The 53439-nt window shown below is 60.4% G+C and carries 71 protein-coding genes and 2 tRNA genes (1 of these 73 only partly in view); 23 read left to right on the top strand and 50 right to left on the bottom strand.

Annotation, left to right across the window (positions count from 1 at the left end; all coding sequences use genetic code 11):
* Nucleotides 1–387, top strand: the 3' portion of a protein-coding gene (orn, locus tag ACP5MM_RS04190; protein ID WP_427933247.1) for an oligoribonuclease. The gene continues 201 nt to the left of window position 1, outside the view; the window shows 387 of its 588 coding nt (coding positions 202–588); its start codon lies beyond the left edge, outside the window; its stop codon occupies nt 385–387.
* On the opposite strand, the gene ACP5MM_RS04185 is transcribed toward orn, so the two are convergent.
* Complete coding sequence (locus tag ACP5MM_RS04185) at nt 384–644, bottom strand: hypothetical protein (protein WP_427933249.1); 261 nt, start codon at nt 642–644, stop codon at nt 384–386. The two genes, orn and ACP5MM_RS04185, sit on opposite strands and share 4 nt — an antisense overlap.
* Here ACP5MM_RS04185 and ACP5MM_RS04180 point away from each other — a divergent pair.
* The 8 genes from ACP5MM_RS04180 (at nt 643) to ACP5MM_RS04145 (ending at nt 6284) form a co-directional block, all read left to right on the top strand.
* On the top strand, nt 643–1749 hold the full coding sequence (locus ACP5MM_RS04180; RefSeq protein WP_427933250.1) for an LLM class flavin-dependent oxidoreductase: 1107 nt from the start codon (nt 643–645) through the stop codon (nt 1747–1749). The genes ACP5MM_RS04185 and ACP5MM_RS04180 overlap by 2 nt on opposite strands.
* A 4-nt stretch (nt 1750–1753) precedes the next feature.
* Nucleotides 1754–2686 carry an NAD-dependent epimerase/dehydratase family protein gene (locus ACP5MM_RS04175; protein WP_427934152.1) on the top strand — a complete coding sequence of 311 codons (933 nt, stop codon included), beginning with the start codon at nt 1754–1756 and terminating at the stop codon, nt 2684–2686.
* 72 nt (nt 2687–2758) lie between these two features.
* A complete protein-coding gene (locus ACP5MM_RS04170; RefSeq protein ID WP_427934151.1) occupies nt 2759–3625 on the top strand; it encodes a diiron oxygenase in 867 nt (288 codons plus the stop codon).
* Between the two features lie 28 nt (nt 3626–3653).
* Complete coding sequence (locus ACP5MM_RS04165) at nt 3654–3941, top strand: hypothetical protein (RefSeq protein WP_427933446.1); 288 nt, start codon at nt 3654–3656, stop codon at nt 3939–3941.
* Between the two features lie 10 nt (nt 3942–3951).
* Nucleotides 3952–5583, top strand: a complete 1632-nt coding sequence (locus ACP5MM_RS04160; RefSeq protein WP_427933448.1) for an alpha-D-glucose phosphate-specific phosphoglucomutase — start codon at nt 3952–3954, stop codon at nt 5581–5583.
* A 20-nt stretch (nt 5584–5603) separates the two neighbouring features.
* Nucleotides 5604–5960 (top strand): YtxH domain-containing protein, encoded by a 357-nt coding sequence (locus ACP5MM_RS04155; protein WP_427933450.1) that lies wholly within the window; start codon nt 5604–5606, stop codon nt 5958–5960.
* 36 nt (nt 5961–5996) lie between these two features.
* Nucleotides 5997–6073: transfer RNA gene (locus tag ACP5MM_RS04150), tRNA-Pro, on the top strand.
* A gap of 134 nt (nt 6074–6207) precedes the next feature.
* Nucleotides 6208–6284 (top strand) — tRNA-Arg (locus ACP5MM_RS04145).
* A 194-nt stretch (nt 6285–6478) separates the two neighbouring features.
* Here the strand turns inward: ACP5MM_RS04145 and ACP5MM_RS04140 are convergent.
* Together ACP5MM_RS04140 and ACP5MM_RS04135 are read right to left on the bottom strand one after the other, a co-directional pair.
* A complete protein-coding gene (locus tag ACP5MM_RS04140; RefSeq protein WP_427930818.1) occupies nt 6479–7396 on the bottom strand; it encodes a lysophospholipid acyltransferase family protein in 918 nt (305 codons plus the stop codon).
* 68 nt (nt 7397–7464) lie between these two features.
* Entirely contained in the window at nt 7465–8010 is a 546-nt protein-coding gene (locus tag ACP5MM_RS04135) for a hypothetical protein (protein WP_427930819.1), read from the bottom strand.
* Nucleotides 8011–8866: 856 nt separating this feature from the next.
* Here ACP5MM_RS04135 and ACP5MM_RS04130 point away from each other — a divergent pair.
* The 7 genes from ACP5MM_RS04130 (at nt 8867) to ACP5MM_RS04100 (ending at nt 15844) form a co-directional block, all read left to right on the top strand.
* A complete protein-coding gene (locus ACP5MM_RS04130) occupies nt 8867–9184 on the top strand; it encodes a hypothetical protein (RefSeq protein WP_427934150.1) in 318 nt (105 codons plus the stop codon).
* A 185-nt stretch (nt 9185–9369) separates the two neighbouring features.
* Nucleotides 9370–10110, top strand: a complete 741-nt coding sequence (locus ACP5MM_RS04125) for a hypothetical protein (protein ID WP_427930821.1) — start codon at nt 9370–9372, stop codon at nt 10108–10110.
* A 27-nt stretch (nt 10111–10137) separates the two neighbouring features.
* A complete protein-coding gene (locus ACP5MM_RS04120; protein ID WP_427930822.1) occupies nt 10138–11499 on the top strand; it encodes an AMP-binding protein in 1362 nt (453 codons plus the stop codon).
* The gene (locus tag ACP5MM_RS04115) at nt 11462–11803 is read left to right on the top strand and encodes a 3-hydroxyacyl-ACP dehydratase FabZ family protein (RefSeq protein ID WP_427930823.1); all 342 of its coding nucleotides are present in this window, start codon (nt 11462–11464) and stop codon (nt 11801–11803) included. Before ACP5MM_RS04120 ends, ACP5MM_RS04115 begins: the two co-directional genes overlap by 38 nt.
* A gap of 71 nt (nt 11804–11874) precedes the next feature.
* Nucleotides 11875–12723: an acyl-CoA synthetase gene (locus ACP5MM_RS04110; protein ID WP_427934149.1), complete on the top strand. Its 849-nt coding sequence runs from the start codon at nt 11875–11877 to the stop codon at nt 12721–12723.
* A 17-nt stretch (nt 12724–12740) separates the two neighbouring features.
* Nucleotides 12741–13493: a LolA family protein gene (locus ACP5MM_RS04105; RefSeq protein WP_427930825.1), complete on the top strand. Its 753-nt coding sequence runs from the start codon at nt 12741–12743 to the stop codon at nt 13491–13493.
* Complete coding sequence (locus ACP5MM_RS04100) at nt 13490–15844, top strand: MMPL family transporter (protein WP_427934148.1); 2355 nt, start codon at nt 13490–13492, stop codon at nt 15842–15844. Before ACP5MM_RS04105 ends, ACP5MM_RS04100 begins: the two co-directional genes overlap by 4 nt.
* Nucleotides 15845–15916: 72 nt before the next feature.
* On the opposite strand, the gene ACP5MM_RS04095 is transcribed toward ACP5MM_RS04100, so the two are convergent.
* Nucleotides 15917–16183 (bottom strand): phosphopantetheine-binding protein, encoded by a 267-nt coding sequence (locus ACP5MM_RS04095; RefSeq protein ID WP_427930827.1) that lies wholly within the window; start codon nt 16181–16183, stop codon nt 15917–15919.
* A gap of 417 nt (nt 16184–16600) precedes the next feature.
* On the opposite strand from ACP5MM_RS04095, the gene ACP5MM_RS04090 reads away from it, so the two are divergent.
* Genes ACP5MM_RS04090 through ACP5MM_RS04070 form a run of 5 tightly spaced genes read left to right on the top strand, consistent with a single transcriptional unit; the run spans nt 16601 to nt 21160 of the window.
* A complete protein-coding gene (locus ACP5MM_RS04090) occupies nt 16601–17794 on the top strand; it encodes a beta-ketoacyl-[acyl-carrier-protein] synthase family protein (RefSeq protein WP_427930828.1) in 1194 nt (397 codons plus the stop codon).
* Nucleotides 17795–17806: 12 nt separating this feature from the next.
* Nucleotides 17807–18622, top strand: a complete 816-nt coding sequence (locus tag ACP5MM_RS04085) for a beta-ketoacyl synthase chain length factor (RefSeq protein ID WP_427930829.1) — start codon at nt 17807–17809, stop codon at nt 18620–18622.
* Nucleotides 18613–19110 (top strand): 3-hydroxylacyl-ACP dehydratase, encoded by a 498-nt coding sequence (locus ACP5MM_RS04080; RefSeq protein WP_427930830.1) that lies wholly within the window; start codon nt 18613–18615, stop codon nt 19108–19110. The genes ACP5MM_RS04085 and ACP5MM_RS04080 overlap by 10 nt, the downstream gene beginning before the upstream one ends.
* Entirely contained in the window at nt 19103–19825 is a 723-nt protein-coding gene (fabG, locus tag ACP5MM_RS04075) for a 3-oxoacyl-ACP reductase FabG (protein ID WP_427930831.1), read from the top strand. Before ACP5MM_RS04080 ends, fabG begins: the two co-directional genes overlap by 8 nt.
* Nucleotides 19826–19840: 15 nt before the next feature.
* Entirely contained in the window at nt 19841–21160 is a 1320-nt protein-coding gene (locus tag ACP5MM_RS04070; RefSeq protein ID WP_427930832.1) for a cation:proton antiporter, read from the top strand.
* Nucleotides 21161–21167: 7 nt separating this feature from the next.
* On the opposite strand, the gene ACP5MM_RS04065 is transcribed toward ACP5MM_RS04070, so the two are convergent.
* The 6 genes from ACP5MM_RS04065 to ACP5MM_RS04040 all read right to left on the bottom strand — a co-directional run bounded on the left by ACP5MM_RS04065 (nt 21168) and on the right by ACP5MM_RS04040 (nt 27991).
* A complete protein-coding gene (locus ACP5MM_RS04065; RefSeq protein WP_427930833.1) occupies nt 21168–21929 on the bottom strand; it encodes a glycosyltransferase family 2 protein in 762 nt (253 codons plus the stop codon).
* Nucleotides 21926–22726, bottom strand: coding sequence for a lysophospholipid acyltransferase family protein (locus ACP5MM_RS04060; RefSeq protein WP_427930834.1), 801 nt, complete (start codon nt 22724–22726; stop codon nt 21926–21928). The genes ACP5MM_RS04065 and ACP5MM_RS04060 overlap by 4 nt, the downstream gene beginning before the upstream one ends.
* Complete coding sequence (locus ACP5MM_RS04055) at nt 22723–23799, bottom strand: hypothetical protein (protein ID WP_427930835.1); 1077 nt, start codon at nt 23797–23799, stop codon at nt 22723–22725. The genes ACP5MM_RS04060 and ACP5MM_RS04055 overlap by 4 nt, the downstream gene beginning before the upstream one ends.
* Nucleotides 23799–25121 (bottom strand): NAD(P)/FAD-dependent oxidoreductase, encoded by a 1323-nt coding sequence (locus ACP5MM_RS04050; protein WP_427930836.1) that lies wholly within the window; start codon nt 25119–25121, stop codon nt 23799–23801. The genes ACP5MM_RS04055 and ACP5MM_RS04050 overlap by 1 nt, the downstream gene beginning before the upstream one ends.
* 291 nt (nt 25122–25412) lie before the next feature.
* Nucleotides 25413–26156: a polysaccharide deacetylase family protein gene (locus ACP5MM_RS04045; RefSeq protein WP_427930837.1), complete on the bottom strand. Its 744-nt coding sequence runs from the start codon at nt 26154–26156 to the stop codon at nt 25413–25415.
* A 302-nt stretch (nt 26157–26458) separates the two neighbouring features.
* On the bottom strand, nt 26459–27991 hold the full coding sequence (locus tag ACP5MM_RS04040; RefSeq protein ID WP_427930838.1) for a DHA2 family efflux MFS transporter permease subunit: 1533 nt from the start codon (nt 27989–27991) through the stop codon (nt 26459–26461).
* Between the two features lie 132 nt (nt 27992–28123).
* On the opposite strand from ACP5MM_RS04040, the gene ACP5MM_RS04035 reads away from it, so the two are divergent.
* On the top strand, nt 28124–29521 hold the full coding sequence (locus ACP5MM_RS04035) for a nicotinate phosphoribosyltransferase (RefSeq protein WP_427934147.1): 1398 nt from the start codon (nt 28124–28126) through the stop codon (nt 29519–29521).
* A 41-nt stretch (nt 29522–29562) separates the two neighbouring features.
* Here ACP5MM_RS04035 and ACP5MM_RS04030 read toward each other — a convergent pair whose 3' ends face one another.
* The 9 genes from ACP5MM_RS04030 to ssb form a co-directional block, all read right to left on the bottom strand.
* Entirely contained in the window at nt 29563–30915 is a 1353-nt protein-coding gene (locus tag ACP5MM_RS04030; protein ID WP_427930840.1) for a DUF445 domain-containing protein, read from the bottom strand.
* A 94-nt stretch (nt 30916–31009) separates the two neighbouring features.
* Nucleotides 31010–31717: an MgtC/SapB family protein gene (locus ACP5MM_RS04025; RefSeq protein ID WP_427930841.1), complete on the bottom strand. Its 708-nt coding sequence runs from the start codon at nt 31715–31717 to the stop codon at nt 31010–31012.
* A gap of 1 nt (nt 31718) precedes the next feature.
* Nucleotides 31719–31928 (bottom strand): hypothetical protein, encoded by a 210-nt coding sequence (locus ACP5MM_RS04020; RefSeq protein ID WP_427930842.1) that lies wholly within the window; start codon nt 31926–31928, stop codon nt 31719–31721.
* A 61-nt stretch (nt 31929–31989) separates the two neighbouring features.
* A complete protein-coding gene (locus ACP5MM_RS04015) occupies nt 31990–33369 on the bottom strand; it encodes an NRAMP family divalent metal transporter (protein ID WP_427930843.1) in 1380 nt (459 codons plus the stop codon).
* A gap of 326 nt (nt 33370–33695) precedes the next feature.
* Nucleotides 33696–33947: a hypothetical protein gene (locus ACP5MM_RS04010; protein WP_427930844.1), complete on the bottom strand. Its 252-nt coding sequence runs from the start codon at nt 33945–33947 to the stop codon at nt 33696–33698.
* A gap of 13 nt (nt 33948–33960) precedes the next feature.
* Nucleotides 33961–34332: a type II toxin-antitoxin system VapC family toxin gene (locus tag ACP5MM_RS04005; RefSeq protein WP_427930845.1), complete on the bottom strand. Its 372-nt coding sequence runs from the start codon at nt 34330–34332 to the stop codon at nt 33961–33963.
* Nucleotides 34329–34526: a type II toxin-antitoxin system VapB family antitoxin gene (locus ACP5MM_RS04000; RefSeq protein WP_123103176.1), complete on the bottom strand. Its 198-nt coding sequence runs from the start codon at nt 34524–34526 to the stop codon at nt 34329–34331. The genes ACP5MM_RS04005 and ACP5MM_RS04000 overlap by 4 nt, the downstream gene beginning before the upstream one ends.
* 62 nt (nt 34527–34588) lie before the next feature.
* The gene (locus tag ACP5MM_RS03995) at nt 34589–35104 is read right to left on the bottom strand and encodes a hypothetical protein (protein ID WP_427930846.1); all 516 of its coding nucleotides are present in this window, start codon (nt 35102–35104) and stop codon (nt 34589–34591) included.
* Between the two features lie 175 nt (nt 35105–35279).
* A complete protein-coding gene (ssb, locus tag ACP5MM_RS03990) occupies nt 35280–35741 on the bottom strand; it encodes a single-stranded DNA-binding protein (RefSeq protein WP_427930847.1) in 462 nt (153 codons plus the stop codon).
* A gap of 96 nt (nt 35742–35837) precedes the next feature.
* Here ssb and uvrA point away from each other — a divergent pair, with 96 nt between their 5' ends.
* Nucleotides 35838–38642: an excinuclease ABC subunit UvrA gene (uvrA, locus tag ACP5MM_RS03985; protein ID WP_427930848.1), complete on the top strand. Its 2805-nt coding sequence runs from the start codon at nt 35838–35840 to the stop codon at nt 38640–38642.
* A gap of 257 nt (nt 38643–38899) precedes the next feature.
* On the opposite strand, the gene rplQ is transcribed toward uvrA, so the two are convergent.
* The 31 genes from rplQ to ACP5MM_RS03830 form a co-directional block, all read right to left on the bottom strand.
* Complete coding sequence (gene rplQ / locus ACP5MM_RS03980; RefSeq protein WP_427930849.1) at nt 38900–39277, bottom strand: 50S ribosomal protein L17; 378 nt, start codon at nt 39275–39277, stop codon at nt 38900–38902.
* Nucleotides 39278–39307: 30 nt separating this feature from the next.
* Nucleotides 39308–40327 carry a DNA-directed RNA polymerase subunit alpha gene (locus tag ACP5MM_RS03975; RefSeq protein WP_427930850.1) on the bottom strand — a complete coding sequence of 340 codons (1020 nt, stop codon included), beginning with the start codon at nt 40325–40327 and terminating at the stop codon, nt 39308–39310.
* Between the two features lie 22 nt (nt 40328–40349).
* Complete coding sequence (gene rpsD / locus ACP5MM_RS03970; RefSeq protein ID WP_123103188.1) at nt 40350–40976, bottom strand: 30S ribosomal protein S4; 627 nt, start codon at nt 40974–40976, stop codon at nt 40350–40352.
* A gap of 20 nt (nt 40977–40996) precedes the next feature.
* The gene (rpsK, locus tag ACP5MM_RS03965) at nt 40997–41392 is read right to left on the bottom strand and encodes a 30S ribosomal protein S11 (protein ID WP_123103190.1); all 396 of its coding nucleotides are present in this window, start codon (nt 41390–41392) and stop codon (nt 40997–40999) included.
* Between the two features lie 15 nt (nt 41393–41407).
* Nucleotides 41408–41764, bottom strand: coding sequence for a 30S ribosomal protein S13 (gene rpsM, locus ACP5MM_RS03960; RefSeq protein ID WP_123103192.1), 357 nt, complete (start codon nt 41762–41764; stop codon nt 41408–41410).
* Between the two features lie 69 nt (nt 41765–41833).
* Nucleotides 41834–41947, bottom strand: a complete 114-nt coding sequence (gene rpmJ / locus ACP5MM_RS03955) for a 50S ribosomal protein L36 (RefSeq protein ID WP_123103194.1) — start codon at nt 41945–41947, stop codon at nt 41834–41836.
* A 9-nt stretch (nt 41948–41956) separates the two neighbouring features.
* Entirely contained in the window at nt 41957–42175 is a 219-nt protein-coding gene (gene infA / locus ACP5MM_RS03950; protein ID WP_123103196.1) for a translation initiation factor IF-1, read from the bottom strand.
* Entirely contained in the window at nt 42168–42833 is a 666-nt protein-coding gene (locus tag ACP5MM_RS03945; protein ID WP_427930851.1) for an adenylate kinase, read from the bottom strand. The genes infA and ACP5MM_RS03945 overlap by 8 nt, the downstream gene beginning before the upstream one ends.
* 1 nt (nt 42834) lies before the next feature.
* Nucleotides 42835–44169 (bottom strand): preprotein translocase subunit SecY, encoded by a 1335-nt coding sequence (gene secY / locus ACP5MM_RS03940; protein WP_427930852.1) that lies wholly within the window; start codon nt 44167–44169, stop codon nt 42835–42837.
* The gene (rplO, locus tag ACP5MM_RS03935; RefSeq protein ID WP_427930853.1) at nt 44169–44606 is read right to left on the bottom strand and encodes a 50S ribosomal protein L15; all 438 of its coding nucleotides are present in this window, start codon (nt 44604–44606) and stop codon (nt 44169–44171) included. Before rplO ends, secY begins: the two co-directional genes overlap by 1 nt.
* The gene (gene rpmD / locus ACP5MM_RS03930; protein ID WP_123103204.1) at nt 44606–44788 is read right to left on the bottom strand and encodes a 50S ribosomal protein L30; all 183 of its coding nucleotides are present in this window, start codon (nt 44786–44788) and stop codon (nt 44606–44608) included. The genes rplO and rpmD overlap by 1 nt, the downstream gene beginning before the upstream one ends.
* A complete protein-coding gene (rpsE, locus tag ACP5MM_RS03925) occupies nt 44781–45311 on the bottom strand; it encodes a 30S ribosomal protein S5 (protein WP_427930854.1) in 531 nt (176 codons plus the stop codon). Before rpsE ends, rpmD begins: the two co-directional genes overlap by 8 nt.
* A gap of 11 nt (nt 45312–45322) precedes the next feature.
* The gene (gene rplR / locus ACP5MM_RS03920) at nt 45323–45676 is read right to left on the bottom strand and encodes a 50S ribosomal protein L18 (protein ID WP_427930855.1); all 354 of its coding nucleotides are present in this window, start codon (nt 45674–45676) and stop codon (nt 45323–45325) included.
* 14 nt (nt 45677–45690) lie between these two features.
* Complete coding sequence (gene rplF, locus ACP5MM_RS03915) at nt 45691–46215, bottom strand: 50S ribosomal protein L6 (protein ID WP_427930856.1); 525 nt, start codon at nt 46213–46215, stop codon at nt 45691–45693.
* 12 nt (nt 46216–46227) lie between these two features.
* Complete coding sequence (gene rpsH, locus ACP5MM_RS03910; RefSeq protein ID WP_123103212.1) at nt 46228–46623, bottom strand: 30S ribosomal protein S8; 396 nt, start codon at nt 46621–46623, stop codon at nt 46228–46230.
* Between the two features lie 9 nt (nt 46624–46632).
* On the bottom strand, nt 46633–46818 hold the full coding sequence (locus ACP5MM_RS03905; RefSeq protein WP_427930857.1) for a type Z 30S ribosomal protein S14: 186 nt from the start codon (nt 46816–46818) through the stop codon (nt 46633–46635).
* 13 nt (nt 46819–46831) lie between these two features.
* Nucleotides 46832–47374 (bottom strand): 50S ribosomal protein L5, encoded by a 543-nt coding sequence (rplE, locus tag ACP5MM_RS03900; RefSeq protein ID WP_123103216.1) that lies wholly within the window; start codon nt 47372–47374, stop codon nt 46832–46834.
* A gap of 17 nt (nt 47375–47391) precedes the next feature.
* Nucleotides 47392–47709 (bottom strand): 50S ribosomal protein L24, encoded by a 318-nt coding sequence (rplX, locus tag ACP5MM_RS03895; RefSeq protein WP_123103218.1) that lies wholly within the window; start codon nt 47707–47709, stop codon nt 47392–47394.
* A gap of 9 nt (nt 47710–47718) precedes the next feature.
* Entirely contained in the window at nt 47719–48087 is a 369-nt protein-coding gene (rplN, locus tag ACP5MM_RS03890) for a 50S ribosomal protein L14 (protein ID WP_123103220.1), read from the bottom strand.
* Complete coding sequence (gene rpsQ / locus ACP5MM_RS03885; protein ID WP_427930858.1) at nt 48084–48359, bottom strand: 30S ribosomal protein S17; 276 nt, start codon at nt 48357–48359, stop codon at nt 48084–48086. The genes rplN and rpsQ overlap by 4 nt, the downstream gene beginning before the upstream one ends.
* On the bottom strand, nt 48352–48552 hold the full coding sequence (gene rpmC / locus ACP5MM_RS03880; RefSeq protein ID WP_427930859.1) for a 50S ribosomal protein L29: 201 nt from the start codon (nt 48550–48552) through the stop codon (nt 48352–48354). Before rpmC ends, rpsQ begins: the two co-directional genes overlap by 8 nt.
* Nucleotides 48549–48965 (bottom strand): 50S ribosomal protein L16, encoded by a 417-nt coding sequence (rplP, locus tag ACP5MM_RS03875; RefSeq protein ID WP_123103226.1) that lies wholly within the window; start codon nt 48963–48965, stop codon nt 48549–48551. Before rplP ends, rpmC begins: the two co-directional genes overlap by 4 nt.
* 12 nt (nt 48966–48977) lie before the next feature.
* Complete coding sequence (gene rpsC, locus ACP5MM_RS03870; RefSeq protein WP_427930860.1) at nt 48978–49640, bottom strand: 30S ribosomal protein S3; 663 nt, start codon at nt 49638–49640, stop codon at nt 48978–48980.
* A gap of 11 nt (nt 49641–49651) precedes the next feature.
* Nucleotides 49652–49984, bottom strand: a complete 333-nt coding sequence (gene rplV, locus ACP5MM_RS03865) for a 50S ribosomal protein L22 (protein WP_123103230.1) — start codon at nt 49982–49984, stop codon at nt 49652–49654.
* Between the two features lie 10 nt (nt 49985–49994).
* Nucleotides 49995–50270: a 30S ribosomal protein S19 gene (gene rpsS / locus ACP5MM_RS03860; RefSeq protein WP_427930861.1), complete on the bottom strand. Its 276-nt coding sequence runs from the start codon at nt 50268–50270 to the stop codon at nt 49995–49997.
* Nucleotides 50271–50285: 15 nt separating this feature from the next.
* Nucleotides 50286–51113, bottom strand: coding sequence for a 50S ribosomal protein L2 (gene rplB, locus ACP5MM_RS03855; protein ID WP_427930862.1), 828 nt, complete (start codon nt 51111–51113; stop codon nt 50286–50288).
* 12 nt (nt 51114–51125) lie between these two features.
* On the bottom strand, nt 51126–51416 hold the full coding sequence (rplW, locus tag ACP5MM_RS03850) for a 50S ribosomal protein L23 (protein WP_427930863.1): 291 nt from the start codon (nt 51414–51416) through the stop codon (nt 51126–51128).
* Entirely contained in the window at nt 51413–52030 is a 618-nt protein-coding gene (rplD, locus tag ACP5MM_RS03845) for a 50S ribosomal protein L4 (protein ID WP_427930864.1), read from the bottom strand. Before rplD ends, rplW begins: the two co-directional genes overlap by 4 nt.
* Before the next feature lie 11 nt (nt 52031–52041).
* On the bottom strand, nt 52042–52680 hold the full coding sequence (gene rplC / locus ACP5MM_RS03840; RefSeq protein WP_427930865.1) for a 50S ribosomal protein L3: 639 nt from the start codon (nt 52678–52680) through the stop codon (nt 52042–52044).
* Between the two features lie 19 nt (nt 52681–52699).
* Nucleotides 52700–53008 (bottom strand): 30S ribosomal protein S10, encoded by a 309-nt coding sequence (gene rpsJ, locus ACP5MM_RS03835; protein WP_427930866.1) that lies wholly within the window; start codon nt 53006–53008, stop codon nt 52700–52702.
* Nucleotides 53008–53439: EF-Tu/IF-2/RF-3 family GTPase (locus tag ACP5MM_RS03830; RefSeq protein ID WP_427934146.1), on the bottom strand; the 432-nt coding region annotated here is incomplete at its 5' end. The genes ACP5MM_RS03830 and rpsJ, both read right to left, overlap by 1 nt.

Raw genomic sequence — 53439 nt, 5'->3', positions numbered from 1 at the left:
GCCTCCGGCCTCATCGGCCGCGTCCGGGAGAGCCGCCTGGACACCGCCGCCGTCGAGGCCCAGACCATCGACTTTCTCAGTGCCCACGTTACCCCCGGCACCTCTCCCATCTGCGGCAACAGCGTCTGCCAGGACCGCCGCTTCCTCGCCCGCCACATGCCGCATCTGGAGCGTTTCTTCCACTACCGCATGATCGACGTCAGCACCCTGAAGGAACTGGCCCACCGCTGGTATCCCGAACTGCCCAAATTCCCCAAGAGCGAACGCCACGAGGCCCTCTCGGACATTCGCGAATCCCTCGCCGAACTGGCCTACTATCGGACCCGGATATTCCGCATCAGCGGGGTGGAAACGGCTGGCAACAGCGCTGAGGTGGACGTCCCCTAATCCTTCACCGGCATGGGCAGGTTGTGGATGAGGTCCACCCGCACCCGGACTTCGATACCCTCCGCCAAGACCCGGCAACGCAAATAGTCGCCGGCCGGCGTGGCTTCCAGCTCTAAGGGCAGGACCAGCTCCAGGTAATGCATGGCGGTCCCCTCCTCCTCCCAGTGCAGGCGCATCTGCTCCGATGTTAAGATGGCGATCTCCAGGCGCTCCGCAACTTGCGGCGGCGTCGGCGGTGGCGACACGATGGGCTTCATGGGGGCTCCCGAAATGGATGTGGATCTCTTCTACGAACTGGCCGTACCCGAACATTTGGGGCGCAGCGAGGCGCAAGTTTATCACGAAACCCTCGACGAACTGAGCCTTGCCGACGACTTGGGCTTCCACGGGGCGTGGTTGGTGGAGCATCATTTCATGCGCCAATACTCCCATTCCAGCAGCCCCGAAACCTTCCTCGCCGCCGCCAGCCAGCGCACCCGACACTTGCGCCTCGGTCACGCCGTCGTCGTCATGCCCTACAACCATCCCGTGCGCGTTGCCGAACGCAGCGCCGCCCTCGACATCCTCAGCAACGGCCGCCTCGATCTGGGCCTGGGCCGGGGCTTCTCGCCCAAGGAATACGCCCTCTTCGGCGCGGAGATGGCGGACAGCCGCGCCCATGTGCAGGAGGGCCTGGCCATCCTCCGCGCCGCGCCGGGAGGGGCCTTCAGCCACCACGGCAGGATTTATCAGTTTGACGACATCGAGATCCTGCCCAAGCCCCTCCAACGCCCCCACCCGCCCCTGTGGACCGCCGCCGTGAGCCCGCCCACCTTCACCTGGGCCGCGCAGGAAGGCATCGGCGTGCTGGCGGGCCCTTTCAAGCCGTGGTTTCTCATCAAACAGGACCTCAAGGCCTATCGCCGCGCCTGGCGCCAAGCCCACGGCGGGGGCGCGCCGGCAGCGGGGCTGAATAACGCCTTCGCCATGACCATCGGCTGCCTGTGCCTGGAGGACGGGGACGAGGCCCGGCGCCTGGCCCAAGGCTTTCACTGGTATTACCAGCGCCTCCTCGACCAGACCCGCCCCGTCCTCGCCCAGTTGCGCGACAGCTATGAATACTACCATCGCCTGGGCTTCCTCGAACCCCTCCTGCGCCGCACCCTCACCCTGCCGCTGCTGGAGCGCATGGGCATGGTGGTGGTGGGCGATCCGGAGGAATGCCGCAAAAAGCTTTCCCGCTACGCCCGCGCCGGGGTGGACCGCCTCATCCTCGCCGTGGGCGCCGGCATGGTGCCCACGGCCGTCGCCCAGCGCTCCCTGCACCTCCTCGCCCGGGAAGTCCTGCCCGCCCTGCGCGCGAGCGCGGCCGACGCCGCCTGAACCGGTGCGCGTACTCGTCACCGGCGCCGCCGGACATACCGCCCGCGCCCTCCTGCCGGCATTGCTGGCGGACCCCCGTATCGACCGGGTCGTCGCCCTCGACCGCCACCCCCCCCTCCTCACCCATCCCCGCCTCTCGCCGGTCCAGGCCGACATCCGCGACCCGGGCCTGGCCCGCCACCTGGAGGGCGCAGACGCGGTCATCCATCTCGCCTTCATCGTCCTCGCCCAGTCCTTGGGCCGCCAGCGCCGCGACCGCGCCCTCATGCGCGCCATCAATGTCGGCGGCAGCCGGAATCTCTTTCGCTCCGCCCGGCAGGCGGGCGTGCGCCAAGTCGTCTATACCAGCAGCGTCGCCGCCTATGGGGCCTGGCCCGACAACCCCGCCCTCATCCCCGAAACCCAGCCCTGCCGTCCCCAGCCGGGCTTTGCCTACAGCGAAGACAAGGCCGCCGTGGAGCAATGGCTGGATATCTTCACCCGCCAGTACCCGGATCTCGCCGTTACCCGCCTGCGCCTCCACGCCGTGATCGGCCCCCATGGCCAAGCCCTGGTCAATGCCATTGCCGCCAGTCCCATCGGTCTGCGCCTGGCCGACCCCGACCTGCGCATCCAGTGCATTCATGAGGAGGACGCCGTCAGCGCCATCCTCGCCGCCCTTCATTATGGTCAAATGGGCATCTTCAACATCGCCGCTCCCCAGCCCATCCCCTGGCACGAAATTCGCCGCCGCATCACCCTGCCGATCCCCATCGCCCTGGCCCACGGCCTGCACCGCGTGGTCTGGCCCTTCACCGACGCCCTGGGCGATCCCGGCTGGCTCCGGGGCTTGCGCTATCCCCTGGTCGTCGCTACCCAGCGGGCGGAGACGGAACTCGCCTGGCAAGCCCGCTACGACGTGGCCGCCGCCATTGCCCGGGTCCGGGCCGGAAAATAACCCGCCTAACGCCCTTGGACCCACGCCCGCAGCGTGGCAGAATGCCTCATGAACTTTGCTCGGCACATTTCCATGAAGGCTCAGGTCCAGACCCACCACGACGCCCTGGTCACCCGGCTGGGCGCGCACAGCAGCCATTATCGCGATCCGGTGCAAAGCATTCCCTGGGAGAGCCTGGATCCTGACGCCCCCTGGCTCCCCGACGAACTCCTCTCCCTCTATGGGACCTCCGAGTTTGCCGATCTCTCCAAGGAGGATCGCCTGCGTTTGTCCCAGTGCGAATTCGTCTCCTTTTGCGAACTGGGCCTGTGGCTGGAAGCCCTGTTCATCCAGCGCTTGGGCAGCAACTCCCTCAACGAGCTGTATCACGATCCCATCAGCTATCATTACCAATTGCATGAACTGCGCGAGGAGGTCGGCCACAGCCTCATGTTTCTGGAACTGCAAAGGCGCTCCCAGATCCCCTTCATGACCCCCCTTGGCGAGCGCCCGCCTCTGGCCCGGCTCTTCGCCCGCTTCGCCCCCCAGCGCTCGGCCGCCTTCTGGGCCACCATCCTCATCGGCGAAAACGTGCCCGACCGCATGAATCGCCTCATCTTCGCCCACAAGACGCTGCCGGCCGCCGTGCTCGCCATTACCCAGTTGCACATGCGCGAAGAGGCCCGCCACATGGCCTTCGCCCGCACCACCATCAAGACCCGCAGCCAGCACTTGCGTCCCTGGCAGAAACGCGCCGTGGCCCCCCTGCTGCGGGAAGTCATGCGCCAATTCCTGCGCACCTGTTTTTTCCCCTCGGTTCAGGTCTATGCTGCGGCGGGACTAAGCCATCCGCAGCTCTGGGCCCGCCGGGCGCGCCGTAATCCCCATCGCATCGCCCTCATGAACACCTGCGCCGCCCCCAGCCGGGATTTTTTACGCAATCAGGGTTTTCTCCTATGACCCCCTTTCCGGATGCTATACTGCCCTTATGAATACTCCCCAAAAGATGCGTTTTCACCCTGGCACCATCCTCGCCTCCCCGGATGCGCAAGAAGTGCTGGGCGCCGGCGGCACCGACCCGCAAGAGCTGATCTATCGCCATGTCACCGGTGACTGGGATCCGTCCATGGAAGCCGATCTCATCGCCGCCAGCGAACGCGCCATTGCCGAAGGCGGCGTAGTGGTCAGCACTTGGCAGTTGGGCGGCTATACCTTGTGGATCCGCACCGATGCCGCCCGGGAAACCACCATCCTCGACATCCCCCTCGACAACTGAAGGCCTCGGCATGAAAGTCCTGCACATTCCCACGCAGCCCTTCCCCGACCAGCGCCCCGGGACCTCGGGCCTGCGTAAGAAGGTGCGGGTATTTCAACAGGCGCCCTACCTGCACAACTTCATCCAGGCCATCTGCAACGCCCTCCCCGGCCACGAGGGCCAAACCCTCGTCCTGGGTGGGGACGGCCGTTATTTCAATCGCGAAGCCGTGCAGATCATCCTCAAGATGGCCGCCGCCAATGGCTGGGGGCGCGTCATCGTCGGCCGGGGCGGGCTCTTTTCCACGCCCGCCGTCTCCACCGTCATCCGCGCCCGCCACGCCTTTGGCGGCATCATCCTCAGCGCCTCCCATAATCCCGGCGGCCCGGAGCATGACTTCGGCGTCAAATACAACATCGGCAACGGCGGCCCCGCCCCCGAATCCGTCACCGAGGCCATCTGGGCCGCCAGCAAGGTCCTCAGCGCCTACCAGATCCTCGATGCCGCCGATATCGACATCGACCACGAAGGCGAAACCCGGCTGGGCGCCATGACCGTCGAGGTCAGCAACCCCGTCAGCGAATACGCCGCCCTCATGGAGCGCCTCTTCGACTTCAACGCCCTCGCCCGGCTTCTGCAAGGGCCCTTTCGCATGCGCTTTGACGCCCTGCACGCCATCACCGGCCCCTACGCCCACGAGATCTTTGAAAAGCGCCTGGGCGCCCCCATGGGCACAGTAGTCAACGGGACCCCCCTGCCCGACTTTGGCGGCGGCCACCCCGATCCCAATCTCGTTTATGCCAAAGCCCTGGCCGACGAACTCTTCGGCGCCGATGCCCCCGACTTTGGGGCCGCCTCCGATGGCGACGGCGATCGCAACATGATCCTCGGCAAACAGTTTTTCGTCACTCCCAGCGACTCCCTCGCCGTCCTCGCCGCCCAGGCCACCTGCATCCCCGCCTATGGCGACGGTCTGCGGGGGATCGCCCGCTCCATGCCCACCAGCCAGGCCGCCGATGTGGTGGCCAAGGCCCTCGGCATCCCCTGCTTCGAAACCCCCACCGGCTGGAAATTCTTTGGCAATCTCCTGGACGCGGGGCGCATCACCTTTTGCGGGGAGGAAAGCTTCGGCACCGGCTCCAACCATATCCGGGAAAAGGACGGGCTCTGGGCGGTGCTCGCCTGGCTGTCCATCATCGCACACCATGGCCAGAGCGTAGCCGAAATCGTTCGCGCCCACTGGGCCCGCCATGGCCGCCACTACTACACCCGCCATGATTACGAAGATCTTTCGGCGGAAGTGGGCGCGCAAATGATGCACGCGCTGGCGGCGCAATTCCCCATCCTGGCCGGGCAAACCCTCGCCGGCCACACGGTGGACAGCGCCGACGACTTTGCCTATACCGACCCCGTCGATGGCAGCCAAAGCCTCCATCAGGGCCTGCGCCTGCGCTTCACCGACGGTAGCCGCCTCATCTTCCGCCTTTCCGGAACCGGCACCGAAGGCGCCACCCTGCGCATCTATCACGAACAGTACGAAATCGATCCGGCGCGCCAGCAGCAGGACCCGCAGCGCGCCCTGCGCGATCTCATCTCCCTCGGCCGCGGGCTCACCCGCATGGAAGCCCTCACCGGCCGCAAGGCGCCCACCGTCGTCACCTGAGTTGAAAAAGGAGCCCTCCCATGATGGATCATGACAGTGACACCTCCCTCGGCTATAGCGCCATCGGCATTGCCCTCATCGCCGGCGCCGCAGCCGGCGCCGTCGTCGCCCTGCTTTTCGCCCCCCAACCCGGCCAGCGCACCCGCGAGCAGATCCGCCGTCAGGCCAATCGCGCCTGGGATCGGGTGATCGCCTCCCAGGAAAACATCAACGAGCGCGTCGAAGAACTCCTCGATACCATCGCCATCTATAGCGAAGAACTGGTGAAAAAGGGCAAGGAACTCAGCGAAAAGGAACGCCAGCGCCTCAATGACGGCATCTCCCTGGCCCGCGCCGAACTCGAACGCCTGCGCCACCGCCTCGCCCGGATGGATTGACCCGACTCTCCTCTGCCTATATCCTGCGAGGCACGTCGGGGCGTAGCGCAGCTTGGTAGCGCGCCTGCTTTGGGAGCAGGATGTCGGAGGTTCGAATCCTCTCGCCCCGACCAACTATCAAAGGCTTAGCCGCGTTTTTGGGCTGACTGTGTTGCAGCGCCTTGAGGCGCGCCCTCCCGACCCCGAGCCAACCCCCACCAGGCACCTTTTCCTTCCCGGCCCCTTTCCCCTAAAATCATCCCAGCACGCGCCCGTAGCTCAACCGGATAGAGCAACGGCCTTCTAAGCCGTAGGTTACAGGTTCGATTCCTGTCGGGCGCACCATATGAAACAGATGGTTGACTGATTATGGTTAGGGTGACTTCCTGTCCATTTCGTTTTTAGCAGGCCTTTGACGGAAGCAATGCACCATGGCGTGGGCAACGCGGAATCCCCGGGAATGGTTTGTTGATCGTGAGCGAGAACAGGATCAAGCCCACGGCACGTCCAGCATGTTGCGAATCATCGCCTCTTGCCGCTCAATAGGGTACCGGACTCAGGGCTGGCTGGTCCTTGAAGCGACGATGCACCCACCAATACTGCTCTGGCGCTTTGCGGATGGCGGCTTCTAGCTGAGCGTTCATGCCGGCAGCGTCGGCCACGTCGTCCCCGCAGGGGAAAGATATCGGCATGGGTACGAATTCGATACGGAAACCTGCACCGTTCGCCAGGCGATAAGCGAACATGCCGAAAACGGGAACCGTGTCGCGCGCCGCCAGACGCGCCAGGATAGGCGTGGTGCAGGCAGGACGGCCGAAAAGGGGCGCAAAAACACCTTCCCTGGGGTCGACATTCTGATCCGTCAGGATACCGATCACCTCCCCCCGTTTGAGGGCTCGGAACAACGGGCGAATGCCCTGTTCCTTGTTCAACTGCCGGGCGCCGCTGCGCTCCCGGCCCCGGCGCATCACGGCATCCAGTCCGGGATTCCGCAGGGCCCGATACATGCCGGTAATGGGCCAGCGTTGCCCGGTATAGAGTACCGCCGCCTCCCAGGGGCCAAGGTGAGCCGTAAAGAGGATCACCCCTCGCCCCAGGGCCAGGGCAGAATCCACGGCCTCCGCGCCCGCCACCTCACGCACCATGGCCAAGGATTGGGGCAATGGCCGCGACCAAAGAGGTCCAAGCTCCAGGGCCGTGCGACCCAGCTCCTGAAAATTTCGCCGCCGCAGTCGTCGGCGTTGGCTCTCCGGACAGTCGGGAAAGGCAATGGCCAGGTTGATATCCACCACGCGCCGGGTTTTGCCGAGCAGGGTCATCACCAGAATCCCCAGCAATCCGCCCATCTGCGACCGCCAGCCGTTGGGCAGCGCCGCCGTCAGCCGCAACAGAAGGATAACCCCCAGGGTACCCAGCCGCTGTTTCCATGTGCCCGACCAGCCTTTTATGGCGCCCATCCATCCCCCAGGTGGCCAGGTAGCGGGGCATGCGATACCCGGCAGTTCACACGATGACCTCTGACCGATTATTGGGCGCCCGCTGGCTTGTCAGGCGTCCTGTGATGCTGTGCCCAGGTCTTGGCCGCCAATTGGGTGTAGGTGGCTTTTTGCGCCGGATTGAGCAACGCATAGCCCTGGAGATGATAGGGAACCATTTCCCCTGCCAAGCGCGTTTCTGCCTTTCCAACGCGGATGATGTCGTTTTGTATCGTCGCTAATGCGGGATGCGCGGCAGAGGCATCCTTTGCGTACTTGCCATAGGCGTGCTGCAAAGCGCGGTCATCCGCGATGGTGTGCATAGCCATCTCGTCCTTGAGCTGCTCTTCCCTCCGGATTTGCCCGGGTGTCAAATGAAGCGCAGCTTTGTTTTCCAGGATCCAGTAGGGTCCCGGATGATATCTTTTGAAGATGGACGAAAATCCCAGAGAATGGGTGCGAAAATACTGCTGGGCCTGTTTCTTTTGACTCGGGCTCATCCGGGCGAGCTGATCTAAAGACAGGGCATAGGCAGAAGAAGTGCCCAGCAACAGCATGGCCGTGATACTCGCCAACAATACTCTTATAGGCTTCATCAGGTACTCCTTTAACACCGCATCAGCTCAATCAACCTGAGCGTATTCTCCTCTATTTTTCTTCCAATTGCACGCTTTTCCGAATTTTAGACCGATCATATTTCCATCGGCCGGCGCTGGGTCGGACGCTGCGCAGGACATGGTAGGCCAGCGAACCACAAACCGCGGAAACCGGTTTTGGACATGCCGCCGTCGCTCTTCCTCTAGCCGAAGATGGATTCCATGCGCCGCCGGGCGGGAAATGCTGCTTCTTCGGGCTTCCTGCCGGCGTGGATAGCCGATGCTCGGTGCGCGAAGAGGCGCCCAATGGGGCCATGCCCAGATCCGCGGAATCCCTGTGCCCGCTCAGTCGGGGCGATGAAGGCCGCCTCAGGCGCCCCAAACCCGCAGCACCGGACAGCAGGTCGTGCTTGTAGTGCGCCAGCCTTTGGGCGGGCCCCAATGCCGCCTTCCTTTGGCCGGCGGCATCGCGGAACTCCATATCACGCTCGGCGGAACCTGTTAGGCGGGACCAGTTCATTCCCCAGAATGGTGCGTTTTCGCGCCGCTCCGGTTGGAACCAGCCCCGATTCTGGGGTAGGATTACTGCGAAAGGTTGGCCGAGGTACGGACGCGGGCATCGTCCATCTGGACGCATCGGAGAGGGAGCCCTGGCAGGGATGATCCGTGTCCTTGGGGCTCGGCCAGCGACGCTTCAGCAGATGAAAGCCTCTAATCAGCATTGGAGAAAACACGCCTTTGGCGAACACTTGCGCCAAATAGAGATCACGACTTCAAGAACGATAACTTGTAGGGACGATATGATCGCCAAAGTTTAGGTGAGCTGCTCAGGAGGTGCATTGCGATGCAAGGACACATGGTAACGACCAATCACATCAAGGGGAAGACGGCAACTGCTGCGCAGTTGACGTATGCATGCATATTTCTGGTCTCGGCCCTCGCCCCGGTCACCGTCTATGCAGCAAATACGGATCTTAAACAGGGAGCCGAGCAGGCCGGGCAGACGGTTGGTTCAACGGTTCACAAGATCGGCCAGACAGGAAAGGATGTGGGGCTTGGCATCGCCCATGAGGCGGTCGACATCGGCCACGCGGCGAAGGCGGGGGCGATTGAATTTTGGCGGGCTGTCAAGGGGGATACGGGCACTACTGGAAATACAAAAAGTCAGAACTAACGGGATTCCAGGCGAATTTCGGCCAGGGCGGCGCTTCGCCCATCTTTCCAGGGAAAGGGCATTGGTGTTGTTGATCTATCAAACAATCAGGAACCATACAGGGGCAAACAGCGGTTCCACGCGGAAAGCTGCAAGCGGAAATGCCAAGAGCGAACGTCAATCTTTACGCTTGGGAGGAACGGTATGTGAGAAGTTTGCGTAGCAAGGCCATCAAATTATTTTCCCGGATTTCACCATTTAGCAGGTTTACAGCTTTCCATGGCGCGGTATTTTCCTTGCTTGTTTTTATCGGTTACCAAGCACTCACCTACCTAGAACCCCCCGCGACCCGATCGGGCGGATTAACAGTTCTTGCCGCCTTCTCCCCTGCCATTATCATTTTGATATTTATGTCGTGGAAGACGCATTACCCAATTATCTGGTTTTCCGGTATTGTTTCTGCATGTATAGTGTTATGGCATTACCACAGCATCCTCACGCACTACCTTACCTGGGCGTACATGATCCAGAGGAGCGGTATTTTCATACTATTAACCGCTGTCTTCGGCGTCACGTTGCTGCCCGGACATGTTCCCATGATATCGCGCATTGCCGAACTGGTCCATGGACCCTTGAGCGAACAGCTAGCGCTCTATACTCGGCGCGTGACGATGGCCTGGACGATTTTTTTCGCTACCATGACCGGTCTACCCCTGGTTATTTTGCTATTCGTGCCACACTATTTATTGTTTCTATTGGTCAATATCATTAGCGCGATGCTGGTGGTATCAATGTTTTTTGCCGAGTACATGGTGCGCTGTCGCGCCATTCCGGCAGGCGAGCGCTCCGGGATGATGGAAGGGATTCATGCCTATTTCCGTTATTCTGCCAAGGTCGCGACCAGCGACCAGAGACCGCGCAACAGCCACTCTGCTCCACTGCGGTAATAGTCATTCAATGGGTAATCTCCGGCCATGAACCTCCTGCCCCTGATGACCCATGAATCAACGCGGGATATTGTCGCATTTCGTCATGGCGAGGCGATTACAGTACATCAATTCTTGGCGGATGTGGCGCAGCTTCGCGCCTTACTTTTCCCCGGGCGGCATGTTCTTAACATTTGCCGTGACCGTTACCGCTTCATGGTCGGCCTTGCGGCAACCATGACTGCAAATAAAATCAGCCTGTTACCATCCACGTATACCCGAGAAACCGTCAGCCGGCTGGTCCGCTTCGCTCCCGACTTGTTTTGCCTCAGCGATGACGATAACGATATAGATTTGCCACAACTTTATTTCCCCGACGGACTCCCCGCAGCGGCGGCAATCCATGATCTGCCCATCCCGCTCCTTCCGGAAACTCTTCCGGTAGGTTACGTATTCACTTCCGGATCCACCGGTAGTCCGGTTCCCCACCTGAAAACCTGGGGCGCTCTGGTCGGGAGCGTCCGTGCCGAAGCCCAGCGTCTCGGCCTACTGGATGGCCGTAAATATGCGGTGGTTGGTACGGTTCCGCCACAGCACATGTACGGCTTCGAGTCGACCATATTGATCGTCTTACAATGCGGAAGCGCCCTCAGTGCTCCCCAGCATTTCTATCCTGCGGATATTTGCGCTGAGCTTTCATCGCTGCCACGCCCACGATTGCTGGTGAGCACACCGATCCATCTCCGCGCCTTGCTGGGGATGGACTCTCCTTTGCCAGCCGTTGACTTGCTGGTATCAGCTACCGCCCCGCTGGCCCAGGAACTCGCGAGGGAGGCAGAAACCCGCTTCAATGCTCCCTTGCAGGAAATCTACGGATCGACGGAAACCGGCCAAGTGGCCACCCGGCGCAGGGCGGAAAGCGACGAATGGGTTTTGTTGCCGGATTTGCGCCTGACCGCAAAGGCCGGGCGGGTATGGGCAAGCGGTGGGCATCTGCTGCAAGCAACGGAACTCGGCGACCGCCTGGAAATAATCAGCGCCGAGCGCTTCCTTCTTCATGGTCGAACAGCCGACCTTGTCAATATTGCTGGTAAACGCAGCTCTCTGGCATATCTGAACCATCAGCTTAATGCTATCCCGGGAGTGCAGGACGGCGTGTTTTTTATGCCTGACGAGGATCCGGATGGCAGCGTAAAGCGCTTGATCGCATTCGCTGTGGCACCGGGATTAGACGCTCAGTCGGTCTACGCCCATCTGCGTGAGCGCATTGATCCGGCCTTTCTCCCGCGACCATTACAGATGGTAGACGCTCTACCGCGTAACAATACCGGGAAATTACCCCGCGAGGCGCTTCAATTGCTGGTAGCAGCACATGCTCATAAAGAGGAGAACAACCCTGGCGCACCATGAGGTTTTCTTCAGCATCCCGGCCCAGCATCCGGTCTTCGCTGGCCACTTCCCCGGACATCCCATTGTGCCCGGTGTAATGCTTATTGACGAGGTCATTTATACGGTGGAATTGGCGACTGGGAAAGCAATGACGGCATGTCATATCACCATGGCCAAATTTTACAGCCCCGCCTCCCCTGGCGAAGTATTGACGCTACGCTTTGATACGAGGGCGGATGCCTCCATCGCCTTTACGATCCACGCGGACAACCGCAAGGTCGCCGCTGGCGATCTGTCTCCCCGCACAAGGACCTCTTCCGGCTGATGAATCCCTCAGACCAGGCATCCACACCCCCGAATCGACCGTCCTGGGCGCAGCAGCCGGAGCGCGGAAGCATGACCATGCTACGGCTGATAACCTGGATTTCCACGGCCCTAGGCCGCCGCCAGGCCCGTGTCATATTGCACCTGATCGCCGGCTATTTTCTCGTGTTTGCGCCAACCGCCAGACGATCATCTCGCTCCTACCTTACGCGAGTGCTCGGCCAACCCGCAGGTATCCGGCACATCTATCAACATTTTCTCACCTTCGCCGCAACGATCCATGATCGCATTTATTTGCTTAACAACCGTTTTGATCTCTTTGACATCCACGTACACCAGCCAGAGGTTATCGACACCGCCCTTGCCGCTGGACAAGGCGTATTGCTCCTCGGAGCACATCTGGGTAGTTTTGAGGTGCTAAGGGCCGTTGGCCGGCAGCACCCGGACCTCTGCGTGGTCATGGTGATGTATGAGCAAAACGCCAAACGCATAAATGCCATGCTCTCGGCCATCAATCCTATAGCCGAACAAAATATCATACCCCTCGGCCGTATGGATTCGATGATCCGCGTTCAGGAACAACTGGGAAAGGGCGCATTGGTCGGTCTGCTGGGTGACCGTTCCTTTGGCCTGGAAAAAATGAAATCCATTGCCTTTCTTGGCGATCCCGCCCTCTGGCCCAGCGGGTCCTTCCGGATGGCGGCGATCCTGCGTCGGCCGATTTTCTTTATGGTCGGCTTGCATATCGGACCGGGGACATATGAAATTTTTTTTGAGCAATTAGCTGATTTCACCAATGTCGAAAGAGACGACCGGGAAGCGGTTTTGCGCCGGGCGATGGAACAATACGTCACTTTGCTGGATAAATATTGTCATATAGCGCCATACAACTGGTTTAACTTTTTTGATTTCTGGCAATAAGGTTAGGGAGTAGTCCGATGGCCAAACCCGCAGCGCTGCGGCAACTGCTGAATATACGCGTGACAATGATCCTCCGGTATCTAGCGAAGACCTTCCTCGCGAACCGGATGACGTTGCGAGATTCGCCTTCGTTCCCTGCCTGGAACTTCGGAGCGGACGGCAGGAATATCTGCGAATCTCTCGCCGGTTGGAGACTTTTCCCCCCAAGGTTTGCGACGCTGCTGGCACTCATGGCCCTAAGTGCCATGCTGATGCCGCCGGCCCAGGCCACAGAATGGAACATTGATCAGTTGATGCGCTCCTTGGCACAGACTAAATCCGGCCACGCTGGCTTCGTCGAGAAGAAATTCATAACCATGTTGGAAAAACCGTTAGAATCATCCGGTAGGCTGCGTTTCATCGCTCCGGATACCTTGGAAATGCATACCCTCAAGCCAAAAACAGAGGTCATGCTCGTACAAGGTGACACGCTCACCATCGATCACCAGGAGATCCATCTGCAGGATCACCCAGAACTACTGGCATTTATCGATAGCATACGTGGCACATTGACCGGTAACCGGCAGATGCTGGAGCAGTTTTTTAGTCTTTCCCTGAACGGCAGCGCGGACGCTTGGACCCTGACGATGCTTCCCAAACAGAAAAGGGTAGCTGACGTAATTCAACAGATCCTGGTCAACGGTAGCGACGATACAGTAACCAGCATTGAAATTGTGAAAACGAATCACGATCGTTCCCTGATAACCATCGTCAAATTGGCCGCTCCATGAGGGACAACCGTCTTTTCATCATTGCAGCATGGCTGGTTATTTTGCTTGCCGGCGGCTTAGTGATCAGTGCTGCCGAATTTACGGCAAATCTCTCGGAATTCCTGCCCCGGTCACCCACCGCGCAGCAAGCAGTCCTGAACGAACAATTACGTCAAGGCTTGCTGTCGCGCCAAATCATGATCCGCATTGACGGGGGCGACGCTGCCCTACGCGCCAAGCTCTCCAATGATCTGGTCCGTGAACTTCAGGGTGACGCTGCCTTTACCTCCATCAACAACGGCAGCAGCAATGGCGATACCCGGATGTTTCATTATATTTTTTCCCATCGTTATTTGTTGAGCCCTACCGTCAATCCAAGGCTTTTTACGGTTGACGGATTGCACAATGCCATTGCCAACGCCATTGATATTTTAGCCACTCCAGGCGGCGAGATGGCCCAGTCGCTGTTCCCTAGTGATCCTACCGGGGCCACGGTGCAGATGATCAAATCCATGGAGAGCGGTGCCAGACCGATGACCCGCGACGGCGTGTGGTCCTCCCGTTCCGGCAAGAGCGCCCTGATATTGGCGCAAACCCGGGCTTCCGGTTCCGCTACGGATGCCCAGCAGGCAGCAATCAAGGGCATACAAACGGCATTTGCCGCCGTGAAAGCGGAAGCGGGGTCCGCAGCCGCGAACACCGCCTTGGTGATGACTGGCGTCGGGGTAATTTCGGTAGCCTCCCGCGATACTATCGTCCACGCAGCGGAGTTGATGTCAAGCATCAGCCTAACACTTATCATCATCTTGCTATTGCTGGTATATCGCTCCGCTACCGTGCTCATCTTGGGTCTGGTGCCGGTATTATCCGGGGTAGTTGTCGGAATTGCTGCAGTAGCGCTGGGCTTTGCCGTGGTCTACGATATCACTCTGGGGTTTGGTACGGCACTAATTGGCGAAGCCGTGGATTATTCCATTTACTTTTTTGTGCAGTCCGGACGATCGGCTACTGGCAGTGAAGGATGGGTACAGAAGTATTGGCCGACCGTCAGGTTAGGGGTGCTCACCTCGATCATCGGATTCGCCAGCCTGCTATTTTCGAATTTGCCGGGGTTGGCACAACTCGGCGTTTATGCAATCGCCGGGCTTCTTACGGCGGCAGCCGTCACCCGCTTGGTATTACCAACCCTGCTGCCGGATGATTTCCAATCACGGGATCTGAGCAGCATCGGCGAAAAGCTGCTTCGCTTGACACGTATTCTTTCAACCATGCGTCCGGCCGTGCTGTTGCTGCTGATCGCGGCGAGCGCCGTCCTCATCATCCATCACGACAGGATTTGGAATTATGATCTATCCGCGCTTAGCCCGATTCCAGCGGCGGAGCAACGGCTCTATACGCAGATGCGCGCTGACTTGGGCGTATCGGAAGGGGGCTATTTGCTTGTCGTTTCGGCGCCCACCGTCAACGCCACCCTGGCTGCGGCCGAAAAGGCCGGCAACGCCCTCCAGGAGCTGGTAGGAAATCACGTCATTGCCGGCTATGAAAGTCCCGCCCGGTACTTGCCGAGCGTCACTTTGCAACAGGAGCGGCAAGCGGCAATTCCACCGCAAGATGAACTGGAAAGGCGTTTGCGTGAAGCCTTGCCTGGCCTACCGGTAAAGGCTTCGCTGTTCACGCCATTCGTCAAGGAAGCGGAGGCGCAACGCACGCTGAAACCCCTCACCCTTGCCGATCTGCGCGGCAGCGGCCTCGGGATGCTGGTAAGCAGCATGCTCGTCCGCCACGGCAACGGGTGGGACGCCATTCTACCGCTCAAAGCACCGGCTTCAGGCATAGTGGACGCGCAGCGCGTGCGTGCCAGCCTTGCCCGGCATCATGTCGCGGGTGCCATGTTCATCGACTTGTCCGCCACGTCGAGTCAATTGTATAAAAGTTACCTGATAAACGGGATTAGGCTAGCATTATCCGGTGTCGCTTTTATTGCCTTGCTATTATTGCTCGTATTGCGCTCTCCGATGCGCGTTTTGAGAATACTGCTACCTTTGATTGCGGCTGTCCTGACGGTGGCTGCCGGGTTCGTATTGCTCGGTTATGAGCTGAATATCATGAATCTGATCGGGCTCATGCTGATCGTCGCCGTCGGATCAAACTACGCACTCTTTTTTGATCAAGGTGACCGGCAGGCCCACGGGGAGATCGCACCGCGTACGCTGGCCTCCCTGCTCGTCGCCAACATCGCCACCGTCATGGGATTTGGGCCACTCGCTTTTTCCGGGGTTCCGGTACTACAGGCCATCGGTGCCACCGTCGCGCCGGGCGTCGTTCTGGCGTTGCTATTCTCTGCCAGTTTTTCTCAACGCACGGCAGCTTGATCTCAGGTTCCACCAAACGCGGCGGGCGGGTCCTCGCCTACCCCCGGCCAAGGCGTGCGCGGGAAGGATTTTCTACTTGGTCTTGTGCGTTTGTACATAAGCGCAGAGATTGCGCAAACAACTAAATATTTCTACCTTGTTGTCATTGTCGCTCGATATCATAAATCCGTATTGCTTTGCGATGACCATCGATATCTCCAGGATATCAATGGAGTCCAGCCCCAATGTTCCGCCATATAATGGCGCTTCAGGATCAACGTCTTGCGGATTCACGGGGAGATTCAGCGCCTCTATTATTAGAGCACTTAACTCCAGTTCCTGGGGCGTAAGGCCGTACATATTTGATGATCTCCATTGCTTTATGTTTAACCGCACATTAGGTGGCGATACGCCCTGAGGGGCACGATCCAGCTCCGCTAGGAGGGGAACATGGATGTCCCCCCCGTTCCATTTGGGTAATTCTACCCCAGATTGGTATCCGGTTCACAAGCTGTGGACCCTGGCCCCTGGGCGGAGCGTGACAGAACCCGCGAAACAAAGCGCCAAGCCCTATCGGCCGCCGGGGCGGCCACCCATACACCCCCGCTGCCTTGCTTCCATAGCTGGCCACCGACTTCCTCCCGCACCGCGCCGTCCCGGCAAGGAAACGTAAGCACGCCCCACTTGTCCTAAAGGCGGCCACCGGCCCCGGTTTGACATTCATCGGTCGCCCAATCACAATGTCCATATCGTCTATTATTATGATTTATAAGGCACATGCTACCTGTATCGGTATCACGATTCACTGCGACGAGTTGCATCGGCCGCGGTCTGGACCCAACCCTTGCCGCGCTGCTGCAGCGCCGGAGCGGGCTGCAGCGCTGCGCCTTCCAGGACATCGATATTGATACCTGGGTCGGCGAGGTGGACGCCGTTGACGATGAGGAAATGGAGCCGGAACTACGAGATTTCAACTGTCGCAACAATCGTCTGGCGCAACTGGCCCTGCGCCAGGACGGATTTGCCGACGCAGTGGATGCTGCCGCCAGGAGATGGGGCCGGGGGCGGATTGGCGTTTTTCTGGGGACCAGCACTGCAGGCATTTTGCAGACCGAGTGGGCATTTCGGCACCGTGACCCAATTAGCGGCCACCTGCCCGCGGATTTTGTCTATGCCGCCACCCACAGTCCATACTCTCTAACCGACTTCATCCGGCGCAAATTGCGCCTCGAAGGTCCGGCCATGTCGGTGTCTTCCGCCTGTTCCTCCAGCGCCAAGGTCTTCGCCTCGGCAAAGCGCATGCTGGACGCAGGGCTGATTGATGCCGCCGTGGTCGGCGGGGTAGATTCATTATGCGCCACTACCCTCTACGGTTTTCATTCGCTGGGGTTGCTGGCCGACGGCCCCTGCCGGCCTTTCAGCGACGATCGTAAAGGCATCTCCCTGGGGGAGGCCGCCGCCTATCTGCTGCTGGAGCGCATGCCCGGCAGCCTCGACGGCGATGCGGTGCTTTTGTTGGGTGTTGGTGAATCCAGCGATGCCCATCATATGTCATCACCCCACCCCGAGGGACTGGGAGCGCGCATGGCCATGGAGCAAGCGCTGTCATCGGCCGGGCTAAGCCACGCAGCCATCGATTATATCAATCTGCATGGCACCGCCACTCTCAATAATGATTCGGCCGAGGCCAAAGCGGTAGCAGGCGTCTTCGGCGCCGCAACGCCATGCAGCTCCACCAAGGGGGCCACCGGTCACACCTTGGGTGCTGCCGGGGCGCTGGAGGCCGTCATCTGTGCGCTGGCCATCCAACATGACCTGATGCCGGCAGGCCCGGAAGCCGGGCAGAGAGATACAACGATGGACATTCAATATCTTGCGTCAAATCGGCGGCAAAGGGTTTCCCATGTATTAAGCAATTCCTTCGGTTTCGGTGGTAGTAACTGCAGTCTGGTCTTTGGCCGTTCCACTTAGCGAAACGATGTCATGACCTTGCTAAGTGCATACCTTGAGGGGTTAGGGCTGCTCGGCCCCGGCTTCACCAACTGGCCGCAAGGTTTAGCCATACTTGCCGGACAAACGCCCTACCAAAAGCAGAAAACCGTATTATCACCGCCTGCCTCGTTGCCACCGGCAGAGCGGCGCCGTGCCAGCCCGGGAGTCATGGCTGCGCTGCAGGTGGGCCATGAGGCCTGTGCCATGGCCGGTGTGCGGCCCGCAGATCCGGCATCGGTATTTGCCTCCTCGGGGGGAGATGGTCGTATCTGCCACGCCATCTGTTCGGCGCTGGCGTCGGGAGATACCATGATTTCTCCCACCCAGTTTCATAATTCCGTACACAATGCCATTTCCGGTTATTGGGGCATTGCGGCGGCTGCCATGACGCCGTCCTCCGTGGTCAGCGCCTATGATGGGAGCTTCTCCGCCGGGTTATTGGAAGCGATGACGCTGCTGGTGAGCGAGCAACGCCCCGTTTTATTGATAGCCTGCGATAGCGATTACCCTCACCCTCTGTACGACGCCCGTCCGGTTCCGGATACCTTTGCCGTGGCGCTGTTGCTGACTGCCACCCCACATCCCGGGAAAACGATCGCGCAACTCGATTTTTGCGGAGATTCGTTATTTACGGACTCCCCAGTGCAAACCATGGATGATGATACGCTCGAAGCCCTGCGCCGATCCATTCCTGCCGCACGCTGCCTCCCTCTGCTTCAGGCCATAGCGAGAGGCGAAGCCGGGCGCATCGTCCTGGATTATGTGAATTTGCCGCATTTGGCGGTGGATCTAGCACCATGCCGCTAGACCGTCAGTGGATTGCCGGACAAATACCGCACCAGGGCGACATGCATTTGCTCGATGCCGTAGAGCGATGGGATGAAAGCACCATTACCTGCACGGCCACCAGCCACCGATGGGAAACATTGCCCCTTCGCGCCCACGGACGGCTCGGCGCCGCCTGTGGTATTGAATATGCCGCACAGGCGATGGCCGTCCATGGCGCATTATTATGCCCCACAACCGGAGAAGGGGGTGCAGCGAAGCTAGGCTATCTCATCAGCGTGCGCGATGTCGTCCTGCGCGTATCGCGCCTTGACGATATCGACGGTGACCTCACGATTACAGCGGAAAAGCTGGCCGGCCAGGGCAGTCTACTATACCGCTTCGCTGTTCTGAGCCAGGGCTGCGTGCTGCTGGATGGCCGTGCGGCCCTTCTTTTGGACGCCAATCCGGCTGCAGCGATGCATTCCCCTCTTCCTCCTGCGGAGGTCCGGGAGGAGCCGCATGTCTAAGCGCGCCCTTATCACCGGAGGTAGCGGCGGCATTGGTGCTGCCATCTGCAAAAAACTCGCGGCGGATGGCCTCCAGGTCATTATCCATACCCATCGCAACCAGATGAAAGCCCGGGCTCTGGCAGATTCCATCTGCGCCGCGGGTGGCGATGCGGCCGTTTCGGCTTTCGATGTCACCGATGCACAGGCTACCGCTCTGGCCTTGCAGGATTTGCTCGAAGCCGGGCCCATCCAGATCCTGGTCAATAATGCCGGCATTCATGACGATGCGGTCTTCCCGGCCCTCAGCGCGCGGCAATGGCAGGACGTGATAGACGTATCACTGAATGGATTCTTCCATGTAACGCAGGCCGTACTCATGCCCATGATCCGCACTCGCTGGGGACGCATCATCAATATCACCTCGGTGGCCGCGTTAACGGGTAATCGCGGTCAGGTCAATTATTCGGCGGCCAAAGGTGCGCTGCATGCGGCCACCAAGTCCCTGGCGCTGGAGGTCGCCAGCCGCGGGATTACCGTCAACGCCGTGGCGCCTGGCATCATCGCGACGGAAATGAGCGCGGATGCCTTCGCTACCGACGCCATCGCGCAAATCGTGCCGATGAAGCGTGCCGGACGGCCCGAGGAAGTGGCCGATCTGGTTGGATTTCTTGTTTCGGAACAAGCCGCCTACATCAGTGGCCAAATCATTTCCATCAATGGCGCCATGACATGAACCTGGGAACCTTCCATGAGTATTCTTAGTCATGTTTTCGATCTGCCGGCACAGAAGTCCGAGCTGCTGATCTTTTTCACATTGCTGCAACTCAGCGTCATTATACTGGCTGCGCGGATGGGTGGCGAGATCGCCTCCAGGATCGGTCAGGCAGCGGTGGTTGGCGAAATCATCGCCGGAATCGTGCTGGGTCCGTCACTGCTCGGCCTACTGCTGCCAGACACCTTCCATTACATTTTTCATTCAATTCCTGCCGGGCCTCTAGATGCCCTTTCCCAACTGGGGCTTATTCTATTGATGTTTCAGATTGGCCTGGAATTCGATTTTTCCCATCTGAAGGAAAAGGTGAACCGGAATGTGGTGTTATGGGTGGCAGCAGCAAGCATGCTGGTACCATTCGTCCTCGGTCTAGGGTTCGCCCTGGTCAGCGCGCCCAAGCTCTCCCCACAAGCCAATCAGTGGACATCGGCGCTATTTATCGCTACCGCGTTTTCCATCACAGCCGTACCTATCCTTGGCCGCATCATGATGGAATTCGGCATGACCAGATCCCGGCTCGGAGTCATCGCCATCAGTGCTGCGGCGATAAATGACGTCGTCGGCTGGTTGCTGCTCGCGCTGGTGACGACTCTGGCGCTGTCCCATTTTGAGGCGATCGCCTTCGCCATCAAGGTCTTTTTAGTATTCGCTTTCATCATCATCTGGATATTCGGCATCCGGCCGCTGATGAAATGGGTGATCCGGCGCTTCAGCGCGGGAGGCAGGCTGACTCCGCATTTATTGGGAATCATATTAATCAGCATATTCGTTTCCGGACTGGTCACCTCTTCATTGGGCATTTTTACGATCTTTGGCGGGTTTATCATGGGCGTCATCCTGCATGACGCAGATGAATTCGTCAAGGCATGGAATGAGCGGGTTTCCCCCTTTGTGCTAGTCTTCTTTCTGCCGATTTTCTTCACTTATACGGGCCTGCGTACCAATATTGGCGGATTGGATAGCGCGTCACTCTGGGGTTGGTGCGGACTGACCTTGCTCCTTGCGACCGTGGGCAAGTTCGGCGGTGCGTATGGGGCGGCACGGATTGCCGGCTTGAACCACCATCAGGCGAAAGTGATGGGCATCATGATGAATACCCGTGCATTAATGGAGTTGATCGTCATCAATGTGGGTTATGATTTGGGTGCCATATCCCAGCAGGTTTTCACCATGCTGGTGATCATGGCCATCTTCAGCACCATCATCACGACACCTTTTCTCCGTGTCTGGTTACCCCGCGCCGGGGTGCAGCTTCCCGCCACTGCTCCCATGGCCAGTGGTCGGAGAACTGTTTGACCTGGAGTTACCGCCCTGACCAGTAACGCCACAACAATACGGGGAAACGAACCAGAAAACCGAAGAACAGCCGCGTATGCATCCAGGTAAGCAGCAGGTTGTCCCGCAGATAGCGAAAATGAGAGATCCCGCCCTCATCGGCGCGGAAGTAGCGGACCGTCGCTGGCATATTGATGATTCTGACACCGCGCCAGGACATGCGCACCGCCGCCTCAGGATCGAAATCGAAGCGCCGCATCCAGCGTTGTGAGTGCATCAACTGCCGCAATGGCGCGATGGGATAGACGCGAAAACCAAACAGGGAATCGCCAATGCCTCCCCCCAGCGTCTCCAGGTTGGCCCACCAGTTGGATACCCTGCGGCCTTTTACCCGCAAGGCTGGGGCACTGGCATCGAAGACCGGGACCCCGAGGATCATGGCCTCCGGATTTTGCAGGGATGCCGCCATAAACGCGGGAATGGCCTCCATGGGATGCTGGCCGTCGGAGTCCATCGTCAGCACATGGGTGTACCCTTGCGAGGCGGCCTGATCCAGCCCGAAAAGCACGGCCGCTCCTTTACCCTGATTATTGGTGCGTTGAAGAACGCGTAACCCGCTATCTTTGGCAGCCAGCGCCTCCAGCCCCGCAGCCGTTCCGTCGGTGCTGCCATCCACCACGATCCATACGGGATCCCACTGCCGCCGTGCCAATGCTACGGTTTCATATACTTTTGGACCGGGATTGTAGCTAGGAATCAGCAACAGATGGGTAGTCGACGCCTCACTCATGGCGAATGAACATCCTTTGGAGGGAATAGCGGCAACTTGGCTTCCGCCAGTGCCGATTGGAAGTATCTTTCCAACTCCGAGGTGAAGCCGCGCACGTCGGTCGGCGGGTCGAAGCGCCGACCGAGATGGACTCGATAGTGAATGGGCATGGATGGTTTGCGGAAAAAAGGCCAGCCCTTGGTCAGGAATGCCGAGTCGGTTTCGATAAAAACGGTTTGGATGGGCACCCTGGCCTCCTTGGCAATCAGGGCGATGCTGCCGCGTACGGTCCCGATGGGGCGGCGGTTGCTACGGGTGCCTTCCGGGAAGAGCAGCAAATGGCTGCCCCCGCGCAGGTCCTCTACGGCAAGGTGAATCATGCCGCGTAACGAATCATTGCGGATATAACCAGCCAAGCGGGCGCCCGCGCCAAAAAATACGTTATCCACCAGCTCTGCCTTCATGATGCACGCCAGATTGGGCAGGCGGGAAATCACCATCAGCGCATCCAGCAGCGAAGGGTGATTGGGTGCGATGATCATCGGCGGTTCGCCCTGGAGCGTATCCAGCGCCTTTAGCTCAAAACGACAGGCGCCCATGATGGACAATGCCTGCAGGTACATTCTGAACCCCATGGTAATGACCATTCGTCCCGTCTGTTTTTTCCATTTCCTGGGCAGTACCAGGCTCAATGGCAGGGCCAGCACGGACCACAGGAGGCTGATGCCAGCCAGCAGTCCCAGTCCGCTATAGAAGACGAGATATTCGCGCAGCGTGCGCAGTATGCCTGGAATGCCCAATCCTGGGGCTTGGCTCATGCCATACCGCCATGGAGTATGCCCGCGGTTGCCTCAATTTCTACCAGCAGATCTGCTCGGCAAATATCAGCCTGAAGATAAAATACCGGAGCACTGGGCGCAACGAGAAGATCCAGCTCGGCCCGGACGATCGGCAGATCCGTGATATGCCGCAAATAAACTTTGTAGGAAAGGTCGTTGAGATCATATAGGGACCTCGCCGCGATGCGATTCGTCTCCGCGATGACGGCGGCAATATTCGCCATGCTTTCGCGCGTTTGCGCCGCTACATTCCCTCCATGCCGGCTTTGATGCCCGATGATACTGGCCGTTCCGGAAATGAAGAGAATCTTTTGCTGCCCAAGATCAATCCATCCGGCACGAGAGAAGGTCGGGCTGCTTGGCCCGTATTCTCGTGGATAATGGTAGGCGCTGGTCTGCCTAGGATTTTCAACGGCCAGCGATTTATGTCGTGCAGCAAGAAAGTACACGACCAGCGGCCCGTCAACAGAGCCTAACGCACTGGCTGCGGGTATATTTTGCTTCGACGGCAGACGGCCGTGGGCAAGGAACGCATCTTGGCGGCCTATATTAAATTGGCGATAGCGTTCAAGACCATGGCTAACGCCATTGATATCAGGGACAAAATTCCAAATACGCAGCAGGTCGGGGTAGCCGTGGCGATCCAGCAGGCTGAATATTTGCTTATACGCCAGCTCGGCACAGCTCTGCAAAGGGGGAGAGCTCAAGCCACGGTGATCGCCGGCGGGAACATCGGCTACGGGCAGGGCGATGCTGCCAAACAAGAAGTCGCTACTGCAACGGTAGGTGATGTCATCAACCTTACCGGCGACCACCGGCTGCGTGGTCTGCCATATTTCACAAAGATCATCCCCCCTGCCGGATAATGATATCTGTAATACCCCTTCTAGCGTAGTGCCAGATCCTTCTCTACAAAAATCGTTCCGGAATGTGACAATCCCCAGCAAACCTTCCCCGCTGGATAGAGACTGCAATACCTCATCGGTAGGACGGACATAAGAAAAATAAAGTTGTCCAGGATCAGTGATCATGGCGTTCGCGCTTATCGTCATCAAAATGCTCGTATATTTTCTTTACGCTGCCTTTGGGCTGCCCAGGAACGATGGACATGACGCAAGGAAGACAAATAATAAATACCCTTAAAGACGGCAAGGGATGACCAAATCGGCGTCTTCCCGAAAATATCTCCGGCAAGGACCGAGAGTACCGCCTCTTTAGCCCGCAGCACATTACTCGGGCGCATAAACATGTCACGCATGGTCGGTTGGCTGATGCGATAAATATACCAGGAAAATACCTTGCCGCCATGGCGGACCCGGCGATCGAAATCCCTGAGCGCCGCTGCGGCCCGTTGCGGCTCGCGCAGGCAGGTGTCGATGGTCTCGGCGCCGATGAATGCGCTTTGCATGGCCAGCATGACCCCCGAAGAGAAAACCGGGTCGATGAACGCGAACGCGTCACCCAGCAGCAGATAGTTGGGCCCATGGGTTTGATCGCAGGCGTAGGAGTAGTTGCCGGTGGCATCGACATCGGTAATGCGCCGGGCATCAACCAGCCGTGCTGCCAGGGCAGGGCACATGGCGATGGTTTCATGAAAAAATTCGTTTACCGGTTTGCTTCTGGATTTGAGGTAGTACGGCCATACCACAGCTCCCACGCTGGTCGTCCCGTCCGCGAGGGGAATGAACCAGAACCAACCGTGATCAAACCAGAATAAGGAAATATTCCCTTCTTCCTTGCCGTCAAGGCGCTGGGCACCGCGAAAATGCGCATAGAGGGCGGAGCCGTTATGCCTGGGGTTGCGACGCTTGGATTTGAGCCGATTGCCGAGAAACGTATCGCGGCCCGATGCATCCACCAGGAAGCGGGCCTGCCAGGTTTCCCGGCGGCCATCCTCGTGCTGCGCATGGATCAGTGCCCCGGCGTTATCGGGCAAGAACTCCACGGCATTGGCGCGACAGCCTTCCACGACCTTGGCGCCCTTCCGCTCTGCATTGCGAATGAGGATCTCGTCGAACTCGGAGCGCCGCACCTGATAGGCCATGGGCATGGATTTGTCCCAGGCGTCGGCGAAAGAAAAAGTCTGCTTTTCCTCCGCATGGTAAGGCGAGTTGAACTCTGCCCCCCATTTTGCCATGCCGATGCGCTGGACTTCAGCCGCAACACCCAACTCTTGCAGCAAGGGTAAATTGGCGGGAAGCAGTGATTCCCCGATATGGAAACGGGGATGGCGCGCCTTTTCCAGAACGGTCACCTGATAACCGCGCTCTGCCAGCAGCGTGCTGATCGTGGAGCCTGCCGGTCCCCCGCCGATAATGAGGATGTCACATATTTGCGCTGCCGGAACGGAACTTGTTATTTCCTCTTTTTCCATTATGATCTGCTCCCGGTTAGATTATTTTTTACCTCAATGGATATTGCCTTCCACCACATCTCCCCCTCGGCCAACCGCCAGCGCAGGAAGTCATTCCTGCCCCACCAGCGGCACCAATGCCAACTGTTTCCCGCAACCAGGAACCACGAGTAACCATTTTTGGCAAAATCCCATAGCGCAACGGCTAATGAAATACCGAATCCTTCTCCAGTTTACTTCGGCCAAAGAGTGTCAGGCAGAGGAATCCCCGGGCCGCTGCCCATTCATAGCGGGTATGTTGCCGAGCTTCCTTTATAGGAATTGTGCATCGCCAAATGCCATTGGCAAAGATACGCTGCGCAACCCGTGGCTAGCACACTGTTCCAGTAGTCGGGGCAAGACCTCCAGCACCACCGGCTGCCCCGTGCGCGTCCGTGCCGACCCGCCGTCATGTAACAATAAAATGTCACCGGCGGACAGCTTGTGGGCAAGGCGACGGAACACCGCATCGGGATTGCGGCAAACGGCATCATAGCCGCGCCGGGTCCAGGCCACATGCTGCAAGCGGGTCTGGCGCAATACACCACCGAGCAATGGGCTACGAAATCCGAAAGGGGCGCGAAAAAACATGGGGCTACCACCGGCATCAGCAGAACGGATGACCTGTTGCGTAGCGATAACTTCGATTTTTAAATTTCTGGAACTACTAAAGGCGAATAGATTTCGGTGATTATAGCTATGATTTTCTACGCTATGGCCACGGCGTATGATTTCCGCAACCAAATCCGGCCGTGCCGCCGCTTTCTCGCCGATGCAAAAGAAGCTGGCTTTCGCACTGTGCAGGTCCAACTGGTCCAGCACTTGAGGGGTCACCTCCGCGTCCGGCCCGTCGTCGAAGGTCAGCGCTATTTCGCCGCGGCCCACGGCGCTTTTCGGCAGGCGTATCAGGTTGGTGCTGATCATTTTACAGCGTGGGCACATCACCAGCGAACCGAGCACGGTATTTCCCAGGATCCCCGCGCTTGCCAGAGTCCATAGCGCCGACGTCAGCAACATGATTACGGAACCTTCCGCTTCAATGCCATCCGGAACAGACCATATTCCATGAAAGCCACCTCCAGGATACCTCGCTTTGCCGCTGGTGCCGTGATCACCCCGCCATCAGGAGCGCTGCTTGCCGGTGAAAGTGTGGCATGCCAGGTGCTTCCGTAGCAAATCGGATCGGAACATGCTTGACCGCACGGGGACCCGTCGCGGCGGCGGGTAACCGCCTTCCCGACGGCGTCCCGGGCTTTTGATGCTCGGGAAAAACCGATTACATATCAGCGTGCTGTTATTGGAGCCATAGGCGAAACGCCTTACCATCCGCCAGCCGGAGGGATACGCGGAGGGATGAGCAGGGCCAGGGGCAAGAGGCAAAAGAAGAGGATGGTGATCCACTGGAAGACGTCCAGGAAAGCGATCATTTCGGCCTGGCTGAACAAGGTCTGGCCGAGCAACGCCCAGACGCGGGGATCCTGCGGTGCCAAGCCGCTGGACTGCAGCCAGTCCGGCAGCGCCGCACTGAAGGCATTGATGTGTCCACCCAACTGGTTCCAGTTGACCTGGGTTTCATTGGTGAGCACGGTGCCGTCGATGGCGATGCCGATGGAATTGCCGAGGGTGCGGACGAGGTTGAAGATACCGCTGGCCTCCGCAGATACCGCAAGGGGCAGGGTATCGAAGGCGATGACGGTGAGGGGCACGAAGATCATCCCCATGCCGATCCCCCGGATAATGCCGGGATAAATAATCCATGCGGGGCTGATATACAGGCTGTAGCGGGTCATGATCCAGGTGCTGACCGCAGTCAGGAGAACCCCGGCCATGACAAAAAGGCGCGGTTGGTAGCGATTGAGGAGGCGCCCAACGATCATCATGGCAACGGCGCTGGCGACACCGCGCGGAAACATGACCCAACCGGTGGTTTCCGGCATGTAATTCAGCAGCCCCTCCAGCATGAGCGGCTGCATGGCGGTGGTGCCGAAGAGGCCGAGGCCGAATACGCCGGTGATCAATGCGGCGGTGGCGAAACTGCGGTCGCGAAAGAGATGGAGATTGATGATATTGTCGGAAATCATCCATCCCCGCAGCAGGAAGATGAGGATGCCAAAACCCGCGAGGATGGACAGGGCCACGATGAACTTGGAGTCAAACCAATAATCCTCGTTCCCCCGCGACAGCACGATTTGCAGACTGCCGATCCCGATCGCCATGAGCAGTAGGCCCAGCCAGTCCGTGGACAGATTTTGCCTTTTGCTCTCGCGCATGGTGGCGGCGCCCAGCAGGAGCGAAAAAATCCCGACGGGAAGGTTGATGTAGAACAGCCAGCGCCAGCCCATGTGCTGGGTGATATAGCCGCCCAATACCGGCCCCATGGCCGGCCCCACCATCAGCACCATGCCCCAAATGGCCATGGCTCGCCCCCGCTCCTTTCCCGGGAAGAGATCGACCATGGTGGATTGGGCCAAAACGACCATGAGGGCGCCGAAACCCCCTTGCAAGGTGCGCAAGAAGACGATTTCCGCCAGGGTCTGGCTGGCCCCGCACAGACCCGAGGCAAGGACAAAGCCGGAAACACTGACGAGAAAAAGACGCCGCCGCCCAAAGCGGGCGGCGAGATGGCCGGTCAGGGGAATGCAGACCGCGGTGGCTGCCAGATAGGCGGTCAGCACCCAGGTGATTCGGTTCGGCGTAGCAGCCAAAGCCCCCATCATGTAGGGGAGCGCCACGCTGACCACGGTCATGTCCAGCAAGACCATCAGCATCGCCAGCATCAGGGCGATGCTGATCAGCCAGCGGTGCTCCTGGGGTCGTTCTGCGGAAGGGGCGTAAATTGTGCTTGCCGCCAACGGAGCCACCTTGAGGGACGAGAGGAAAAGCCGCCATCGGCATGGCGGTTTTCAGGAATCAGGCCATAACGGCTTTCCTGCTTTTCCCAGTATAATAAATCAAAGGGCGAAGATCATCGAGGAGGCAACGCCATGAGCGCAGGGCTCTCCTGGACTGAGGGACCGGTGACGGAAGCGGAACTGTGCCTCGTCACGGACCTGTACGAGCTGACCATGCTGCAGACCTACTTCGATGAGGGCGAAAATGGCCCGGCGGTCTTCGAGATGTTTTTCCGGTCCCTGCCGCCGTCCCGCAATTTCCTCGTCTTCGCCGGCCTCGGCACCGTCCTCCAATACCTGCCCCGCCTGCGTTTCACCCCGCACATCCTGGAGGCCTTGGAACGTACCGCCCTCTTCCGCCCGGCTTTTTTGGCTTATCTGGAACACTTCCGCTTCCGTGGCGACATCTGGGCCTTGGCGGAGGGCACCCCCTGCTTCGCCCGGGAACCGGTGCTCCAGGTCCACGCGACCTTGCCCGAAGCCCAGTTCGTCGAAACCCTGATCCTGAATCAGATCCATTTGCAAACCGTCATCGCCAGCAAGGCCATCCGCGTCGTGCTGGCGGCGCAAGGGCGGCCGGTGGTCGATTTCGGCCTGCGCCGCGCCCATGGTCTGGATGCCGGCCTGAAGCTCGTCCGGGCGGCGTTCATTGCCGGCGTGGAGAGCACCTCCCACGTGCTGGCGGGCCTGCGCTACGAGATACCCTTGCGCGGTACCATGGCGCACAGCGCCATCCAGGCCTTCGGGGACGACCTGACCGCCTTCCGGGCCTTCGCGCGCAGCGATCCCCATACCATCTGCCTGGTGGACACCTTCGACACCATGGCCGGGGTGGAGGCCGTCATCCGCCTGCGCGACGAACTGGGCGAAGCCTTCCAGGTCCGCGGCATTCGCCTTGACTCGGGCGATCTCGCCGCCTTGGCCATCGCCGCCCGCACCCGCCTCGATGCCGCCGACCTTGCCCAACTCATCATCTTCGCCAGCGGCAATCTGGACGAATACGAAATCCAGCGCCTCCTCTCCCGCAACGCCCCCATCGACGGCTTCGGCGTCGGCACCCGGATGGATGTCTCTGCGGACGCGCCCGCCCTCGACTGCGCCTATAAGCTGGCAGAATACAACGGCGAAGGGCGCATGAAGCTCTCCGCGGGCAAGGTCGGGTTGCCCGGCGCCAAACAGATTTTCCGGGAAGGGGGGAAGGACGGTCCGGCACGGGGCGACCGCATCAGCCTGCGCACCGAGGAAGGGCCCGGCCAAGCCCTCCTGCGGCCGGTGATGGAGGGTGGAAAGGTCTTGCCGGACGCGCTCCCTTCCCTACCGGAGATCCGGGACCATTGCCGGTCGGCCGTAGCCGCGCTGCCCGGTCCCTGCAGGGACCTGACGCCGGCTCCGCCCTACCCGGTGCAGGTTTCTCCGCACCTTGCTGCCTGGCAGGCAGAGATCGCTGCCCGCATCAGAAAACGGATCGCAGCCCTTGGGCCAGCGTCCTAGATGACGGTCCCGCGCCCATCCCTCTCTGCCAACGCATCGTTCTAATGCAACAAGGCCGCGGCCAGCACGGCGGCGTGGATGCCCAGTCCAATCAAGCCACCCACCAGGGTACCGTTGATGCGGATGTATTGCAGGTCGGTACCCACGCTCCATTCCATCTGCCGCACCAGATCCTCGTCCCGCCAAGCGTGGATGGTGTCGGCAATGTGCCGCGCCACGCCCTCGCGCAGCGGCTCGGCCAAACGCCGCACCCCCTGTTCCAGATGTTCGTTGATGGCGGCGCGCAGGGGCTCATGCTCGGCGAGAAAGGCGCCCAGGCCCCCGGCGCCGGCCACCAGCCGTTGATGGATCCGGGAATCGGGATGCTCCAGGTCCGCTGCCAACCAGCCCTGCAAATCCGTCCACAGACCGTTGACATAATCGCGCAGGGCGGGATGGTCCAGAATCTCCCCTTTCCAGCGCTCGGCACGCTCCCGAAAACGGGGGTCGTATTTCAGTCGCTGGATAAAATCATCCACCCAGGCAGTAAAGGCCTGGCGACGCGGATGCTCCGGATCGGCGGCGATCTCCTGCAATAGCTTGTTGCTGGCGGAAACCAGATTCTCCGCCAGATTATGGCAAAGGACGGCCGGATCGACCACCGCGCCCATCCACGCAAAAAGGGTCGGATAGGCCCTTTTCAATACTTCCCGGAGCGTCTCGGCAATAGCCTGCTGGGTTTCGCCCTGATCCAGCCAGCGGCTGAGGCGTTGAATGCCATCCTCCAGGAGTTCCTGATGACGGTGTTCCCGGGTCAGGGCATCGAGGATCTCGCCCGCCATCTGCGCCACGTCGATTTGACCCAACTGGCGCCGCAAGGTCTCCCGCAGCGCATCGCGCACCCGGATATCGTCCACAAAATGCAGGGCCTCCTGCACCACCACCAGCAGGTGTCGCCCGAGCAGTTCGGCGTTCTCCTTTTTTTGCAGCCAGGCCGCCACCGTGCGCGCCGGATCCAGCCGCCGCACCAGGCCGACGATGGCCTCCGTCTCCAGAAACTGATCGCGCACGAAAGCCGCCAGCTTGTCGGCGATGCGCGCCTTGTTGCGGGGAATGATGGCCGTATGGGGTATGGGCAGGCCGAGGGGATGGCGGAAAAGGGCCACCACGGCAAACCAGTCGGCCAAGGCGCCCACAATGGCCGCCTCGGCAAAGGCCCCCACCCAGGCCCAAGGGCCTTCCTGCCCGTGCCAGAGGGCCACGCCAAACAGCAGCACCGCCAGCGCCAACAGGGCCAGCGCCCTGCCCTGCATCCGCCGCAACGTTTTCGGCTTGCCTCCCGCCGCCATGCCACCCCCCTTCCTCAAGTCGCTCGCCCCCTTGCCGGGAGAAGCGCCCAGCCCAGGCAAGATCATGATCTTTTCCACCTGCCCTGGGGCAAGGCACGCTGCGCATGCCCTTCCACATTGAGCCCCTGGGCAGTCGTCCGCGATCGCCGCTTCTACGGGCTTACTCGCCAGGACTTTGGTGCCAAAAGGCCTGATGCACTTCGTCCAGATGTTCCAGACGCTCCACCACCCGATCCAGTTCTTCCTCCACCACGCTGCTGGTCAGGAGCGTTGCCGCGATCTCCGTCTCCCGTTGGCCGAAGGGATGCATCCGCATCTCCCGCAAAGGGTAGCCGCCCTCTTCCAAAATCTCCGTCACCGCATCCCGCAGATCGCCCTCCTGCCCCCGGGCGACAATCAGGTACACCGTGGTCGTCAACTCCGTTCCGCCCGTATCCAAAGGCCGACGATTGATCTGGTTCACCACCGGCCGCAGCAGGGTATTGGCGCTGAGCACAAAGACCGCCGCCAGCAGCGCCGGCGCCCACTGTTCCGCCCCCGCGCAGGCCCCCACCGCCGCCGAACCCCAGAGGGTAGCCGCCGTATTGAGACCGCGCACGTTGGCGCCTTCCTTCATGATGGTCCCGGCGCCGAGAAAACCCACCCCCGAAACCACATAAGCCACCACCCGCGTCGCCTCCGCCGCCCCACCCATGCGCAAGGCCAGATCGACAAAGATCGCCGCCCCCACCGCCACCAGGGTATTGGTGCGCAATCCCGCCGTGCGCTGCCGCCATTGCCGCTCGATACCGATGAGCGCCCCCAGGACGAAGGCCAGGAGCAGGTCCGCGCTGGTCTGCCCCAAGCCCGCCAATGGCGCCAGCGTCACCTCAGTGCATCCCGCGGGTAAAACCGATGGTTACCAAGACCAGCATGACCACGATGTAGGCCCGCAGACCCCAAAAGGCCCACTGCACCCAGCCCTTGATGGGTGCCCGCCGCAAGGGCGCCAGTTCCCGCACCCCTTCCCGATCCCAGAACACGGCAAAGGCCTCCGCCTCCCGCCGCTGCGCCTCATTCGCTCCCTCAATCCCGCTCATAAGTCCTCCTCATCATTCTTCATAAAGCCACCCACGGCCAAGGATCATTCCCCAACCAAGGCTAGAGCAAGTGCGGGAACACTACGCTCACCCCATAAAAGCCGTTGGCCACGATCAGCATCGCCACGATGGCGAAGGCGGCCATGTTCTGCCACGGCCGATTGACGTGGACCCCCATGATCTCCGGATCATTGAGCAGCATGAGCAGAAAGAGCATGGCCGCCGGCATGAAGATGGACGCCACCACTTGCACCGTCAGGTTGAGGAAGCCCAGGGGCGCGTTGGGAATGAGCACCACCACCGCCGCCAGCGCCGTGCCCATCAAGCCAGAGAGATAAAAGGGCAAGGCCCGTTGCGGGGGCAGGTTGATGCTGCGCGGCAGCTTCAGGGCCTCGCCCACGGCCCAGGACGTGCTGGCCGTAATGGCAATGGCGGCAATCAGCCCGGCCTCCACCAGCCCCAGGGCAAACAAGGCCGTCCCCACCGAACCGATGGGGCTCTGCGCCAGGGCCGCCATGATGCGATGCACCCCAAAATCCGCCGCCCCCGGCGTCCCATAGACCCAGGTCCCGGTCAGGACCACCAGGGCAATGGCCACCACCCCCATCATGACGGCGCCCAAGGCCGTATCAATCTGCCCGGCGCGGATGTCCCGCACCGTCAGGCCCTTGTCCACCACGCTGGACTGCTGGAAAAAGAGCATCCACGGCGCAATGGTCGTGCCCAGGTTGGCCAGGATCACATACAGAAAGCCGCCCACGGCCACCCCCGCCGGGATCTGCCAGCTCCCCAGGGCCGCCGCCACCTGCCCCCAATGGGGATGGGCGGCAATGGCCAGGGGCACGAAGACCAGATTTCCCGCTGCAATCCACAGCGCCACCCGCTCCCAGGTCGTATAGCGCAGAAAGAGCAGCACCCCGGCGACCAGGACGAAGCCCCCCACGGCACTCCAGATGGGCGCCACGCCAAAGACCTTCATCCCCACCGTAATGCCGATGAACTCCGTCACCAGGGTCAGGATATTGGCCACCACCAGGTCAAAGAGGGAAAAGGCCCCCCAGAAGGCCCCGTAACGGCCCCAGATCATCTCCGCATGGCCCCGCCCGGTCACCGCCCCGAGGCGGACCGTCATCTCCTGCACCACATAGGCCACCGGGATCATCAAGAGCAGGAAGGGGATGAAAAAGCCGATCCCGTAGGTCGCCCCCGTCTGGGCGTAGGTAATCACGCCGCCGGCATCGTTATCCGCCACCATCACCAAAATGCCCGGCCCCACCAGGGTCAGCAAGAGGCCCAAGCGCTTCCACAGGGACGGCCGCGCCGCCACTTCTTCCCGCAGGCGATGCACCCGCCAGCGATCCGCAGCCCGTTGCCGATCTTCCTCCGGCAGCCCAGCCAACACCTCCGCCGCCGAGGCATCCGTCTTCATCATCGTTGCCATAGTTTTCCCTCCCCAAGCCAAAGGAAGGCAGACCAGGACAAACACCGGTCATCTCCGCCCGAGAGCGGAACTCAATATGCGAAATTCATGGAAAATTCACACCGTCCGAGGACCGGACGGTGGCAGGCCGAAGCTAGACCAATCCGTACCGATCAACGGACCCTGAGCTGCCCCCGAGGGGCCATCTAGGGTGACTGTCCAAGCTACTGCCTCCTGCGTAAAAACACTGGCGACCTTGTAACGGTAATTCCGGCCCGTGTCAATAGGACCTGGGCCATCCTGTTTGGGACAGGACAAATGAAAGGCCAGCGGGCATGCGGTTTGGCCTAGTGGGCGTCGTGCCGCCGGTACAACTCGGTCCTGGCGTTGTCGTCGGGCAGGCCGTTGAAGTCGGCGAAGAGGTCGATCCGCTCCTCCCCCTGGCGGTCGGCGGCGCCACGCGCATAGGCGATGCGCACGGGGGCTTGCTCATCCTGCTTCATCACCGACTGGTATTCCGCGGTGGGGATGTTTTTGCGGGTGGCCTCGCCGTGGCTGAGGGTGGTGACGCTGAGTGTGGGGATGGATTTCTTGGCCATGGGCTTTATCGTTCTAGTGTGCGACCGGGCAGGCCAGCAGCAGCGCCTCTGCCACAACGGCAAGGCGCTCGTCTCTGGTCCACAGGGTTGCGTCGTCAGCCAGGGCAGTGGCGGCCAGCAGGTGGACGTCGATATAGCCGATGCCGCGCCCCATCAGGCGGTGACGCTCGATGTAGCCCAGGGCCTCGCCTGCGGTGGCGACGGGGGCGGCGGGCAGATTACCGAGCAACGCCAGCACTTCTGCGCGATTGGCGAGGGTGCCGCAGGCAAGTTCGCCAAGGACGAAGGGATGCATCAGCACCTGCCCGGCTTCCAGCGCCGCTGCCAGCAGCGGATCGTTGCGGCGCAAATGATCGATCCAGACGGAGGTGTCGACCAGGATCATTGGGGCTCGGCGCGCCGCCGTGGAATAGGCCGCAGATCCGGCTCGCTGCCGCCCAGGCGGGCGAGCCGCCGTGCGCTTTCGCGCTCGATGAGCGCCTTGAGCCCCGCGTGGATCAGTGCGGTGCGTTCTTTCATGCCCGTGATGAGCTGGGCTTCGTGCAGCAGGTGATCGTCCAGGTTGAGGGTGGTGCGCATCGTGTGCCTCCGGTCACCATGTATCATGGTGCATCATATGATGCCTGATCAGATGCATCAAGTCATCCGCGATTGTATGCACTTGATTCCGGATTCGGCACTTGGCGGCGGTATTTTCTGCTCTGGCCAAATCCATGCTTATCCGGTTTCCCCTGATCCAGGCCGGGGATTCGCTGGCATGGGCGCTCTGGCAAAGATCCTCCCAGAGCCTTTCCATGGCCGCCAATTTTTCTTCCATAGGCATCTGTTTTAGCAGAAACTTGAAATTCATCGCTGCTCCAGACATGGGGATTGGGCAGGGCGCGCCATTGGTCCATCTCCAGCCGCAGCGCATTGATGACGGCCGTGTGGGCGTATTGCTGCTCCTGGGTAGAGAGCCCTGCATCGAAGAGCAAGGCCGACTGACCGTCCCCGCCCTTTTGCTTCCGAGGCTTGGGGATCGGGGTGATGAATTCGGCGCGGCGCCGGGTCTCCAGGATCCGCTGCGTCGGCTGCCCGGCGCTATCCAGCTCCCAGTGACGGTGGGGATAGGCGTAGGGCGAATTGAGGATCGGCTGCGCGAAGAAGGCGTTATTCATTTTTCCGTTTTCTGCTGCATGGTCCTGATCCGCTATTGGGTAGTGCAGTCATGGAATAATCGCCCCTTCCTCATCAGGGCATGATGCCACGACGGCGGTTCCATGGAAAAGAAAGCAAGCCCATGCGGGACATGGGCTTAGCCGGATATTGCAACAGATTTATCTACGGTAGAAATCAGAACGGAATGTCGTCATCAAAATCCTCCACCGGCGCCGGCGGCATGTCCGGCTTGCGCCCACCGGCGCCGCCATTGCCGCCGTTCATGCGCGGGGCGGGCTCTTCGTCCAGGGATGCCGTACCGCCACCGCGGCCGCCGACCAGTTGCAGACGGTCGCCCACGATTTCCGTCGTGTAGCGCTCCTGCCCTTCCTTGTCCGTCCACTTGCGCGTTTGCAGCCGGCCTTCCACATAGGCCATGCTGCCCTTGCGCAGATACTCGCCGGCCACCTCCGCCGGACGGCCGAAAAAGACCACCCGATGCCACTCGGTCCGCTCCTGTTTGTTCCCCTCACGGTCCTTGAAGGTCTCCGAAGTCGCCAGATTCAGGGTCGCGATGGCCCCGCCGCTGGGCTGGTAACGCATCTCCGGATCACGACCCAGATGTCCAAGCAAAATCACCTTGTTCACTCCCGCCATGTCTTTCTCTCCTTCTGCGCATGGGACTGCCGTCACGAAAAGCCTTATACTAGCGCAAATTGGCCGTCATGCCTCCTCCTCCAGCTCTGGAACTCCATGGAATACATCCATATCCGCGGTGCCCGTACCCACAACCTCAAAAACATCTCCCTGACCCTGCCCCGGGATCGCCTCATCGTGATCACTGGGCTGTCCGGTTCGGGCAAGTCGTCGCTGGCCTTTGACACGCTCTATGCCGAGGGACAGCGGCGCTATGTCGAAAGCCTCTCGGCCTACGCCCGCCAGTTCCTCTCCCTCATGGCCAAGCCCGACGTGGACGCCATCGAGGGCCTCTCGCCGGCCATTGCCATCGAGCAGAAATCCACCTCCCACAATCCCCGCTCCACCGTGGGCACCGTCACCGAGATCCACGACTACCTGCGCCTGCTCTTTGCCCGGGTGGGCGTGCCCTGGTGCTGCGGCCAGCCCATTCAGAGCCAGACCATCAGCCAGATGGTGGACCAGTTGCTGGCCTTGCCCGAGGGCGAACGGTTGATGATCCTGGCGCCGCTCCTGCGTGACCGCAAAGGGAGTCACGAGGAGGTCATCGCCACCCTGCGCGCCCGGGGCTTTGTCCGCGCCCGGGTCGATGGCGCCCTGCTGGAGATCGACGAAATCCCGGCGTTGGACAAAAAGCGCAAGCACCGCATCGAGGCCGTGGTGGATCGCCTGGTTCTCCGCCCCGACAGCGGCCCGCGCCTGGCCGAGTCCCTGGAAACCGCCCTGGGCCTGGCCGACGATCAGGCCATCGTCGTCCTCATGGGGCCGCATCTGGACGAAGAACGCTTGTTTTCCGCCCAGCACGCCTGTCCCATCTGCGGCCGCTCCTTTCCGCCCCTGGAACCGCGGCTCTTTTCCTTCAACAATCCGGTGGGGGCCTGTCCGCGTTGCGACGGCCTGGGGGAAGTGACTTTTTTCGACCCCGACCTGATCGTGCCCAACCCCGGCCTGAGCCTCAACGAAGGCGCCATCCAGGCCTGGTCACGCCGCCACCGCGAACACTACACCCCCCTGCTGGCGGGCCTCGCGGCCCATTTCTCCCTCTCCCTGGACACCCCCTGGCAGGATTTGCCCGCCGCCGCGCGGGACACCATCCTGCACGGCGGCAAGGACAAGATCGCCATTCGGCAGGGTGCGCAGCAACGCCGCCAAACCTTTGAAGGGGTCATACCGGGGTTGGAGCGGCGCCTGCGGGAAACCCAGTCACCCCTGCTGCGCGAGGAGATCATGCGCTTCATGGGGCGCCTGCGCTGTCCCGCCTGCGGCGGCAGCCGCCTGCGGGAGGAGGCGCGCCTGGTGCGCGTGGGCGCCTTGGCCATCCACGAGGCATCCGCCCTGTCCATCCGCGAATGCCTCCATTACTTCAATACCCTCGCCCTCACCGGCCAGGACGCCCTCATTGCCGAGCGCATCCTCAAGGAGATCACCAGCCGCCTGCAGTTTCTCGTCGACGTGGGCCTGGACTACCTGAGTCTGGATCGCTCCGCCGAGACCCTTTCCGGCGGCGAATCCCAGCGCATCCGTCTGGCCTCCCAGATTGGCGCCGGACTGGTGGGAGTGATGTACGTCCTCGATGAGCCCTCCATCGGCCTGCACCAACGGGACAACGACCGCCTCCTGGGCACCCTCAAGCACCTGCGCGACATCGGTAACACGGTCATCGTGGTGGAGCACGACGAGGACGCCATCCGCGCCGCCGATTATGTGGTGGACATGGGCCCCGGCGCGGGCACCCACGGCGGCCAGATCATCGCCCAGGGCAGCCCCGAGGAGATCCGGCAAAACCCCGACTCCCTCACCGGACGCTATCTCTCCGGCGATCTGTGCATTGCCATCCCCGAGCGTCGCCATCCCGCCACGCCCGAACGCTGGCTGGAAGTCCGGGGCGCCAGCGGCAACAACCTGCAGATGGTGGATGCGCGCATTCCCTTGGGGCTATTCACCTGCATCACCGGCGTCAGCGGCTCCGGCAAGTCCACCCTCATCAACGACACCCTCTATCCCGCCGTATCCCGCGCCCTCATGGGCAGCAACCTGCACCCCGCAGCCCACCTCGCCGTACGGGGCCTGGAATATCTGGACAAGGTCATCGCCATCGACCAAAGCCCCATCGGCCGCACGCCACGCAGCAATCCCGCCACCTACACCGGCCTTTTTACCCCCATTCGCGAGCTTTTTGCCGCCAGCAGCGAGGCCCGCACCCGCGGCTACGGCCCCGGGCGCTTCAGCTTCAACGTCAAGGGGGGACGCTGCGAGGCCTGCGAGGGGGATGGGGTAATCCGCGTGGAGATGCACTTCCTCCCCGACATCTACGTCCCCTGCGACATCTGCGCCGGCAAGCGCTACAATCGGGAGACCCTGGAAGTGCGGTACAAGGGCAAGAACATCCACGAAGTCCTGGAAATGACCGTGGAGGAGGCCCGTCCCTTCTTCGACCCAGTTACCGCCGTGGCCCGCAAGCTCCAGACCCTGCTGGACGTCGGGCTAGGCTATTTGCGCCTGGGCCAGTCGGCCACCACCCTGTCCGGGGGCGAGGCCCAGCGGGTCAAGCTCGCCAAGGAGCTCTCCCGCCGCGACACCGGCCGCACCCTCTACATCCTCGACGAACCCACCACCGGCCTCCACTTCCACGACATCGCCCTCCTCCTGGAGGTCCTGCAGCACCTGCGCGCCGCCGGCAACACCGTGGTCGTCATCGAGCATAATCTCGACGTCATCAAGACCGCCGACTGGATCATCGACCTGGGCCCCGAAGGCGGCGCCGGCGGTGGCCGCATCATCGCCGAAGGCAACCCCGAAGCCATTGCCGCCAATCCCCTGTCCCACACCGGTCGCTACCTCCGTCCCCATCTCTCCCGCTGAACCTCAGGAGCATGCACTCGATGCCGCCACCAGGAAATGCAATTCACAACCGCTAGGAGCGGCCCATGGCCGCAACCTGCTCGTGGGCTCCATCCATTGGGGTCGCGGGCATAGCCTGCTCTGCGCGGGTGTATGCATAGATCCTTGGGGGGTTACCCAGAATCATTGTTTTCACGTTAAAACGCCCGTACCAACCGCCCGCAGACGCGAAAAAGGCCGGTTTTCCCGGCCTTTTTCCCAATCACAACTGCGCGATACTATTCGCCCGCAACGGCTCCCTGTCGGTCCACCAGCTCGACAATCGCCAGCGGCGCATTGTCGCCAGCCCGGAAGCCATATTTGACGATCCGCAGATAACCGCCCGGCCGTGCCTGATAGTGGGGCCCCAGATCATCGAAAAGCTTTACCACCGCCTGCCGATCCCGCAAGCGGGCAAAGGCCAGACGCCGGCGCGCCACCGTGGCGTCCTTGGCCAGCGTAATCATCGGTTCGGCAAAGCGCCGCAATTCCTTGGCCTTGGGCAAGGTAGTCACGATTCGCTCATTCTGGAACAAAGACACCATCATATTGGCGAACATCGCCTTACGATGACTACTGTTACGGTTTAACTGCTTGCCACTCTTGCGATGACGCATGACGAATATCCTTGTACTTGGGACCTGTACTTATGTATTGACCGATTCATTTTCCGCATTCCGTCCGGGAATGGGCGGAAGACTTTCCGGAGGCCAGCTTTCCAGCCGCATCCCCAGGGAAAGTCCATGTGCCGTAAGGACTTCCTTGATCTCGGTGAGGGACTTCCGCCCCAGATTCGGCGCCTTGAGCAATTCCTGCTCCGACTTCTGCACCAGATCGCCGATATAAAAAATGTCTTCGGCCTTGAGACAATTGGCGGAGCGCACCGTCAGTTCCAGATCGTCCACCGGACGAATGAGCAAAGGCTCCAGGCTGACGCTGCTGTGCACGGGCCGCGGCTCGCGGGCCGCTTGCGCTTCGTCCCCGACCAGCACGCCGAGCTGGTCGCGCAGGATGCGCGCCGACTCCTGTACCGCCCAGGCAGGGTCCACCACGCCATTGGTTTCCACGTCCAGAACCAGCCGATCCAAATCGGTGCGCTGCTCGACGCGGGCGCTCTCCACCTGATAGCTGACCCGCCGTACCGGGCTAAAGCTGGCATCTACTGCCATCACCCCGATCCGTTTCTCATGGGACACCGGCCGCGAGGCAGCCGCCTCATAACCACGGCCTTCCCCCAGGCGCAAACGCATCACCAGTTCCACATCCCGGGTAAGGGTTGCAATCACCTGATCGGGATTCGCCACTTCAATGCCGTGTTCTTCGACGATGTCGGCGCCCGTCATGACGCCCGGGCCCCGCTTCTTCAAGGTCACCACGGCCTCGCTCCGCCCCGACGAGCGAATGGCGAGCAGTTTGAGGTTCAGCAGGATATCGACGACATCCTCCTTGACCCCTTCAATGCTCGAATACTCGTGCAGCACCCCGTCGATCTCCACTTCCGTGACGGCAGCGCCCTGCAGGGATGAAAGCAACACCCGCCGCAACGCATTGCCCAGCGTGTGGCCAAAACCCCTTTCCAGAGGTCCCAAAGCGATACGCGCACGGTGAGCACCCAAGGGCTCCACCTCCACCGCATGCGGATGCAACAGCTCTCCAACCTCAGTCATAAGCAATCCTCAACCCCTGGTCTTACTTAGAGTACAACTCCACGACGACCTGTTCGTTCAAATCCGGCGCCATATCTTCCCGCACCGGAACAGCCTTGATGGTGCCCTTGAGCGCCTTGGCATCCAGGGACATCCAGTCGGGCAACCCGCGGCTCACCGCCGCCTCGACCGCCGCGATGATCCGCGCGTGGGCGCGGGCGCTTTCCGCCACGCTCACTTCATCTCCCGCCCGGACCTGATAGGAGGGGATGTCCACGCGCCGGCCGTTGACCAAAATATGTCCGTGGCGCACCACTTGGCGGGCTTCCGCGCGGGACGCCCCAAAACCCATCCGGTAGGCAATATTATCCAGCCGCAGTTCGAGGAAACGCAGCAGCGACTCGCCCGTCACCCCCCGGGCCTGGCTGGCGCGCTCGAAATAACGCCGGAACTGCCCTTCCAGGAGACCATAAATACGACGGATCTTCTGCTTTTCCCGGAGCTGCGTCCCATATTCGCTTACCCGCGAGCGGCGCTGGCCGTGTTGACCCGGTGCATAAGCCCGAATGCTGACCGGACATTTGTCGGAGAAACACTTTTCTCCCTTCAGAAACAGCTTCCCGCCTTCACGCCGGCACAAACGACAACTCGGACCCGTATACTTAGCCACAGACTACCTCCAACAATGAATTATACACGCCGCTTCTTGGGCGGACGGCAACCGTTATGGGGAATGGGCGTCACATCGCGAATGCTGGCAATGCGGAAGCCGATGGAGTGCAGGGCCCGCACGGTACTTTCCCGACCCGGTCCCGGACCGCGTACTTCCACGTCGAGATTTTTTACGCCGTATTCCTGCGCCCGTTTGCCGGCGTTCTCCGCAGCAACCTGGGCGGCAAAAGGCGTGCTTTTCCGTGAGCCGCGAAAGCCGGAACCGCCGGAGCTCGCCCATGTCAGCACATTGCCCTGACGGTCACTGATCGTGATGATCGTGTTGTTAAAAGAAGCGTAAATGTGCGCGACGCCGTCAAGAACGTTTTTCTTGACGCGCTTACGTACACGCGCGCTCGTCTGTGTCTTCGCCATATTCGATCTTCCTGCTTAACGGGTGATGGACTTCGCCGGACCCTTGCGGGTGCGAGCGTTAGTCCGCGTACGTTGACCGTGCACCGGCAATCCGCGACGATGCCGAATACCCCTGTAACAGCCCAGGTCCATCAGCCGTTTGATGTTCATGGATGTCTCCCGGCGCAAATCTCCCTCGACCAGGAACTTGCCCACTTCGCCGCGGATCCGCTCCAGCTCCGGCTCGCTGATATCCTTCACCCGCATGGTCCGAGCGACCTCTGCGGCATCCAGAATCTGCTGCGCGCGCGTTTTGCCAATGCCGAAAATATACGTCAAAGCAATTTCTGCTTGCTTATTATTGGGGATGTTGACGCCAGCGATGCGGGCCATCCGTAAAACCTCCAAAGGCTATGGTGCGGCGTCCTACCGCACGAAAAATCTCAACCACGCGTTGCAGGACTAACCCTGACGCTGCTTATGCCGTGGCTCTTTACAGATCACGCGAACCACACCGTTTCGCCGAACAATCTTGCAGTTTCGACAAAGCTTCTTTACCGATGCCCGGACCTTCATACCATTCCCCTACTTGGCTCGATACACAATACGGCCCTTACTCAAATCGTAGGGCGTCATTTCCACAGTTACCTTATCCCCGGGCAGGATACGGATATAATGCATCCGCATCTTCCCGGAAATATGGGCGTTGACCACATGACCATTTTCCAGCTTGACGCGAAATGTCGCGCTCGGCAAATTTTCCAAAACCTCTCCCTGCATTTCCAGGGTGTCTTCCTTAGCCATGCACCGCCCTAATCCCTAATGCCGCAAGAATCCGGGAGGTCACCGCTTCCGCATCTCCCTCTCCGGTCACACGATGATAGCTCGGCCGACTCCCATAATAAGCCACCAAAGGCGCCGTCTCTGCGGCATATACCTCCAGACGCTTGAGGATCACTTCCGGCTGATCGTCGTCCCGTTGTACCAGGCGCCCACCGCAAAGGTCGCAAACGCCCTCCACCCGCGATGGCTGGTATTTCACATGATAAATCGCGCCACATTGCACACACACCCGCCGCCCGGATAGCCGCTCCACAATCTCTTCGGCCGGCAAATCGATGTGAATGATCGCCCGAATCCTGGCACCCCGCCGGGCAAGGAGGTCATCCAGAGCCTGCGCCTGGGGCAGGGTACGCGGAAAACCGTCAAAGACCACCCCATTGCGGGCGTCCGCCATACCCAGCCGCTCAGCCACCAAGCCGATGATGAGATCATCCCCGACCAACTGGCCGGACTCCATAACCGCCTTGGCCCGTTGGCCCAAGGCTGTACCGGAGGAAACAGAGGCGCGGAGCATATCACCTGTAGAGACGTGCGGCAAGCCCAATAAACGGCAAAGCACCTGCGCCTGGGTACCCTTGCCCACCCCAGGCGGGCCAAGGAAGATGAGATGCTCGCCCATCTTAGCGACCGCCCCCGAGGGAGGACTTGCGGATCAGACCCTCGTACTGATGGGTCAGCAAATGGCTCTGAATCTGCGACATCAGGTCCATCATCACGACCACCACGATGAGCAAGCTGGTCCCGCCGAAATAAAAGGGCACGTTGTACTGGACAATCAGAAACTCCGGCAATAGACAAACCAGGGTCAGGTAAATAGCGCCGGTCAGGGTGAGGCGACTGAGGATCTTGTCCATATACTTTGCCGTGCTCTCGCCGGGCCGGATGCCGGGAATGAAGGCCCCGGACTTCTTGAGATTGTCAGCAGTATCGCGTGGATTGAACACCATCGCCGTGTAAAAGAAGGCAAAAAACACGATCGCCGTCGTAAACACCACCACATAAAGGGCAGATCCCGGACTCAGACCCTGGCCGATCCGCTGCAACCAGCCCATGCCCGGCACGTTGCCGAACCACCCTGCCAAGGTCGCCGGAAGGAGAATGATGCTGGAAGCGAAGATCGGCGGAATCACCCCAGACATATTCACCTTCAACGGCAAATGGGTGCTTTGGCCACCGTAAATCTTCCGCCCCACCTGCCGTTTGGCGTACTGGATGGGGATGCGCCGCTGGGCGCTTTCCATGAAGACCACAAAGGCCGTAACGCCGAGCGCCAGGACAAAGAGCGCCAGGACAAAGAGCGGCTGATACTGTCCCGTCTGCACCAACTCGATGGTGGTGGCAACGGCATGGGGCAGTCCCGCGACAATTCCCGCAAAAATAATCATGGAAATACCATTGCCGATGCCGCGCTCGGTAATTTGCTCCCCGATCCACATCAGAAACAGGGTGCCCGTCGCCAGGGTAATGGTGGTGGTAAACAGGAATATCGAACCCGGATCAATGACCACCGGCAGATTACCGGCATGCATCTTCTCGATGGCGATGGCAATCCCCAGCCCCTGCATTAGGGCCAGAATGATGGTGCCGTAGCGCGTATATTCCGTAATCTTCCGCCGGCCGGCTTCGCCTTCCTTGCGGAGTTCTTCAATCTTGGGAAACACCGCCCCGGCCAACTGCAAAATGATGGACGCGCTGATATAGGGCATGATACCCAAGGCGAAGACCGTCAATCGGGACAACGCCCCACCCGAGAACATGTCGAACATGCCAAGGATGGTCCCGCGCTGCTGATTGAAAAAAGACGCCATGGCAGCCGGATCGATCCCCGGTACGGGAATATGCGCGCCAATACGAAATACCAGGAGGGCCCCCAGCAAAAAGAGAATGCGGTTGCGCAGCTCGTTGATCCGTCCCGCGCCCTGCGCCGCATGGCCAATACGCCCTCCCGCAGCCATCAGGCCTCCACCGATCCGCCGGCTTGCTCGATGGCCGCCCGCGCGCCGGCACTGACACGCAGCCCACGCAGCACCAAGGCCTCCGTCAGCTCACCAGCCAGAATGACCTTGACGACCTTGGGCGTCCCGCGCACGACCCGCCGCAGCATCAAGGCCTCCAGATCCACGACCCCGGAGACAGCGGCGCCGGCCAACTGGTCCAGGCGCACCTCGAAGACGTCCTTCCCGTGAATATTGCGGAAACCGCGCTTGGGGATCCGCCGTTGCAAGGGCATCTGCCCGCCTTCAAAACCGACCTTGTGATAGCCGCCCGAACGCGCGTGCTGTCCCTTGTGACCGCGCCCCGCGGTCTTGCCGAGGCCACTGCCGATACCGCGACCGACGCGCCGCCGATCCTTCTTTGCGCCCTCGGCGGGGGCGATTGCATTCAAACGCATTACACTTCCTCCCAGCGCAGCAGGTAGGATATCTTGTTGACCATGCCACGGATCTCCGGCCTGTCCAGCCGCTCCACGGTGTGGTTGGTATGCCGCAAGCCAAGGCCCGCGACCACCCGCCGGTGCTTTTCCGTGACGCCGATGAGGCTACGCGTCAGGGTGATACGCAACTGCTTATTCATCGCTCCCCCCGTGACTGCGAATCTGCTTGACCGTCTTGCCCCGTTTCATGGCCATCTCCTGGGGAGTAGCGAGCTTGCTGAACGCGTTGAAGGTGGCCCGCACAACATTGATGGGGTTGTTGGAGCCCAAGGACTTGGCCACCACATTGCGCAGGCCGGCCACTTCGCACACCGCCCGCATTGCCCCACCCGCGATCACCCCGCTACCCTCGCTGGCCGGACGCAGAATCACCCGCGCGGCTCCGTGCCGCCCCTCCACCGGAAACGGGATCGTACCCCCGCGCATGAGCGGCACCTGGGTCATCTGCCGGCGTGCTTGGTCCGTCGCTTTCTGGATGCCCGCCGGGACCTCTTTGGCCTTGCCCCGGCCGAAGCCGACCTTGCCATCCCCATCGCCTACCACGATGAGCGCCGCGAAACCGAATTGCCGGCCACCCTTCACGACCTTGGAGACGCGATTAATATGAATCAGCTTCTCTTGAAGTCCATCGCTCTGCTGCGATTCCCGATTTTCCCGTGCCATGCTTTCTCTCCTCAGAACGCCAGACCGCCCGCGCGGGCGGCCTCAGCGAGGGCTTTCACCCGGCCGTGATACCGATATCCACTCCGGTCGAAAGCCACTTCCTTCAAACCGAGGGCGAGCGCCTTTTCCGCGACCCGGCGGCCGATCTGTGTCGCCGCGTCGACGTCGCCGCCGTTGGCCAATTGCGCCCGCACGTCCTTCTCCAGGCTCGATGCCTGCGTCAGCACGGTCCCTTTGGCATCATCGATCACTTGCGCGTAAATATGCTTGCCGGAGCGAAATACGCAAAGCCTGGGCTTTGCCTGTGCCGCAATCCGAATCCGCGTCTTACGCGCACGCCGGAGTCGCGCAATATTTTTATCCATGTTGCTTACCCTCGCTATTTCTTCTTCGCTTCTTTACGCCGGACATCCTCACCCGCATATCGAACACCCTTGCCCTTGTAGGGTTCGGGAGGACGGTAGCCGCGGATATCGGCAGCCACCTGCCCGACGCGCTGTTTGTCCACACCCCGGATGACGATTTCCGTCTGGGTCGGCGTCTCGATGGTGATGCCATCAGGAACCGGATAGTCCACGGGATGGGAAAAACCGAGGGCCAGGTTCAGGGACTTGCCCTTGGCCTGCGCGCGATAACCCACACCAATGATTTCCAGCTTGCGCTCAAAACCCTGGGAAACGCCATGCACCATGTTATGCAGCAGCGCCCGCATGGTACCGGCCACCGCGCCCGCGCCATTTCCCCAACTCAAGGTGGCCACGTCGCCCTCCACCTGCAGCGTTACCGAAGGATGCAGAGCCGTTGACATCTCGCCCTTGGGGCCCTTCACGCGCAGCACGTCGTCCGCCACCGTGACCGCCACACCTTTGGGTAGGGAGACGGGTTGCTTAGCTACTCGAGACATATCCTCCCCCCCTTAAGAAACGACGCAAAGGATTTCGCCGCCGATGCCGGCCTCGCGGGCCGCCCGGTCAGTCATGATCCCCCGCGAAGTAGAGATGATGGCGATACCAAAGCCGTCACGTACCCGCGGCAACGCCTCGGCACCCCGATAAATGCGCACGCCGGGCTTGCTCACCCGTCGAATCTCCGCAATAACTCCCTGCCCCGCGTAATACTTCAACGTAAGTTTGAGGGTTGGGTGATTGCCATCCATTTCCTCGATGGCATCCTGAATATAACCTTCTTCCACCAGCACATGCGCAATCGCGCGCTTTACTTTTGATGCTGGCATATGCACTTTCGCCTTACCAACTTGCTGCGCATTGCGAATGCGCGTCAGCATGTCTGCGATAGGATCCGTCACGCTCATCGTGCACCCTCACCAACTGGCTTTGACAATACCCGGAATCGCACCGGCAGAAGCATGCTTACGCAAGCACAAGCGGCACAAGCCGAACTTTCGATAATAACCGCGCGAACGCCCGCACAACTTGCAGCGGTGATACGCGCGAACCTGAAACTTGGGAGTCCTCTCGGACTTCGCAATCAGCGATTTTTTTGCCACTGTTATAGCTCCTTCAAGATCTAAAGGGCATCTTGAAGGCCTTCAAGAGACCCAGCCCCTCTTCGTCGGTTTTGGCGCTGGTCGTCAGCACGACATCGAGGCCGCGCAGTCGATCAATCTTGTCGTATTCGATTTCCGGAAAAATGATTTGCTCTTTCACTCCGAGACTGTAATTACCACGCCCGTCGAAAGATCGCGGCGACAAACCGCGAAAATCACGAATGCGGGGAATGGCAATGGTGATCAGCCGATCCAGAAACTCGTACATCCGGATCCCGCGCAGAGTTACCATACAGCCGATGGGGTAGCCCTCACGAATCTTGAACGCCGCGACGGATTTGCGCGCCCGCGTCACCACCGGCTTTTGCCCGGCGATCCGCGTCATGTCACCCACCGCTGCTTCCAGGACCTTCTTGTCACCCACGGCCGCGCCCACGCCCATATTGAGCGTCACCTTCTGCAGCTTGGGGACTTCCATCACACTTTGATAACCAAATTCCTGAATCAGCCGCGGAACGATTGACTCACGATAGACATTATACAGACGCGCTTCCATGATTTTTCCTCTGCTCGTCAGCGATCAACAACTTCGCCATTCGCCTTGAAGACACGAACCTTACGGCCATCCTCCAAAAACTTATAGCCAATACGGTCCGCCTTACCGGTTGCGCCATTGAAAATCGCCACATTGGAAATATGTATGGGCGCTTCCTTCTCAACGATCCCGCCCGGCTTGCCGAGGCGATCCGGGCGCACGTGGCGCTTTACCATGTTCACTTTTTCCACCACCACGCGCGAATCCTCAAACAGCGTACGCAGCACCTTGCCCCGCTTGCCCTTATCCTTACCCGCCAAGATGACCACTTCGTCACCCTTCCGCATTTTAGCCATCATAACCCCCTACAGCACTTCAGGCGCTAAGGAAATAATCTTCATGAATTTAGCCCCGCGCAATTCCCGGGTGACCGGGCCAAATATGCGCGTTCCGATGGGCTGCATCTGATTATTCAGAAGCACGGCGGCGTTGCTGTCAAAACGGATCAGCGAGCCATCGTCGCGGCGCACGCCCTTGCGCGTCCGCACCACCAACGCGTTATAGACATCGCCTTTCTTGACTTTGCCGCGCGGTACCGCGTCCTTGATGCTGACCTTGATCACGTCGCCAATGCCGGCATAGCGCCGGTGCGAACCGCCGAGGACCTTGATACACATCACTTCCCGCGCACCGCTGTTGTCGGCGACGGAGAGCCGCGTTTGCATCTGGATCATGCGAATTCTCCTTCGCCGATAGCCTGCGTCACCACCGCGACCAGGCGCCAGGTCTTGGTCTTGGATAGCGGCCGACATTCCTCGATCCGCACCACATCACCGATGTGGCAGGTGTTGTCCGGATCATGGGCATGAAACTTCTTGGACCGGCGGACGTATTTCTTGTACAGCGGATGCTGTATACGGCGCTCTACCGTGACCACAATCGTTTTATCCATACGGTCGCTGACCACTCGACCGACAAGACTTCTCGGGTTCTTTTGCTCAGCCATTTTTGGCTCCATTCTTCACGGTAAGGGCGGTACGCACCCGCGCAATATCGCGCCGAACCGAACGTAAACGCGTCGTATTGGCCAGTTGCCCAGTTGCGTGCTGCATACGCAGCTTGAATTGTTCTTCCAGGAGGCCCAACAACTCCGCCTGGCAGCCGGCGACATCCTTTTGCTCCAAATCCTGCATCTTCATCCCATCACCCGCCGGCTCACGAAGACGGTCTGTACCGGCAGCTTGGCGGCGCCGAGGGCAAAGGCCTCCCGCGCCACGTCTTCCGTAACCCCTTCCATTTCATAAAGGACTTTCCCGGGCTGGATCAAAGCCACCCAATACTCGGGATTGCCCTTGCCCTTGCCCATACGGACTTCAGCCGGCTTTTTGCTGATCGGCTTGTCCGGGAAAATCCGAATCCACATGCGACCACCGCGCTTCACATGGCGACTGATGGCGCGACGGGCCGCTTCCAGTTGGCGCGCGGTAATTCTTCCCCGGGTAGTCGCCTTCAAGCCGAACTCACCAAAGCTCACCTTGTTGCCCCGGGAGGCGACGCCGCGATTGCGGCCCTTGTGCTGTTTGCGAAACTTTGTACGATTAGGTTGCAACATCCGACACCCCTATCATTTTTGCCGGGCTGCGCCGCCGTGAGCCGCGCCCCAATCCAGAATTTCACCCTTGAAGATCCACACCTTGACACCAATGATCCCATAGGTGGTCTTCGCCTCGGCAAAGCCGTAATCGATATCGGCGCGCAGGGTATGCAAGGGCACCCGCCCTTCGCGATACCATTCGGTCCGGGCGATTTCCGCACCGCCCAGACGGCCCGCGCAGTTGATGCGCATGCCCAAGGCGCCGAACCGCATGGCGTTGGTCACAGCCCGCTTCATGGCGCGGCGGAACATGATGCGCCGCACCAGTTGCTGCGCGACACTCTCCGCCACCAACTGCGCGTCCAGCTCGGGTTTGCGGATTTCCTCGACATTGATGTGCACTGGAACGCCCATCCGGCCTTGCACTTCGCGCCGCAGCTTGTCGATGTCCTCGCCCTTCTTGCCGATGACCACGCCGGGACGCGCCGTATGAATGGTGATGCGGGCGCTGCGCGCCGGGCGCTCGATAATGATGTCGGAGATGGCCCCGCCGGACAGCCGTTCGCGAATGAACTGACGAACCCGAATGTCCTCCAGCAGTTTGTCCTTAAAATCGGCCTTGCCATACCACCGGGAGCTCCAATTCTTAACGATTCCCAGACGCAGTCCGATCGGGTTGGTCTTTTGTCCCATATAATCCTCGATTAAATCTCGGCTACGGTAATGGTGATGTGGCTGGTACGCTTGAGGATTCGCGATCCGCGACCCTTCGCCCGCGCCGCAAAGCGTTTCAACACGGTGCCCGTGTCGATCATGATCTGCTCCACCACCAGGGCATCCACATCCGCCCCTTCGTTATTTTCGGCGTTGGCGATGGCCGATTCCAGACATTTACGGATTGGCAACGCGGCTTTCTTCTGCGTAAAGCGGAGAATTTCCAATGCCTTGCCTGCAGGTTGCCCACGCACCATGTCAGCAACGAGCCGAGCCTTTTGCGGAGAAATTTGCAGACCTTTGAGTATTGCTGAAGATTTCATCTGCTCCTCCCTATCGCTTTGCTTTCTTATCCGCGCTATGACCTTTAAAGGTCCTGGTCAGGGCAAATTCCCCCAGCTTGTGACCAACCATGTTTTCGTTGATCACCACTGGAATATGCTGCCTGCCGTTATGCACGCTGATGGTGAGACCAATGAAATCGGGCGTGATGGTCGAACGTCTCGACCACGTCTTAATGGGCCTGCGACTCCCCGCCGATTGCGCAGCTGTAACTTTTCGGTCCAAATGATCGTCGACAAATGGGCCCTTTTTGATGGAACGTGGCACGATAATTCCCCTTCTCTACTGCCGATTACGACGGCGGACGATCATACTTGTCGTACGCTTGTTCCGCCGGGTCCGATAACCCTTGGTCGGCTGACCCCAGGGCGAAACCGGATGCCGGCCGCCAGAGGTACGCCCCTCACCACCACCGTGGGGATGGTCGACCGGGTTCATGGCCACGCCACGCACCGTCGGTCGTACACCGCGCCAGCGCGTAGCGCCCGCTTTTCCAAGCTGCCGCGATCCATGCTCTTCATTGCCCACCTCACCAATGGTCGCACGACACAGCACATGAATCCGCCGAACCTCACCTGAGCGCAGGCGCACCTGGGCATAGTCGCCATCCCGCGCCATGAGTTGGGCGGAGGTGCCAGCGGAACGCGCCAACTGCCCGCCCTTTCCCGGACGCATTTCAATGTTGTGGATGACAGACCCCACCGGAATGCTCCGCAAGGGCATGCAATTCCCCGGCTTGATAGGCGCCTGGTCACTGGAAATGACCGAATCCCCCGCCTGCATCCCCTTCGGCGCGAGAATGTAACGCCGCTCGCCATCGACATAGCAAATCAGGGCGATGTGCGCGCTGCGGTTCGGATCATACTCCAACCGCTCGATTTTACCAGGGATACCGAGCTTGTTCCGGCGAAAGTCGATCTGCCGATAATGGGCTTTGTGTCCGCCGCCCTGGTGGCGCCGGGTGATACGGCCGAGATTGTTCCGCCCGCCACTCTTGGATTGGGGCTCCAACAAGCCCGCGAATCCGGAACCCTTGTGCAAGCTATCATTCACCACTTTAACGACGAAACGCCGCCCAGCGGAAGTTGGTTTGGTCTTGACCAGTGCCATGTTCTCGATTCCTTACGCTACGCCAAAATCAATGGAGCTTTCGGCGGCGAGACACACATAGGCCTTTTTCCAGGCCGAACGCCGACCCACAAAACGCCCCATCCGCTTTTCCTTCCCGTCGTAGTTGCAGGTCTGCACGCCTTTCACCTGCACGTGAAACAGTTCCTGCACGGCCGCCTTGATCTCCGCCTTGGTCGCATCGCGGGCAACCCGAAAGACATATTGATTATGCTGTTGAACCAGGGTGCTCTTTTCGCTGATCACCGGGGCCAGCAATACGAGAAACTTACGTTCCGGATTCATCCATACACCTCGGCAAATTTTTCCGCTGCCTCGCAGTCCATAACGACGCGACCATAACGCAGTAGATCGGCGGGTCCGATATCCTGGTAGCCGGCCATCCCCACGCGGGGAAGGTTGCGCAGGGCCAGGAAGAGATTCAAGGGAATGTCGCCCATCACCAGCAGGAAATCATCTCCACCCACTTGCTTGACCCAATCCCTGCCCAGGCGCGTGCGCGGCTCCGGGAGATCGCCGGACTCGATGATCTGCAAGCGCCCCTGCCGCAGCAACTCGGCCAGCACCACACGCATCGCGCCAGCCCACATTTTTTTATTTACTTTCTGGGTATAATCCGAGGTCGAAGCCGCGAAGGCCACGCCACCGCCACGCCAGATAGGACTACGAATACTGCCTGCCCGGGCGCGACCAGTACCTTTCTGCTTCCACGGCTTGCGGCCGCCGCCCCGCACCGCCGCACGATTCTTCTGAGCCGCCGTACCGGCGCGCTGGCCCGCCATTTGGGCGACCACGACCTGATGCAGCAATGGCTCATTGTAGGCCACCCCAAACACCTCATCGGCGAGGGCGAAGGCCCGGGTCTTTCCCGTCATCACATCAATGCTTTGCGCTTCCATCACGTATACCCCTAACCCTTGGCCCGCACGACAGGACGCACGATTACGTTACCGTCGCGCGCACCCGGGACCGCGCCCCTGATCATGAGCAGACGCCGATCCGCATCAATCCGCACCAATTCGAGATTTTGCGTGGTGACCTGCTCGGCCCCCATATGCCCGGCCATGCGCTTGCCCTTGAACACCCTACCCGGAGTCTGACGGCAGCCGATGGAGCCCGGCGCGCGGTGGGAAAGACTGTTACCGTGGCTGGCCCGGTTACTCCGGAAATTGTGGCGCTTGATGGCGCCCGCGAATCCCTTGCCCTTGCTGATACCGGACACATCCACGAGCTGACCGACGGCAAACACATCCAGCCCGATCTCCGCCCCCGTGGCATAGCCCGCCGTGTCGTCCACGCGGAATTCGCGCAACAGACGACCGGCAGCGATACCGCTCTTGCGGTAATGTCCCGCCAAGGCGTTGCTCACCCGTTGGGGACGCCGTTCACCGGTCGTCACCTGCACCGCCTTATAACCATCCTTATCCACGTCTTTCACCTGAGTAATCAGGTTTGGCGCCACATGGATAACCGTCACCGGGAGAACCCGACCGTCATCCGTGACGATCCGGGTCATGCCTACCTTCCGCCCAACCAGGCCCATTACCATTTTCTTGTCCTTTCCAGTGTTACAGCTTGATCTCGACATCCACGCCGGCGGCGAGATCCAGCTTGATCAGCGCATCCACGGTTTTGTCATTGGGATCGAGAATGTCCAGCAAGCGCTTGTGCGTGCGGATTTCGAACTGGTCGCGCGCGTTCTTGTCCACATGCGGGGAACGCAGCACCGTGAAACGCTCGATCTTGGTGGGCAGCGGAATGGGTCCGCAGACCCGCGCCCCGGTGCGCCGGGCGGTCTCGACGATCTCTGCGGCCGAGACATCCAACATGCGATAGTCGTAGGATTTCAGGCGAATCCGAATCTTGGCGCCGCTCATTACTCGACCACCTTGGAGACCACGCCGGCGCCGACGGTACGGCCGCCCTCGCGTACCGCGAAGCGCAGACCCTCTTCCATGGCGATGGGCGCAATCAGGGCAACCTTGAACTGAATGTTGTCCCCAGGCATCACCATCTCCACCCCTTCGGGCAGATCCACCGCTCCCGTCACGTCCGTCGTCCGGAAATAAAACTGCGGACGATACCCGTTGAAGAACGGCGTGTGCCGCCCACCTTCCTCCTTGGACAGCACATAGACTTCCGCTTCGAACCGGGTGTGCGGCTTGATGCTCGCGGGCTTGGCCAAAACCTGCCCGCGCTCCACGTCGTCTTTCTTCGTGCCCCGCAGCAGGACGCCGACATTGTCTCCGGCCTGCCCCTGATCCAAAATCTTGCGGAACATCTCCACTCCCGTCACCGTGGTCTTGCT

The organism is Acidithiobacillus sp., from assembly GCF_049965315.1.
In the GTDB taxonomy this organism is placed as follows: Bacteria; Pseudomonadota; Gammaproteobacteria; order Acidithiobacillales; family Acidithiobacillaceae; genus Acidithiobacillus_B.
Note: the sequence above shows the minus strand (reverse complement) of the source record. Positions and strands in the feature narration are given on the sequence as shown.

Bases quoted from the DNA above. Each gene is read 5' to 3' on its own strand.
- ACP5MM_RS04180 (WP_427933250.1), top strand. From the start codon at position 643: ATGGGGGCTCCCGAAATGGATGTGGATCTCTTCTACGAACTGGCCGTA.
- ACP5MM_RS04185 (WP_427933249.1), bottom strand. From the start codon at position 644: ATGAAGCCCATCGTGTCGCCACCGCCGACGCCGCCGCAAGTTGCGGAG.
- ACP5MM_RS04170 (WP_427934151.1), top strand. From the start codon at position 2,759: ATGAAGGCTCAGGTCCAGACCCACCACGACGCCCTGGTCACCCGGCTG.
- ACP5MM_RS04165 (WP_427933446.1), top strand. From the start codon at position 3,654: ATGAATACTCCCCAAAAGATGCGTTTTCACCCTGGCACCATCCTCGCC.
- ACP5MM_RS04160 (WP_427933448.1), top strand. From the start codon at position 3,952: ATGAAAGTCCTGCACATTCCCACGCAGCCCTTCCCCGACCAGCGCCCC.
- ACP5MM_RS04155 (WP_427933450.1), top strand. From the start codon at position 5,604: ATGATGGATCATGACAGTGACACCTCCCTCGGCTATAGCGCCATCGGC.
- ACP5MM_RS04140 (WP_427930818.1), bottom strand. From the start codon at position 7,396: ATGGGCGCCATAAAAGGCTGGTCGGGCACATGGAAACAGCGGCTGGGT.
- ACP5MM_RS04135 (WP_427930819.1), bottom strand. From the start codon at position 8,010: ATGAAGCCTATAAGAGTATTGTTGGCGAGTATCACGGCCATGCTGTTG.
- ACP5MM_RS04130 (WP_427934150.1), top strand. From the start codon at position 8,867: ATGGTAACGACCAATCACATCAAGGGGAAGACGGCAACTGCTGCGCAG.
- ACP5MM_RS04120 (WP_427930822.1), top strand. From the start codon at position 10,138: ATGAACCTCCTGCCCCTGATGACCCATGAATCAACGCGGGATATTGTC.
- ACP5MM_RS04115 (WP_427930823.1), top strand. From the start codon at position 11,462: ATGCTCATAAAGAGGAGAACAACCCTGGCGCACCATGAGGTTTTCTTC.
- ACP5MM_RS04110 (WP_427934149.1), top strand. From the start codon at position 11,875: ATGACCATGCTACGGCTGATAACCTGGATTTCCACGGCCCTAGGCCGC.
- ACP5MM_RS04105 (WP_427930825.1), top strand. From the start codon at position 12,741: ATGGCCAAACCCGCAGCGCTGCGGCAACTGCTGAATATACGCGTGACA.
- ACP5MM_RS04100 (WP_427934148.1), top strand. From the start codon at position 13,490: ATGAGGGACAACCGTCTTTTCATCATTGCAGCATGGCTGGTTATTTTG.
- ACP5MM_RS04095 (WP_427930827.1), bottom strand. From the start codon at position 16,183: ATGTACGGCCTTACGCCCCAGGAACTGGAGTTAAGTGCTCTAATAATA.
- ACP5MM_RS04090 (WP_427930828.1), top strand. From the start codon at position 16,601: ATGCTACCTGTATCGGTATCACGATTCACTGCGACGAGTTGCATCGGC.
- ACP5MM_RS04085 (WP_427930829.1), top strand. From the start codon at position 17,807: ATGACCTTGCTAAGTGCATACCTTGAGGGGTTAGGGCTGCTCGGCCCC.
- ACP5MM_RS04080 (WP_427930830.1), top strand. From the start codon at position 18,613: ATGCCGCTAGACCGTCAGTGGATTGCCGGACAAATACCGCACCAGGGC.
- fabG (WP_427930831.1), top strand. From the start codon at position 19,103: ATGTCTAAGCGCGCCCTTATCACCGGAGGTAGCGGCGGCATTGGTGCT.
- ACP5MM_RS04070 (WP_427930832.1), top strand. From the start codon at position 19,841: ATGAGTATTCTTAGTCATGTTTTCGATCTGCCGGCACAGAAGTCCGAG.
- ACP5MM_RS04065 (WP_427930833.1), bottom strand. From the start codon at position 21,929: ATGAGTGAGGCGTCGACTACCCATCTGTTGCTGATTCCTAGCTACAAT.
- ACP5MM_RS04060 (WP_427930834.1), bottom strand. From the start codon at position 22,726: ATGAGCCAAGCCCCAGGATTGGGCATTCCAGGCATACTGCGCACGCTG.
- ACP5MM_RS04055 (WP_427930835.1), bottom strand. From the start codon at position 23,799: ATGACGATAAGCGCGAACGCCATGATCACTGATCCTGGACAACTTTAT.
- ACP5MM_RS04050 (WP_427930836.1), bottom strand. From the start codon at position 25,121: ATGGAAAAAGAGGAAATAACAAGTTCCGTTCCGGCAGCGCAAATATGT.
- ACP5MM_RS04045 (WP_427930837.1), bottom strand. From the start codon at position 26,156: ATGTTGCTGACGTCGGCGCTATGGACTCTGGCAAGCGCGGGGATCCTG.
- ACP5MM_RS04035 (WP_427934147.1), top strand. From the start codon at position 28,124: ATGAGCGCAGGGCTCTCCTGGACTGAGGGACCGGTGACGGAAGCGGAA.
- ACP5MM_RS04030 (WP_427930840.1), bottom strand. From the start codon at position 30,915: ATGATCTTGCCTGGGCTGGGCGCTTCTCCCGGCAAGGGGGCGAGCGAC.
- ACP5MM_RS04020 (WP_427930842.1), bottom strand. From the start codon at position 31,928: ATGAGCGGGATTGAGGGAGCGAATGAGGCGCAGCGGCGGGAGGCGGAG.
- ACP5MM_RS04015 (WP_427930843.1), bottom strand. From the start codon at position 33,369: ATGGCAACGATGATGAAGACGGATGCCTCGGCGGCGGAGGTGTTGGCT.
- ACP5MM_RS04010 (WP_427930844.1), bottom strand. From the start codon at position 33,947: ATGGCCAAGAAATCCATCCCCACACTCAGCGTCACCACCCTCAGCCAC.
- ACP5MM_RS04005 (WP_427930845.1), bottom strand. From the start codon at position 34,332: ATGATCCTGGTCGACACCTCCGTCTGGATCGATCATTTGCGCCGCAAC.
- ACP5MM_RS04000 (WP_123103176.1), bottom strand. From the start codon at position 34,526: ATGCGCACCACCCTCAACCTGGACGATCACCTGCTGCACGAAGCCCAG.
- ACP5MM_RS03995 (WP_427930846.1), bottom strand. From the start codon at position 35,104: ATGAATAACGCCTTCTTCGCGCAGCCGATCCTCAATTCGCCCTACGCC.
- ssb (WP_427930847.1), bottom strand. From the start codon at position 35,741: ATGGCGGGAGTGAACAAGGTGATTTTGCTTGGACATCTGGGTCGTGAT.
- uvrA (WP_427930848.1), top strand. From the start codon at position 35,838: ATGGAATACATCCATATCCGCGGTGCCCGTACCCACAACCTCAAAAAC.
- rplQ (WP_427930849.1), bottom strand. From the start codon at position 39,277: ATGCGTCATCGCAAGAGTGGCAAGCAGTTAAACCGTAACAGTAGTCAT.
- ACP5MM_RS03975 (WP_427930850.1), bottom strand. From the start codon at position 40,327: ATGACTGAGGTTGGAGAGCTGTTGCATCCGCATGCGGTGGAGGTGGAG.
- rpsK (WP_123103190.1), bottom strand. From the start codon at position 41,392: ATGGCGAAGACACAGACGAGCGCGCGTGTACGTAAGCGCGTCAAGAAA.
- rpsM (WP_123103192.1), bottom strand. From the start codon at position 41,764: ATGGCCCGCATCGCTGGCGTCAACATCCCCAATAATAAGCAAGCAGAA.
- rpmJ (WP_123103194.1), bottom strand. From the start codon at position 41,947: ATGAAGGTCCGGGCATCGGTAAAGAAGCTTTGTCGAAACTGCAAGATT.
- infA (WP_123103196.1), bottom strand. From the start codon at position 42,175: ATGGCTAAGGAAGACACCCTGGAAATGCAGGGAGAGGTTTTGGAAAAT.
- ACP5MM_RS03945 (WP_427930851.1), bottom strand. From the start codon at position 42,833: ATGGGCGAGCATCTCATCTTCCTTGGCCCGCCTGGGGTGGGCAAGGGT.
- secY (WP_427930852.1), bottom strand. From the start codon at position 44,169: ATGGCTGCGGGAGGGCGTATTGGCCATGCGGCGCAGGGCGCGGGACGG.
- rplO (WP_427930853.1), bottom strand. From the start codon at position 44,606: ATGCGTTTGAATGCAATCGCCCCCGCCGAGGGCGCAAAGAAGGATCGG.
- rpmD (WP_123103204.1), bottom strand. From the start codon at position 44,788: ATGAATAAGCAGTTGCGTATCACCCTGACGCGTAGCCTCATCGGCGTC.
- rpsE (WP_427930854.1), bottom strand. From the start codon at position 45,311: ATGGCACGGGAAAATCGGGAATCGCAGCAGAGCGATGGACTTCAAGAG.
- rplR (WP_427930855.1), bottom strand. From the start codon at position 45,676: ATGGATAAAAATATTGCGCGACTCCGGCGTGCGCGTAAGACGCGGATT.
- rplF (WP_427930856.1), bottom strand. From the start codon at position 46,215: ATGTCTCGAGTAGCTAAGCAACCCGTCTCCCTACCCAAAGGTGTGGCG.
- rpsH (WP_123103212.1), bottom strand. From the start codon at position 46,623: ATGAGCGTGACGGATCCTATCGCAGACATGCTGACGCGCATTCGCAAT.
- rplE (WP_123103216.1), bottom strand. From the start codon at position 47,374: ATGGAAGCGCGTCTGTATAATGTCTATCGTGAGTCAATCGTTCCGCGG.
- rplX (WP_123103218.1), bottom strand. From the start codon at position 47,709: ATGGCTAAAATGCGGAAGGGTGACGAAGTGGTCATCTTGGCGGGTAAG.
- rplN (WP_123103220.1), bottom strand. From the start codon at position 48,087: ATGATCCAGATGCAAACGCGGCTCTCCGTCGCCGACAACAGCGGTGCG.
- rpsQ (WP_427930858.1), bottom strand. From the start codon at position 48,359: ATGGCTGAGCAAAAGAACCCGAGAAGTCTTGTCGGTCGAGTGGTCAGC.
- rpmC (WP_427930859.1), bottom strand. From the start codon at position 48,552: ATGAAGATGCAGGATTTGGAGCAAAAGGATGTCGCCGGCTGCCAGGCG.
- rplP (WP_123103226.1), bottom strand. From the start codon at position 48,965: ATGTTGCAACCTAATCGTACAAAGTTTCGCAAACAGCACAAGGGCCGC.
- rpsC (WP_427930860.1), bottom strand. From the start codon at position 49,640: ATGGGACAAAAGACCAACCCGATCGGACTGCGTCTGGGAATCGTTAAG.
- rplV (WP_123103230.1), bottom strand. From the start codon at position 49,984: ATGAAATCTTCAGCAATACTCAAAGGTCTGCAAATTTCTCCGCAAAAG.
- rplB (WP_427930862.1), bottom strand. From the start codon at position 51,113: ATGGCACTGGTCAAGACCAAACCAACTTCCGCTGGGCGGCGTTTCGTC.
- rplW (WP_427930863.1), bottom strand. From the start codon at position 51,416: ATGAATCCGGAACGTAAGTTTCTCGTATTGCTGGCCCCGGTGATCAGC.
- rplD (WP_427930864.1), bottom strand. From the start codon at position 52,030: ATGGAAGCGCAAAGCATTGATGTGATGACGGGAAAGACCCGGGCCTTC.
- rplC (WP_427930865.1), bottom strand. From the start codon at position 52,680: ATGGTAATGGGCCTGGTTGGGCGGAAGGTAGGCATGACCCGGATCGTC.
- rpsJ (WP_427930866.1), bottom strand. From the start codon at position 53,008: ATGAGCGGCGCCAAGATTCGGATTCGCCTGAAATCCTACGACTATCGC.